Annotated in this window: 53 protein-coding genes and 9 pseudogenes (1 of these 62 running past the window's edge); 36 read left to right on the forward strand and 26 right to left on the reverse strand. The window is 65.7% G+C overall.

Features of this window, described 5'->3' with window-relative positions:
* Positions 1-897, forward strand: partial view of a hypothetical protein gene (locus IM25_RS23085; RefSeq protein WP_157126996.1) — the end only. The gene continues 1,674 nt to the left of window position 1, outside the view; 897 of the gene's 2,571 nt are visible here — the last part of the coding sequence; the start codon falls outside the window, past its left edge; it ends in the stop codon at positions 895-897.
* 97 nt (positions 898-994) lie between these two features.
* On the forward strand, positions 995-1,072 hold the full coding sequence (locus IM25_RS27115; RefSeq protein ID WP_335739998.1) for a type II toxin-antitoxin system RelE family toxin: 78 nt from the start codon (positions 995-997) through the stop codon (positions 1,070-1,072).
* A gap of 180 nt (positions 1,073-1,252) precedes the next feature.
* Here IM25_RS27115 and IM25_RS23090 read toward each other — a convergent pair whose 3' ends face one another.
* Complete coding sequence (locus IM25_RS23090; RefSeq protein ID WP_033098515.1) at positions 1,253-2,842, reverse strand: IS1182 family transposase; 1,590 nt, start codon at positions 2,840-2,842, stop codon at positions 1,253-1,255.
* Between the two features lie 327 nt (positions 2,843-3,169).
* Here IM25_RS23090 and IM25_RS23095 point away from each other — a divergent pair, with 327 nt between their 5' ends.
* Together IM25_RS23095 and IM25_RS23100 are read left to right on the forward strand one after the other, a co-directional pair.
* Positions 3,170-3,415, forward strand: a complete 246-nt coding sequence (locus IM25_RS23095; RefSeq protein WP_033098516.1) for a type II toxin-antitoxin system Phd/YefM family antitoxin — start codon at positions 3,170-3,172, stop codon at positions 3,413-3,415.
* Positions 3,416-3,436: 21 nt separating this feature from the next.
* Complete coding sequence (locus IM25_RS23100) at positions 3,437-3,694, forward strand: type II toxin-antitoxin system RelE family toxin (protein ID WP_033098517.1); 258 nt, start codon at positions 3,437-3,439, stop codon at positions 3,692-3,694.
* 597 nt (positions 3,695-4,291) lie between these two features.
* Here the strand turns inward: IM25_RS23100 and IM25_RS23105 are convergent.
* The gene (locus tag IM25_RS23105) at positions 4,292-4,867 is read right to left on the reverse strand and encodes a ParA family protein (RefSeq protein WP_033098518.1); all 576 of its coding nucleotides are present in this window, start codon (positions 4,865-4,867) and stop codon (positions 4,292-4,294) included.
* Between the two features lie 2,363 nt (positions 4,868-7,230).
* Here IM25_RS23105 and IM25_RS26175 point away from each other — a divergent pair.
* Complete coding sequence (locus tag IM25_RS26175; RefSeq protein ID WP_157126997.1) at positions 7,231-7,566, forward strand: hypothetical protein; 336 nt, start codon at positions 7,231-7,233, stop codon at positions 7,564-7,566.
* 38 nt (positions 7,567-7,604) lie between these two features.
* Here IM25_RS26175 and IM25_RS23115 read toward each other — a convergent pair whose 3' ends face one another.
* Positions 7,605-9,392 (reverse strand): ATP-dependent DNA helicase, encoded by a 1,788-nt coding sequence (locus IM25_RS23115; protein WP_232333489.1) that lies wholly within the window; start codon positions 9,390-9,392, stop codon positions 7,605-7,607.
* 3 nt (positions 9,393-9,395) lie between these two features.
* Between IM25_RS23115 and IM25_RS23125 the strand changes: the two genes are divergently transcribed.
* A protein-coding gene (locus IM25_RS23125; RefSeq protein WP_232333490.1) for an IS3 family transposase occupies positions 9,396-10,651 on the forward strand; the annotation gives its coding sequence in 2 pieces (ribosomal slippage) (positions 9,396-9,669 and positions 9,669-10,651; 1,257 coding nt in all).
* Between the two features lie 24 nt (positions 10,652-10,675).
* Here IM25_RS23125 and mobF read toward each other — a convergent pair.
* Positions 10,676-12,478, reverse strand: coding sequence for a MobF family relaxase (gene mobF / locus IM25_RS23130; RefSeq protein WP_033098553.1), 1,803 nt, complete (start codon positions 12,476-12,478; stop codon positions 10,676-10,678).
* Between the two features lie 250 nt (positions 12,479-12,728).
* On the opposite strand from mobF, the gene IM25_RS23135 reads away from it, so the two are divergent.
* Positions 12,729-13,085: a hypothetical protein gene (locus IM25_RS23135; protein ID WP_232333491.1), complete on the forward strand. Its 357-nt coding sequence runs from the start codon at positions 12,729-12,731 to the stop codon at positions 13,083-13,085.
* Positions 13,086-13,398: 313 nt separating this feature from the next.
* Positions 13,399-13,656: a hypothetical protein gene (locus IM25_RS27120; protein WP_232333492.1), complete on the forward strand. Its 258-nt coding sequence runs from the start codon at positions 13,399-13,401 to the stop codon at positions 13,654-13,656.
* A gap of 550 nt (positions 13,657-14,206) precedes the next feature.
* Here the strand turns inward: IM25_RS27120 and IM25_RS23145 are convergent.
* From IM25_RS23145 to IM25_RS23155, 3 genes are all read right to left on the reverse strand, one after another.
* A complete protein-coding gene (locus tag IM25_RS23145) occupies positions 14,207-14,776 on the reverse strand; it encodes a DNA-binding protein (RefSeq protein WP_033098523.1) in 570 nt (189 codons plus the stop codon).
* Positions 14,777-14,979: 203 nt separating this feature from the next.
* Positions 14,980-15,744 (reverse strand): RES domain-containing protein, encoded by a 765-nt coding sequence (locus tag IM25_RS23150; RefSeq protein ID WP_198162594.1) that lies wholly within the window; start codon positions 15,742-15,744, stop codon positions 14,980-14,982.
* A gap of 103 nt (positions 15,745-15,847) precedes the next feature.
* Entirely contained in the window at positions 15,848-16,309 is a 462-nt protein-coding gene (locus IM25_RS23155) for a hypothetical protein (protein WP_232333493.1), read from the reverse strand.
* A 214-nt stretch (positions 16,310-16,523) separates the two neighbouring features.
* On the opposite strand from IM25_RS23155, the gene IM25_RS23160 reads away from it, so the two are divergent.
* The gene (locus IM25_RS23160; protein ID WP_033098525.1) at positions 16,524-16,862 is read left to right on the forward strand and encodes a histone-like nucleoid-structuring protein Lsr2; all 339 of its coding nucleotides are present in this window, start codon (positions 16,524-16,526) and stop codon (positions 16,860-16,862) included.
* A 184-nt stretch (positions 16,863-17,046) separates the two neighbouring features.
* Here IM25_RS23160 and IM25_RS23165 read toward each other — a convergent pair whose 3' ends face one another.
* The 5 genes and pseudogenes from IM25_RS23165 to IM25_RS23185 all read right to left on the reverse strand — a co-directional run bounded on the left by IM25_RS23165 (position 17,047) and on the right by IM25_RS23185 (position 21,988).
* Entirely contained in the window at positions 17,047-18,132 is a 1,086-nt protein-coding gene (locus IM25_RS23165; RefSeq protein ID WP_065996579.1) for an oxygenase MpaB family protein, read from the reverse strand.
* Between the two features lie 1,102 nt (positions 18,133-19,234).
* A complete protein-coding gene (locus IM25_RS23170) occupies positions 19,235-19,993 on the reverse strand; it encodes an SDR family NAD(P)-dependent oxidoreductase (RefSeq protein WP_033098527.1) in 759 nt (252 codons plus the stop codon).
* Between the two features lie 341 nt (positions 19,994-20,334).
* Positions 20,335-21,096, reverse strand: a pseudogene (istB, locus tag IM25_RS23175) (IS21-like element helper ATPase IstB).
* The gene (locus IM25_RS27685; protein WP_052040173.1) at positions 21,093-21,335 is read right to left on the reverse strand and encodes a hypothetical protein; all 243 of its coding nucleotides are present in this window, start codon (positions 21,333-21,335) and stop codon (positions 21,093-21,095) included. Before IM25_RS27685 ends, istB begins: the two are co-directional and overlap by 4 nt.
* A gap of 8 nt (positions 21,336-21,343) precedes the next feature.
* On the reverse strand, positions 21,344-21,988 hold the full coding sequence (locus IM25_RS23185) for an IS21 family transposase (RefSeq protein ID WP_052040174.1): 645 nt from the start codon (positions 21,986-21,988) through the stop codon (positions 21,344-21,346).
* A gap of 173 nt (positions 21,989-22,161) precedes the next feature.
* Here IM25_RS23185 and IM25_RS23190 point away from each other — a divergent pair.
* Positions 22,162-22,431 (forward strand): annotated as a pseudogene (locus IM25_RS23190) (transposase); the annotation flags it as partial.
* Positions 22,432-22,469: 38 nt separating this feature from the next.
* Here the strand turns inward: IM25_RS23190 and IM25_RS23195 are convergent.
* Complete coding sequence (locus IM25_RS23195) at positions 22,470-23,246, reverse strand: 2-keto-4-pentenoate hydratase (protein ID WP_033098528.1); 777 nt, start codon at positions 23,244-23,246, stop codon at positions 22,470-22,472.
* A 187-nt stretch (positions 23,247-23,433) separates the two neighbouring features.
* On the opposite strand from IM25_RS23195, the pseudogene IM25_RS23200 reads away from it, so the two are divergent.
* Positions 23,434-24,075: pseudogene (locus tag IM25_RS23200) on the forward strand (class II aldolase/adducin family protein).
* A 63-nt stretch (positions 24,076-24,138) separates the two neighbouring features.
* On the forward strand, positions 24,139-24,930 hold the full coding sequence (locus IM25_RS23205) for an IclR family transcriptional regulator (RefSeq protein WP_033098529.1): 792 nt from the start codon (positions 24,139-24,141) through the stop codon (positions 24,928-24,930).
* 31 nt (positions 24,931-24,961) lie between these two features.
* Here the strand turns inward: IM25_RS23205 and IM25_RS23210 are convergent, their stop codons facing one another.
* The gene (locus IM25_RS23210; protein WP_033098530.1) at positions 24,962-25,876 is read right to left on the reverse strand and encodes a LysR family transcriptional regulator; all 915 of its coding nucleotides are present in this window, start codon (positions 25,874-25,876) and stop codon (positions 24,962-24,964) included.
* Positions 25,877-26,027: 151 nt separating this feature from the next.
* On the opposite strand from IM25_RS23210, the gene IM25_RS23215 reads away from it, so the two are divergent.
* From IM25_RS23215 to IM25_RS23300, 19 genes and pseudogenes are all read left to right on the forward strand, one after another.
* Entirely contained in the window at positions 26,028-27,077 is a 1,050-nt protein-coding gene (locus tag IM25_RS23215) for an SDR family NAD(P)-dependent oxidoreductase (RefSeq protein ID WP_019287414.1), read from the forward strand.
* A gap of 99 nt (positions 27,078-27,176) precedes the next feature.
* On the forward strand, positions 27,177-28,508 hold the full coding sequence (locus tag IM25_RS23220) for an aromatic ring-hydroxylating dioxygenase subunit alpha (RefSeq protein ID WP_019287415.1): 1,332 nt from the start codon (positions 27,177-27,179) through the stop codon (positions 28,506-28,508).
* Positions 28,505-29,008, forward strand: coding sequence for an aromatic-ring-hydroxylating dioxygenase subunit beta (locus IM25_RS23225; protein WP_019287416.1), 504 nt, complete (start codon positions 28,505-28,507; stop codon positions 29,006-29,008). The genes IM25_RS23220 and IM25_RS23225 overlap by 4 nt, the downstream gene beginning before the upstream one ends.
* Positions 28,986-29,297: a hypothetical protein gene (locus IM25_RS26185; protein ID WP_157126999.1), complete on the forward strand. Its 312-nt coding sequence runs from the start codon at positions 28,986-28,988 to the stop codon at positions 29,295-29,297. The genes IM25_RS23225 and IM25_RS26185 overlap by 23 nt, the downstream gene beginning before the upstream one ends.
* A 39-nt stretch (positions 29,298-29,336) precedes the next feature.
* On the forward strand, positions 29,337-30,317 hold the full coding sequence (locus tag IM25_RS23230) for an alpha/beta fold hydrolase (RefSeq protein ID WP_232333495.1): 981 nt from the start codon (positions 29,337-29,339) through the stop codon (positions 30,315-30,317).
* Positions 30,317-31,189: an extradiol dioxygenase gene (locus tag IM25_RS23235; protein ID WP_033098533.1), complete on the forward strand. Its 873-nt coding sequence runs from the start codon at positions 30,317-30,319 to the stop codon at positions 31,187-31,189. The genes IM25_RS23230 and IM25_RS23235 overlap by 1 nt, the downstream gene beginning before the upstream one ends.
* Complete coding sequence (locus IM25_RS23240) at positions 31,186-31,458, forward strand: hypothetical protein (RefSeq protein WP_006897065.1); 273 nt, start codon at positions 31,186-31,188, stop codon at positions 31,456-31,458. The genes IM25_RS23235 and IM25_RS23240 overlap by 4 nt, the downstream gene beginning before the upstream one ends.
* Positions 31,455-31,700 carry a ferredoxin gene (locus IM25_RS23245; RefSeq protein ID WP_019287421.1) on the forward strand — a complete coding sequence of 82 codons (246 nt, stop codon included), beginning with the start codon at positions 31,455-31,457 and terminating at the stop codon, positions 31,698-31,700. The genes IM25_RS23240 and IM25_RS23245 overlap by 4 nt, the downstream gene beginning before the upstream one ends.
* A gap of 505 nt (positions 31,701-32,205) precedes the next feature.
* Positions 32,206-32,568: pseudogene (locus IM25_RS23250) on the forward strand (isochorismatase family protein); the annotation flags it as partial.
* A gap of 105 nt (positions 32,569-32,673) precedes the next feature.
* Positions 32,674-33,816 (forward strand): MFS transporter, encoded by a 1,143-nt coding sequence (locus IM25_RS23255; RefSeq protein WP_033098534.1) that lies wholly within the window; start codon positions 32,674-32,676, stop codon positions 33,814-33,816.
* Between the two features lie 75 nt (positions 33,817-33,891).
* Complete coding sequence (locus IM25_RS23260; protein ID WP_033098535.1) at positions 33,892-34,758, forward strand: aldo/keto reductase; 867 nt, start codon at positions 33,892-33,894, stop codon at positions 34,756-34,758.
* Positions 34,759-34,896: 138 nt separating this feature from the next.
* Positions 34,897-36,360, forward strand: a complete 1,464-nt coding sequence (locus IM25_RS23265; protein WP_033098536.1) for a Rieske 2Fe-2S domain-containing protein — start codon at positions 34,897-34,899, stop codon at positions 36,358-36,360.
* Positions 36,361-36,362: 2 nt separating this feature from the next.
* The gene (locus tag IM25_RS23270; RefSeq protein WP_019287426.1) at positions 36,363-36,974 is read left to right on the forward strand and encodes a 3-phenylpropionate/cinnamic acid dioxygenase subunit beta; all 612 of its coding nucleotides are present in this window, start codon (positions 36,363-36,365) and stop codon (positions 36,972-36,974) included.
* A complete protein-coding gene (locus IM25_RS23275) occupies positions 36,971-37,276 on the forward strand; it encodes a hypothetical protein (protein WP_033098537.1) in 306 nt (101 codons plus the stop codon). Before IM25_RS23270 ends, IM25_RS23275 begins: the two co-directional genes overlap by 4 nt.
* Before the next feature lie 47 nt (positions 37,277-37,323).
* The gene (locus tag IM25_RS23280) at positions 37,324-37,521 is read left to right on the forward strand and encodes a ferredoxin (RefSeq protein WP_033098538.1); all 198 of its coding nucleotides are present in this window, start codon (positions 37,324-37,326) and stop codon (positions 37,519-37,521) included.
* Entirely contained in the window at positions 37,518-38,750 is a 1,233-nt protein-coding gene (locus tag IM25_RS23285; RefSeq protein ID WP_033098539.1) for an NAD(P)/FAD-dependent oxidoreductase, read from the forward strand. Before IM25_RS23280 ends, IM25_RS23285 begins: the two co-directional genes overlap by 4 nt.
* Positions 38,747-39,499, forward strand: a complete 753-nt coding sequence (locus tag IM25_RS23290; protein WP_052040175.1) for a class II aldolase/adducin family protein — start codon at positions 38,747-38,749, stop codon at positions 39,497-39,499. Before IM25_RS23285 ends, IM25_RS23290 begins: the two co-directional genes overlap by 4 nt.
* 46 nt (positions 39,500-39,545) lie before the next feature.
* A complete protein-coding gene (locus tag IM25_RS23295; RefSeq protein ID WP_033098540.1) occupies positions 39,546-40,346 on the forward strand; it encodes an IclR family transcriptional regulator in 801 nt (266 codons plus the stop codon).
* Between the two features lie 297 nt (positions 40,347-40,643).
* Positions 40,644-42,039: pseudogene (locus tag IM25_RS23300) on the forward strand (IS1380 family transposase).
* Between the two features lie 416 nt (positions 42,040-42,455).
* On the opposite strand, the pseudogene IM25_RS25725 reads toward IM25_RS23300, so the two are convergent.
* The 7 genes and pseudogenes from IM25_RS25725 to IM25_RS23335 all read right to left on the reverse strand — a co-directional run.
* Positions 42,456-43,273 (reverse strand): annotated as a pseudogene (locus IM25_RS25725) (IS3 family transposase); the annotation flags it as partial.
* A 63-nt stretch (positions 43,274-43,336) separates the two neighbouring features.
* Positions 43,337-43,480 (reverse strand): hypothetical protein, encoded by a 144-nt coding sequence (locus tag IM25_RS27125; RefSeq protein WP_157127000.1) that lies wholly within the window; start codon positions 43,478-43,480, stop codon positions 43,337-43,339.
* Between the two features lie 240 nt (positions 43,481-43,720).
* The gene (locus tag IM25_RS23315) at positions 43,721-44,788 is read right to left on the reverse strand and encodes a hypothetical protein (RefSeq protein ID WP_232333497.1); all 1,068 of its coding nucleotides are present in this window, start codon (positions 44,786-44,788) and stop codon (positions 43,721-43,723) included.
* On the reverse strand, positions 44,766-46,388 hold the full coding sequence (locus tag IM25_RS23320) for a hypothetical protein (protein ID WP_157127001.1): 1,623 nt from the start codon (positions 46,386-46,388) through the stop codon (positions 44,766-44,768). Before IM25_RS23320 ends, IM25_RS23315 begins: the two co-directional genes overlap by 23 nt.
* A gap of 481 nt (positions 46,389-46,869) precedes the next feature.
* Positions 46,870-47,196, reverse strand: coding sequence for a helix-turn-helix domain-containing protein (locus IM25_RS23325; protein ID WP_033098544.1), 327 nt, complete (start codon positions 47,194-47,196; stop codon positions 46,870-46,872).
* Complete coding sequence (locus IM25_RS23330) at positions 47,196-48,320, reverse strand: tyrosine-type recombinase/integrase (protein ID WP_033098545.1); 1,125 nt, start codon at positions 48,318-48,320, stop codon at positions 47,196-47,198. The genes IM25_RS23325 and IM25_RS23330 overlap by 1 nt, the downstream gene beginning before the upstream one ends.
* Before the next feature lie 177 nt (positions 48,321-48,497).
* Positions 48,498-49,657, reverse strand: a pseudogene (locus IM25_RS23335) (tyrosine-type recombinase/integrase).
* A gap of 664 nt (positions 49,658-50,321) precedes the next feature.
* Between IM25_RS23335 and IM25_RS27130 the strand changes: the two are divergent.
* From IM25_RS27130 to IM25_RS23345, 3 genes are read left to right on the forward strand one after another with little or no spacing between them, the layout of a single operon-like run.
* Entirely contained in the window at positions 50,322-50,621 is a 300-nt protein-coding gene (locus IM25_RS27130) for a hypothetical protein (RefSeq protein ID WP_232333498.1), read from the forward strand.
* Between the two features lie 2 nt (positions 50,622-50,623).
* Positions 50,624-50,878, forward strand: coding sequence for a hypothetical protein (locus tag IM25_RS27135; RefSeq protein WP_232333499.1), 255 nt, complete (start codon positions 50,624-50,626; stop codon positions 50,876-50,878).
* On the forward strand, positions 50,875-51,165 hold the full coding sequence (locus IM25_RS23345; protein WP_232333500.1) for a hypothetical protein: 291 nt from the start codon (positions 50,875-50,877) through the stop codon (positions 51,163-51,165). Before IM25_RS27135 ends, IM25_RS23345 begins: the two co-directional genes overlap by 4 nt.
* A gap of 187 nt (positions 51,166-51,352) precedes the next feature.
* Here IM25_RS23345 and IM25_RS26550 read toward each other — a convergent pair whose 3' ends face one another.
* Positions 51,353-51,691: a hypothetical protein gene (locus IM25_RS26550; protein WP_198162595.1), complete on the reverse strand. Its 339-nt coding sequence runs from the start codon at positions 51,689-51,691 to the stop codon at positions 51,353-51,355.
* 235 nt (positions 51,692-51,926) lie between these two features.
* On the opposite strand from IM25_RS26550, the gene IM25_RS23360 reads away from it, so the two are divergent.
* Positions 51,927-52,571 (forward strand): DUF6226 family protein, encoded by a 645-nt coding sequence (locus tag IM25_RS23360; protein WP_033098766.1) that lies wholly within the window; start codon positions 51,927-51,929, stop codon positions 52,569-52,571.
* Positions 52,572-52,866: 295 nt separating this feature from the next.
* Here IM25_RS23360 and IM25_RS23365 read toward each other — a convergent pair whose 3' ends face one another.
* Positions 52,867-53,154 carry a hypothetical protein gene (locus tag IM25_RS23365; protein ID WP_033098767.1) on the reverse strand — a complete coding sequence of 96 codons (288 nt, stop codon included), beginning with the start codon at positions 53,152-53,154 and terminating at the stop codon, positions 52,867-52,869.
* Between the two features lie 110 nt (positions 53,155-53,264).
* A pseudogene (locus IM25_RS23370) lies at positions 53,265-54,633 on the reverse strand (ISL3 family transposase).
* Positions 54,634-55,136: 503 nt separating this feature from the next.
* Between IM25_RS23370 and IM25_RS27140 the strand changes: the two are divergent.
* Positions 55,137-55,238 (forward strand): annotated as a pseudogene (locus IM25_RS27140) (recombinase family protein); the annotation flags it as partial.
* 53 nt (positions 55,239-55,291) lie between these two features.
* On the opposite strand, the gene IM25_RS26200 reads toward IM25_RS27140, so the two are convergent.
* Positions 55,292-55,930: a hypothetical protein gene (locus IM25_RS26200; RefSeq protein WP_157127003.1), complete on the reverse strand. Its 639-nt coding sequence runs from the start codon at positions 55,928-55,930 to the stop codon at positions 55,292-55,294.
* A gap of 123 nt (positions 55,931-56,053) precedes the next feature.
* Positions 56,054-56,482, reverse strand: coding sequence for a hypothetical protein (locus IM25_RS23375; RefSeq protein WP_033098768.1), 429 nt, complete (start codon positions 56,480-56,482; stop codon positions 56,054-56,056).
* Positions 56,483-56,491: the final 9 nt, after the last annotated feature.

Raw genomic sequence — 56,491 nt, forward strand, 5'->3', positions numbered from 1 at the left:
TGGCTAATCCGGGATGAACTTCCCGGACCGCCGCTAGACAGGGTCACCTCACTGTCCGGCACCTCGCCCTTCGCTCTCAACCGATCAATTTCGTTGAAGACTCATCCCATTACAACCGGTCCCAATTGGATCTGGGAAACCATGCGGGATCACCTCGGCTCTGACATCGGCGAGAGGCTCGCGATCGTCGCTGACCAGGTGGTTTACTCGCAGGACAGTGTTCTCCATAATGAAATTATCGATATGCGCCGATCGAAGAACCTAGGTTCTCCGATGGTGCCGGAAGACCAGCATCCAGACGCAACGTCTGCGCTCTACCCAGGTCCGGACATCGGCCCGTCCCACGAAGCGCCGTGGGGTCAATATCATCCAGCAACAATCCTGGCCCGCGCCGAGGCCGTCGCCGCTGCGGCGATGAACTGCTACCTCGAACTAACGTCGCTGCTCACCCCAAACTTCGGCGATACTCTCGGTATCCGGGGTCTGATGCCGGTTGAGTTCTACGGCAACGTGCGCCATACAACCTCTGACGCCAATGGTCCCGACACTTGGGGACCTCCAGAACCCAGTCTTGCATGGCTGCTGAAACCCATAAGCGCTCACAATGGAGCGCCCCTGGATCGCACCTCCATAATCAACACGGTGTCGCTCACACTCAACGACGAGGCTCGTGACGCGGAACTTCGCGACGACCATGAAGAGCTCTACAACTGGCACGAGCAACGAATCCTCGGTCGCCCCGCCTACGAGCCGTTCGCGGCGTCGTTCTCAATTCACTTCGGCAGCTTCGACATCCTCGGCTACCGGCCCGCGACTCGCCTAGCACTTAGCTGGCTATGGGACGACCTCAAACGCCTTGGCTGGTTAAAGGGTACTGCGCCTAGATTCCATAACTGACGAATCTCATACTTATTTCGATCATCGATTGAAGCACTCGCGGTGACGCCGCGACCGCCCGGAGCAATCCAACTCGCTGGAGGCGAAGGCGTACCGTATACGGGTTGGCAGCTACCGCATCGTCTACGACATCGAAGACGACGCCTTCGTTGTACTCGTTCTAGGAGACTGCTGAACAAGGCGCTATTGGGGTTGGCGGTCGTGTGAGCGGCGGGCCCGGGCGTCACCGGTGGGATGGCGAGCGGCGTTTTAGGTCAGCACTCTGGGTGCGACGACCGAGGGCCTTCGGTCCACTTGATGTGATTATTCGCGGTCTCACCGGCCATCGGCGAGAGGCGGCTCCCCTAACTGCTGGTCAGGCCAGGGCCCAAGCTCCGTTCTGGTGGGTCAGGCCCATGGCTAGCAGTCGACGTAGGTTGAGGGCGGCGGCGCGGTGGTGGAGCCAGCTGTTGTTCTTATCCACCCCGCGATAGGGCACTCGTCGGGCGCCTCGGGTGAGCCAGGCGATGGAGCGTTCCACCATCGGGCGATGCTGCCGGTAGGTGGCCCGGAAGTCCTCGCCCTGTGCGCGCTGGCGGTGCTGGCGTTGCAGCACATGGTGCTCGCCCAGCAGCACCGAGCGGCCGGATTGTGAGGTGGTGCACCGCTGGCGCAGCGGACACTGCCGGCAGGCCGCACCGAACTTCGCCCGGCCCTGCGGCGACACTGTCCGCGTGACATCAGCCGGGCAGGTCAACGTGTTTGCCGCGGCATCGAAGGTGAAGTCATCCAGACCAAACCCGCCCTCCACAGCGGGCCTGGTCGGCCAGGGTTTGACCAGGGGCAGCCACTGCTTTCCGGCGAGGGTGGCCAGCATGTCTCCGGTGGCGTACGCCGAGTCTCCGAGCACTTCAATGTGTTCGACGTCTGTAGTGGTGGGATCTGTGGTCACCAGGTCCGCACCGACGGCGGCGTCGGAATTGTCCGGACCGCTGGCCCGAGTCAGCCGGGCCGCAGTGGTCAGCCCGGTATCGGGTTCGACCACGATGTGGGCTTTGAACCCGTCCTGGCGACGCTGCTGGGTCTTGTGCGCGTGCCGGGCATCGGGGTCCACGGTAGAGATCACCCGGTCCGGGACGGTGCGGCGGGCGATGCGCCACCGGCCGTCGGTGCCATCGGAATCCTCGGCGGGCTCGACGTCCTGGCCGGCGACCAATGCCAGCAGCGCCACCGCCTCGGCTGGTCTTCCGCCGGCGGCGGTGATCGCCTCAACATCCAGAGCCTCAAGCAGTGCCAGAGCGTCTGCGACCAGGGCCGAGACCAGCTCGTCGCGGGCGGCCTGGTCATCCCAGGCGATACGCGGCTTACCGGCCTCGGAGTAATCGTGCCCGCACACCGCCGCCAACCGGGTGCACTCGGAGGCGATCAGCTCTTTCGCGCCGGGCACTTCGCGGCCGACCCGCCTGATCTGGGCGATGAGTTGGGTGATCGTGTCCTGACGGGCCACCGCATCATCCAGAACCGTCGAGTCCAGTGCGCGGCGGGTCTTAGTCTTGACCGCTCCGGTCTCGGCGATGACCTGGCGCACCACCTCGAAGATCCGCTGCGGATTCTCGCTGGCGGCCAGCCGGCGCCGCCAGTAAGTCAACGTCGACGAGTCGAAGCCCTTGGCATCGACCGCGTACCCGCACGCGGCCTTCCACCGCAGGTCAAACGTCAACGCATCCACGGCCTCCCGGTCGGAGTGCCCAAACAGAGCCTGAAGCACGATGACCGAGGCGATCACCTCCCCCGGGATCGACGGCCGGCCCCGGCCCGAGGGAAACAGATCGGCGAACAACTCCGCCGGGAACAAGCGATCCCGATGCTCGGCCAGCAACGCGAACACGCTGCCGGGCTCGAGCAGATGCCCCGCCACCGACTCCACATCCAGCAACTCACGCTGCCGATCCCACTCACCCTGCATGAACCAAGTATTTCAGGCCCGGGTCACCCCGCGGGGCGGACACCCTGATTGTTCAGCAGTCTCCTAGGCGGTGGGCACCGCGGCGTCGTCTACAAGTAACAGCTATCTACATGCACACCAGGCAGCGCCACCCTCCCCGAGTTGGAGCATGGTCGTCACGAAGCCCTGTGCGCCAGCGCCACACTGGGCAAACACCAAAAGACCGTCGAGTGCCGATAATGTCAGATTCCGTCAAGTGTGCGGATCAGGAGAGACGAGTCGATCCCACTGCGCGCGGCATCTACGGACCACTAGACCGCGAGTTGTACAAGATGTACTATTGGGGTCATGGTGACCACGACGCTCAGTAACTTCCGCGCCCATCAGAGCAAGGTGCTCGACGCCGCACAGCGGGCGCCTGTGGAGATCCTCAGCCGTGGCAGCCGTCGTCGCGCCGTTGTCGTCTCGCCGGAGTTCTTCGACCGGGCACTGCAGGCCCTGGAGGATCAGGCCGACGTTCAGGGCGCGGCCGACGCTCGCCGTGAGGGCGGCAGCATCTCCCACGAGGAGCTCATGGCGGAACTGGGCCTGTAAACCTGCGCACCCCACTCGCTGATGCCCTATTCGATCACCTATAAGCCCTCGGCCGCCAAAGCCCTCCGCAAAGTCCATCCCACCGAGCAAAAGCGAATCGTCCGCGCCATCGAGGCCCTCGCGGTGACACCGCGACCGCCTGGCGTGATTCAGCTCGCCGGAGGCGATGGCGAACTCCGCATCCGCGTGGGCGACTACCGCATCATCTACGACATCGAGGATGACGCTCTCGTCGTACTTGTGCTGCGCATTGGGCACCGCGGCGACGTCTACAAGTGACTCCGTCCCACTCAGAGTCGCCACCGGGCGTTCGATGAGACGCCACTCGCAGACGCCGATAGGACGCGTTTCGACGATCCGCAGTCGGCACGGCTCGCGATTGCAAGTTCCAACGCCTAAGCAGACAAGCCGAAGCTGCTAGAACTGCTCGTTACCCAGGATCTCGAAGCCACCAAGGGCGGCCCACTAACGGCATGAACATCATCCAGTCATCGACTGCACCGATACGCGGGAACACAAGTGGGTCAACGCGGCCCGGCCGCCGAGAGTTCTGCCAGCAGGAAAGCGACCCAGAACCATGCAGCGGTATATACCTCAATCCCTTTTTGCCGACTACGGTGTTTACCACTGGGTGAAACTACTCAGGAAGCGCGTTTCGGATAGCGGCCTCGATAAACTCAGACACCGTCTCCCCTTGCTGGATGGCCGCGATCTTCGCTCTCCGGTACACCTCAACATCAAGCGCTAGAGATGTCTTCGTACGCCGAGGACCGGCCGGGCGTGCGGCTTCGGAAGCAGAGAACGTCTCCGAGACCGGCCGGATGGGAGCTGCGGCCCGTGGGCGCAAACTACGGCTCACCGGTTCCGATTTGCCACTCATTTAGTCACCTCAACGATCTCGTCCATCAGGTCTCGATAGCCGAAGAAGCTTGTTGGACATATGCCGAATGACTGGCGTATCGCCTGTCGCTTCCCAATCACATTCTCGAATACGAACACCCCTTCCGATTCAAGGGCCTCCTTCGTGAGCTCAAGCAGCTTAGTGCCGAGCTCAACGCTCGTGAGAAGGACGCCAGCTGGCTTATGCGCAGCAGCCTCCAACGTTGGCCAGACGCGCTGGAGGTCTAACCCAGACGGCGCAGTGGGGACCACGACAACATCCGCCGCATCGATCGCGGCCTGAATGATGTCAGCAGCACCCGGAGGCGTGTCGATCACTGTGATATCGCTACTAGATGCGCGCGAAAGCGTGATCTTGTTCGCGGGCGAGACTTGAAACGGCAAAGGCACACCCCCCTCCGTCGCAATCTCAGCCCAACTAGTGGCGGACCCCTGAGGATCCGCGTCTAGCAACTCAGTCGACTTGCCCTGCGCGCTCGCGACCGTCGCTAGGTAAATGGCGGTGGTCGTCTTACCGACGCCACCCTTGGTGTTAACTACCGCAATCTTCAAAACCCGCTACACCTCTATCCTCTTATACCGAGATACCGCTGTACCCGTTCTGGTCATTACCTTGATACCAAAACCTCAGCACAGGAGTGTGCCAGCCACGCCGAACGTCCCGAAATACCTTTGGACCATTAGCGGTACAGCGGGAACCACCGTTCGACCGTTGACGGTATTACGGTATGCACCGGTGTTGGTGTTTCGGTAAGTACCGATGCTGGTGTGCCGCCGCCGCTGACCGCCGACAGAGCCGTAGACGGCGCCAAAAACTCCACCTCACCTAGGCGTGTCGATAGGATTTGTGGCGCCAAGTGTGGGAGTTTTCCTCCCATGGCGACGAAGCAGCGGGGCCCCGGGCGACCGTCATTCGGCGAGCGCATGCGCGTGCCCGTCCGTATGGCCCCTGAGGTGTACGAGGCACTTCGGGTGGAAGCCAGGTCTAGAGGCGTCTCGATGTCTCAGTACTTGGCTGACCTCGCCGCCATCAATCTTGGCCTGCCCGAGGCCGTAGTTCCACCTGCAGATGAGGAGGCAATTTCAGCGTGAAGCGTTGGCCGGCCCGTGCCCGGCCAACAGTTGAACACCCCGCAACCCTGAAATGACTAATCCCGGCCCACTGGCAGGTGGACCGGGATCGAAAGTCAAGAGTTCGAGTTACCGCTCAAACTCGGTGTTGCTCACCAATTAGGAGAGCTGTGCTTCCAGGCACCTCTCAGAGTAAGTCATACCCATCGGATGGTCCAGTCGCTCTGATCGGCGTGTCTCGCTCTGACCTCGATAACCTCACAACCCGAGATTCCACCTGGTGGTGGGACTCTGTGGTGTGCGCGTGGAGTCCGCGCCCGTATGTGCGTGTCGACTTGCACAAGGCGCACACCTTCGCCTCCACCAGGCGCCTCACCGACGGCGCGCCGGGGGAGGGGACGCCTTTCGCGCTGCACTTGACCGATGAATCGGGCAAGTTTCGGCTCCTCGCCCTCGATTTCGACGCCCACCATGCCGGCTCAACCGCGGACAAAGACCTCGCCGCGTGCACATCTGCCCTGACTGCCACGGGCATCGAGCACTTGGTGTGCTCGTCAGGACCTGGTGGGGGATACCACGTATGGATCCGGCTGAGCACCGCCGTCTCCCCGCAGCGCCTGGCACCGATCATCGACGCTTTCAGCGCCGCGTGGCCCTCGCTGGATCGGGGCCCGCTGTCCAACTCGCGTACAGGTTGTGTCCGCGCCCCAAGCGCACCCCACCGCGCCGGCGGCACATCGATGCCCCTGACAGATCCCCATATTCGCCCGGTGTCCCTGCGCGTTTTGCGCACAGTTCGCACGCGGCTGACACAACCCCCTCAGACTAAGGGCACCTCCACCGCCGGTGCTGGGATCGTCCCGATTCCTGTGCACGTCGATGTGCAAGGGCACCCGTGCCTTGCCGGGCCCAGGCGCCCCCTGAACCCGCAGATACGTGCACTTGCCCGCGCCCCGATCAGTGCCCGAACGGATGCCTCTGCGGTGGGGTGGTCAATCCTGTTGGCCTGCGCCCACGCTCGGATGCAGTATCGCGACGTGCACGAGGCTGCTTTCACCGACCGCTGGCCCGGGTTGGAGTTTGTACGGACTAGCCGCACCAGTGCGGGCGAGCGCACCCCTCGATTCGATGCGGAAGCCGAGTTGACCCGCCAGTGGGCCAGAGCGGTCACCGCAGCCAGCTTTACCCCCCGCAGCACCACCGCTCCCTCACCGGCCCGCCGGGCAGCCGAAGCGATCGTCGCTGAGCTGTTGCCCCGGATGAACGCCCAGCCCGACAGATGGGCCGGTAAGACCGGGGCCCAGGATCGGCTGCTTCTCCTGGGCTTGGCGGCCAGGACCCTGGCAGCAGCCGCAGACAACGTGCAGCTGTCCGAGCGCGACTGGGCCATCGCCGTCGGCCTGACGCGAGACGTCGTGACCAGCCGTCTGAAGGTGTTGGTCCAGCAGGGCTGGATTGCGCGAGTCCAAAGATCAGCAGGCCCCTGGGCAGCAGTCTGGCGGGTCGGAAGACCCGGGGGCGGGAAACAAAGAAGTGGTGCAGTATTTTCCGCAGAGCTAGAGCAGAGGCTGCAGGGGGAGCTGGAGCGCGCTCGCGCTGATATCTGGCACGCTCGCTCGCTGGGAGTACTCGGGTTGCGGGTATGGGAGTTGCTGAGCAGCGAACGGTTGTCGGTCAAGCAGGTAGCGGCTCGGCTGGGGGGGTGTGCGTCAACGGTTCGCAACAAGATTGCTGCGCTCCAGTCCTACGGCTTGGCCACCTCCAGTGGGCGCGCCTATCAGGGCCGTTCCCGATTGGCTCGGGCTGCGGCCCTGGCCGGAGTGACGGGAGCACACGCTGATCGGGTGCGTCTGTACAGGCTGCAGTCGGCGGTGTTCGTGTGGTGGTTCACCACCCGCTATCAGCCGGAGCGCTCCGATGCGCTGGCCGAGTGGGGCATGTTTCCCACCCCCGATGAGGCCGAGAACGTCCACCCGGTCGATATCGCATTGGCCTACGGCGCCACCAGTACCGGCCCCCCGGTACAGGCAACAACATGGGGCGCGGCGATGGCCGCGCAGGAGCGGCACCGCGAGCACGATCCCGGTAGTTGGTGGGAACTTGTTGCCGCGACTCGGGCTGCGCTGCCGGCCCCCGACATGCTGCTCGCACCCCATCAGTGGGCTGCCACCGCTGCCTGACACCACCATGGGTGGCTGTCCCTGTGAGACCAGGCATGTCACCACAGGTCGGGGGAGGTGTCCGGTCCTGTCGTCGGCCCCCAATCCGAAGAGGTACCCAGGGGCTCGACGTCCGGTCCATGCTCGTGTTCTGCGGCGCGGTGTTCGAGGTAGGAGGCGACGAAGTCGTCGGCGTCGGGCGTGCTGGTGCCGTCCGGGGTGGTGGTGAGCTTTTCGCGGGTGGCGGTCAGCCAGGTGGCGAGTTCGGCATCGCCTGTGGTGGTTTCTGGTGGGGGAGTGGGCAGGGCGTCGGGTTCGCCGTTTTCTCTGGTCACGTGACGTATCCGGTGGGCGATGACGGCGCCTGCGGATTTCGCGGTGTCGAGGTTGTCGGTGGCCTCGAGCCACAGTTCGCGGGGGTCCAGGCCTGCTTGGGCTGCTTCGGTCCAGGCGTGTTCGAGGTCGGCCAGGGCTGCGGGGTCGGCCTCGAGGTGGTGGGTGTGGGTGCGGGGGAGTGCGTCGAGGTAGTCGGGCAGGGTGTTCGCGGTGAAGGTTTGGGCGGCCAGTTCTGCGCCATGGCGGTAGAGCTGTTCGAGGCGTTCGGGTGCGGTGGCGGTGGTGTATTCCTGCCGCAGGGTGTCAATGGCTGAGGTGTTGCGGGTGTCACGGCCCAGCACACCGGTGAGGACCTGTGTGGGTGTGGGGGCGTTCTGGTCGCCGGCCGAGTGCATGTGGGCGTCTTCGGCGCCCGGGTCGAGGGAGTGCTCGCACACCGTGTAGGCGCGGTTTTCTTTTTTGCCGCGGGTCATGGCCACGTATAGGCCGGCGCGGTCGACGGTGTTGTCGATGACGGCGTGGGTGGTGTCGACGGTGGCGCCTTGGGCGCGGTGGATGGTGCTGGCGTATCCGAGGTGGATGTTGGTGTGGGCGTAGCTGGCGGGGATGAGCATGTCGTCGCCGGTGTTCTGGTCCCGCACGGCCAGGGCGCCGTCGTCGGTGATGCCGGTGACGGTGAACAGTTGGCCGTTAATGACCCGGCCCAGGGGGGTGCGGTCGTCGTCGGTGTGGAGGGTGGCGTTGGTGCGGGCGATGACGGTGTCCCCGACACCGACGGCATCGCCCCGGGACACGCGCATGGTGTGGGTGTCGTCGACCAGCCCGGTGCTGATGCGGTCGGCGCGGATGAGGTCGTTGAGGGTGTCGACGTCGGTGTTGGTGGAGGCGATCACCAGACAGCGCCGGCCAGCAGCAGTGTCTGCCAGGAAGGCGTGTGCGGCGTCGGTGAGCATCTGCTCCCGGTGCCCACCGGTGAGCCATCCCCGGTCGGTGTAGAGGGCCAGGGCGTCGGTGTCACCGTCACGAAGGCCCAAGGTGGCTTCGGCTTGGGCGGTGTCTGAGCCCATGCGCATGACCTCGCGCAGTTCGGGGGTTCCCGGGGTGCGGGTCAGGTCGGCCAGCAGGCCTCCGGTCTCCACGGCGGATAGCTGTTTGGGGTCGCCGACCAGACGCAGGACGGCCCCGGATTCGGCGGCGATCTCGGTCAAGGCGGCCAGGTTCTCGGTGCTGGCCATGCCGGCTTCGTCCACCAGCAGCATGTCGCCGGGGGAGATGGTCACCGGCAGGGCTGCGAGGGTGCGGCCGGGCTGGTTGGGGTTGCGGCCCAGCCACGTGAACGTCAGTGAGTCGATGGTGTGGCAGTCGGCGCCGATGTCCTCGGACAGGATGGCCGCGGCGGCCGCCGAGGGGGCCAGTCCGACGATGTTTCGGCCCGTGGAGTGCCAGGTGTCGGCGACGATCTTTGAACCGTCTCGGGTTTGATGCCGCCTCCTTTCTTGAGGAGGATGCACATCATGTCCAAGCGTTACCCCGCCGAGCAGCGTGAACGAGCGGTGAAGATGGTCCTCGACCACCTCGACGAATACTCTTCACCGTTCGCGGCATGCAAGGCCATCGCCCCGAAGCTCGGCGTCGGTGTCGAGTCGCTGCGCACCTGGACCCGCCAGGCTCTGGTCGACGCCGACAAGACACCCGGCGTGACCACTGCCGAGCAGCAGCGGATCAAAGAGCTCGAACGCGAAGTTCGAGACCTCCGTGAGGCCAACGAGATCCTGAAGTCGGCTTCGATTTTCTTCGCGAGGGAGCTCGACCCTCGCCGCCGCTGATCTGCCAGTTCATCGACCAGATGCGTGCACAAGGACACCGGGTCGAGTCGATCTGCGCCGTGCTCACCGAGCGTGGCGTCAAGGTCGCCCCACGCACGTATCGGAACTGGAAAACCGCTCCTCCGTCCCCTCGGACCGTCGCCGATGCACATCTGACGAACGCTCTGCGTGAGACCGTCGGCACCGCCGAAGGTCTCTACGGTCGCCGGAAGATGACCGTGCATCTGCGCAGACACGGCCACGACGTCGCGGCATGCACCGTCGACCGGTTGATGCGCGATGAAGGGCTGTCCGGAGCGGTCCGGGGCCGTCGGCACCGCACCACCATGCCCGGCGGCTCGGACAGCCGCCGCGCCCCTGACCTGGTCGATCGTGATTTCACCGCCGAGGTTCCGAATCGGAAGTGGGTCACCGACTTCACCTATTGCCGCACCTGGGCGGGGTTCGTCTATGTCGCGTTCGTGATCGACTGCTTCTCGCGGGCGATCGTCGGCTGGCATGCCGCCACCGTCAAGGACACCGCGATGGTCACCACCGCCTTGAAGATGGCATTGTGGCGACGTGACCACACGGGCCACCCGGTCGGCTCGGGGTTGATCCACCATAGCGATGCCGGCAGTCAGTACACTTCCATTGCTTTCGCGGAAACCCTTGTGCTGGAGGGTATTGCCGCGTCGATTGGCAGCGTCGGAGACGCATACGACAACGCTCTGGCCGAGAGCACGATCGGGTTGTTCAAGACCGAAGTGATCGCCAAGGGAAACCCGTTCCATCCGGGTCCCTACAAGTCCGTCGAGGACGTCGAGTACGCCACGATGGAGTGGGTCGACTGGTTCAATCGCAGTCGCCTGCACAGCCGTCTCGGATACGTCCCGCCGGATGAATTCGAGGCGGCGTACTACGCTCACCTGTCGACTCCACAACCGGAGCCGTCACCGATATAGGAGCGGCAAGAAACCCGAGACGGTTCACTTCATGGAGGCGGTCTTGCCGGTGCCGGCCGGTCCGACGCCGGCAGCGAGCAGGGTTCCGGCCCCGACCAGGTGCCCGGCCAGCGCCCGCTGGCCGGCATTCAGGCTCCACCCTTCGCTTGTCTCGTGTTCGGCCAGGACATGCTCGAGGACCGCTGCCGGGGCGGTGACCGCGACCGGGGTACGCGCAGCGTCCAGGGCGAGCTGTTCGGCGTCCAGGACGGCGTGGGTGGTGAACTTTTCGGTGTTGGCGTGCCGGTCCACCCCGGCCCCGTCCGGACGGGTCAGGGCACCCGGCAGGTCGAGGATTTCTGGTGGGGTCAAGGGGATGACCAACTCATCCATGGCGGTGGCCATCACCGCCTGGTGCGCCTGTTCCAGGGCCTGCTCGCCGGTGAACACGTAGCCCTTGAGTGCGGTCGACACCGCGGTCTGAACGTGCGAGCGGCGGAACTGTGCGCGCCTGGCCGTCACCGCCTCCACTGCCCGCTGGGCCACGACACGGGCGTGAGTGTCGGCGTTGAAGATGTCCCGCTCGACTCCGGCCTTGCCGTGCCGGGTGACCCGGTCGGTGAGGGTGTCCAGGGTGCGGTCATCGACGATCTGTGCGGCCACCTCGCGCCAGCCGGCGCGGTGCTCGTCCAGCGACAGGGCCGGCTTTTTGGCGTCGCGGGTGTCCAGGATGGCTTTCTGCCACAGGGCGTAGGAGGCGCGTTGTCCGGGTTGGCGGCCGTGCTTTGCGACGTAGTCGGCAACGAGCTGGTTGTAGACCGGGCGGGCCATCGCCCGTCGTGAGGAGAAAGCGTCGATCAGCTTGCGGTCGATGCCGGCGATTTCCCAGATCGGTGCCTTGTCCGGGTGCGGGTAGTGGGCCTGGAATTCCACGCCCATTCTCCGGGTGAGTTTGTCGTGCAGGATCGCGTCGTAGCGCGACGAGATCGCCTGATGCATCTGGAAGATGGCCCGCCCGTCCAGGGAGAGCCAGCGCCCGTCGGGGGCCTGGACCTTGTTGGCGATCAGCACGTGCGAGTGCAGGTCCGGGTCGCCGCCTCGGGTGTCGAAGTGGGTGAACTCGGAGGCGATGATCCCGCCGGTTTTGACCTGTTTGATGCCTCCGGTCCCGACCCGGGTGTAGATGGCGTTGTCCTCGGCCCACGCCAAGGCTTCGGCGACGGCTTCGTGATGCAGCGCGGCGATGTGGGAGGCGGTGTTCTCGTCGGCCAGTGCCCACCAGACGCTGACACTTTTCACCGGAGAGAACGTGAAGTCGAATCCGGCGACGGCTTGTTTGACGCGGTCGCGTTCCCGGTTGACCCAGGCGATGATGTCTTGCCCGGAGGCGTGCTCGTAGCCGAACTCCTTGGTGTAGAACGGGCGGGCCGTACTTTCGGCGATCTGGCCTCGTTCCTCGACAGTGGGGCGCCGTCCCTCGACGGCGAGGAAGGTTTTCTCGGCAGTAGCAATAGCCTGAAGGACCTCGACGCCGCCGGTGTAGATCGGGAAACTTCGGCCCAACTTGCACGCCGCGAGGGGCGCGCCGTCGGCCATCTTCTGGTCGGTGTCCGGGTGCAGTCCCTCGCCGTACAGGGCGGCCATCTGTTCCTCGGTCACGGTGGCCCCGACGGTCGCGGTCTCGGAGTTCAATCCGGTCAGTCCGGAGCCGATCCAGACCCCCGGTGGGGTGCCTTTGGCGGCGTAGTAGTCCGACAGGGATTTGCCTTCGGGGTCGGCGTCATGGGTCGCCACCGAGCGCAGCAGGTACTGGTATCCGGTCCCTGCGTGAACCGCTCGCAGACTCATCACGGCCTCCAGCGTATGCGGCCTCGTGCGGGGCGTCTACGCCCCACGAGGCCGCAGGGCGCTGACCAGGTGTTTCCCGTGGTTCACTAGAAGTGCATACTGTGTGTGGCTGTTGGAGCGAGCGGGAGCGAGTGTGGGTCTCGGGGTCATTGGTGGCGTCTCAGGCGGGGACAGTGTGAGCGACGCGGTGGTCGGATGGGGGAGTGGTTGCTGCTCGCGGGTGTCGTAGGAGTGCTCTAGGGTTTGGGCCATGGCTGCTACGAAGACTGATTCGCGTTCCCAGACCGCGCGGGCCCGTGCCCGCCAGGCCATGGCTGACGAGCTCGAGCGGGCACGCAAGCGCGAGTCCACGCTCGTGGCGGTGTTCTCCGCGATCGACGCCCGCGCCGACGCCGAGGCCACCCGGGGGGAGGCGCTCATCGAGCTCAAGGACCTCGGTGTCGCCCAATCCGATCTGGCCGAGATGACCGGCCTGTCCGCCCGCGAAGTCGGCGCCGCGATCCGCGCCGCGAAGAACCGCACCGCCACCGGGGACCAGGTGCCCGAGACCACTGACGAGCACGCGTCGGACACGACCTCGGACCACAACGGTGCCCAGTCCCACTGACCCGCGCACCAGTCCCGCAGACGTGGACATTCCTCTGCCGGGTCTGGAGTTGATCGCGCCGGCTCCCGTCCCGGCTGGCGCGGCGCCGCGGTCGCGTCCCTATAGTGCGACACTGCCGCCCACTCAGGCGGCCATTGACGCGTTCTTCTCCCGCGTGGTCAAAGCACCCGGCGATGGCTGCTGGTTCCTGATCTCAGCGATCAGTGGCGTCGACGGGTATACACGCCTGACGTGGAGGTCGGGTGGGGTCAGTCGAACCGAGTCCGGGCACCGATTCGCGCTCCTGCTCGCCGGCCAACTGGCCGATGGCGTAGTGGCCGAACACCGATGCAACGAACCCCTGTGCGTACGCGTCGACCCGGGCCATGTCGTCGCCTCCACCCAGTCAGCAAACCTGCGCTACGCCGTCGCGTGTGGTCGCACCGGAGCCATCCGCAACCCCGACCAACACACCAACCGCCACGCCCGATCCCTAGCCGTCCGCGACGCACTCGCCGGCGGCTGGGACCCCGAGGCCTACGCCCGCGCCTGTGGCAACGCCGCGCCCCCCAACACGCCCACACTGTTCTAGAGCCTGGGGAGTACAGTCGTCCGCAGAGATGGCCTCGCCGGGCGGCGGGGCCATTATCGTTGGCGGACCGGTCAGGATGTGTCAGCAGGCCACTGTTTTTCGACGTTGCCGGCGCAGCTGCCAGTACCGCGGGATCGTCCACCGCAGCGGGGTCCTATCGATCACCCACAGCGCCATCGCCGACCGATAGCGCACATCGTGGCGCACCGCGAACGACCAATGACCCACGAACCACGCCAACAGCCCCAGCGCCGCGACCGTCGGCGCCCACGTACGGCCTTGCAGCACACCGAGCAGCCCAATCAATGCGCAGAACCCACCGGCCCCACGCGCGAGGCGCAGGCACGGCCAAGGCGTCGCCCGCGACCACCGCGGTAGCCTGCAGCGCCGTGGTCAGATCCCACATCGGGACTCCTCCTTGCCGCCCGTCTGCTCGCAGCAGAGCACCCATTCGTGGGCGCGGCTCCTGCCGACCTGTTTTCGGTCGACCTACTGTCAGTGTGACTTCTCCCCCCGACAGTCAGTGCCCCACGTGCCCTGGCGAGCTCCGCTAGGACTCGCCCGGCTGGTCCGGCGTGCGGGCGGCCTCGCGCAGCGAGTCCAGGACCTCCCGCAGTGTGTCTGAGGTTGCCTCCGCCCGGACTCGTGCCCGGTCGGACTCCTCGGCCTCGGTGCGTGCGACGGCGGCGTCCTGGCGCGTTTCCTCGAGCTGGCCGCGCAGCTGCTCGAGCTCGTCGCGCACTGCCTCGAGCTCGCGGAGCGCTCGGTCGCGGGATGCGACTGCCTCGTCACGCTCTGCGGCAGCCTGCTCGGCTGCCTCCAGGGCGTGGGCCTCACCCGCGCGCGCAGCATCGAGCGCCACCGCGGTCGCCTCGTCCGCCTGCTCCGCGGCCCGCTTCCACGCCGCAGCCCACACCGAGGCCACCATCGCCGACATTGCCTCCGACAAATCCGGCGCCGGCGGCACATCCGCGGCCGCCCCGCCGGCATGCTCGCGCATCCACGCAGCCACCTCGCCGATCCGCACCCCCGCTTCGCGCTGCACGGCCCGCACGGTGACCTTCTCGCCCCGCGCGAGGAGCACCCCATAGGCGCGAGCAATCTTCTCCGACGTCGACATGACAGTCCCTCCGGCTCGAGTACACGGTAACGAGTAACCGGTAACGTTTCCCGTTACCTACGTTACCGCGTCCCGTATTCCGTGGGTAGCCCGCGCGAGGTGTGGCGCGGCGACCGTGGGGGATGGGTGTCCGTCGGTGCGGACACCACCGGCGACGAGCCAAATGAGGCCCGCGGGCGGCGCGCAGCGCGTGGGGGCTGAGGCTATCCGGCGGTGAGGTTGTAGATGTCCAGTACGGCCGCCAATGCGGCATTGTCGGCCGGCGGCGCGACCGGTTTGCCCGGGCCTACGTCCAGAGCCCCGGCGACGTCGTCGCGCAGCCACACCGCCCAGCAAGACCAGTGCGTGCCGTGTTTGGAGTAGTAGTGCACGCCCAGTGCACGCGCGCCGCCGGCGAGTGGGGCGGCTGCCAGCGTGGCGGCCAGTTCGGTCGTCAGATGACGGTCCCCGCTTCGCGTCTGCGCCACGGTGATCTCGTCGATCCCTCGCTCCCACAGTGACAGCGGGATATGCGAGGCCAGGTAGGTGATGGTGCGCGCATGCTCGATCTCCACGAACCATCCCGATGCCGGCAGTGCCACCGTGTACATCCGGTGGGCGTACAACCAGTGGATGTCGACCACGCCAGGTGGTCGAACCCCCAGATCGTTCCAGTCGCGTGCAATCAGAGCGTAGAGATCATCGGCGCCCGGATCATCGAGATACTCCTGCGCCCGGTAGGGGCCACCGACCTTCAACGCGCCCAGCAACTCGCCGTACGCACCCTCGGCGCTACTGGCGCAATAGATGGTCTGCTCGCCGGGCAAATCGAAACGGTTCCACCCCGCCCGGTCCTCGCTGCTACTCACGCCCCTGGTCGGCGGATTGAGCACCCCATAGGAAGGTTTAGCCAACCGGTACACAGCCTGGCCGCCGGCCGGGAGCAGTGCCAGGCCCGTGTTCGCGCAGACCGTGACCTCGCCTGTCACAGGCGGCATCCTCTACCGGTGCTCATACTCACCCGAACCACCCTAGGTGGCCCTCCACCGCTCGTCGGGCCGGCCCGCAGGGGCCAGGGTCACGGGGCGAGTTCTAGTTGTCGGTGCCGTCGACAAACGCCGCGGCGGCACTCATCACCGGCTTGAACTTGCCCGCCGCGATCGCCATGAACGGCGGCTGCTCATCCAACCTGGGGTTCGCGCCGATGAACCACGCCCGAGCGACATCGGCGCCCTCGGACGTCGCGATCGCCACCCACGCCCGGTGCGCCACCTGGAGCCGCTGCAACGCGCCATCCCGCGGTACCGGACCGCCGTCGGCCGACCACTTGTACGGCAGCTTCTTGTCCCGCACACCCGCGGCCACCGCCACCACCGTCGGCCCCAGATGCTGCACCAGCTGACGCGCCAACTCCGCGCTCGACAGCTTCATGGTCTCGGTATGCGCCAAGATCGCCTGATCCACCACGGCCATCGCCCGGACCCCCTCCAACAGCACTCGCAAGTACCGCCAATCACGGCGGTAGACGACTACGGGCACCTTGCCCAGCACCATCAATGCTACTCAAATGCCACCATTCAGCAACCCCCGACGGCCGTCGTGGTTGCTAGCGCACCAGCAGCCACGACCCGCGGTCGGCTCGTAGGCGGCTTACCGCGCCTCTTGGCGTTCGGCCTGGACGGTTGGAGCTCTCAAGGCCAACCGACGCGACTTGCCGCAGCGGGCATAATTCACCGCAGCAGTTGACGCATCAAGATTGGACAGATCTATGGCTCAGCACTTCCAGGTCAGATACACCGACGACATCGACGGAACCGACCTAGGCGAAACCGCGAACACTGTCTCGTTCGCCTTCGAGGGCAAGGAATACTCCATCGACCTCAGCGACGACAACGCCCAGGCACTGCGAGAGGCTGTAGCCCCATACATCGAGGCCGGCCACCGCGTGACCGGAAGAAACACCAAGGCCGCTAGAAGAACCTCCGCGAAGACCTCGTCCGCCAACACCAAGGCTATTCGCGAATGGGCCCAGGCCAACGGCTACGACGTCTCCAATCGCGGGCGCATTCCTGCCGACGTTATGGGAGCGTACGCAGCTGCCAACTAATCGCCAAGCACGAATGCGGACTGCAGAATAACGCTCCTGCCAGCAATTATGTTGAGGTCAGATGTCAGAACCGCGCGGTTGTCATTGAGGTGCGGTCTGTTGGGGATAGCCCCCGGCTTCCGTTCCGCAGGACGTTGCGCCAGGGAGATCCGCCACACACCGCTACGCCTTGAGGCGCCGCCTATCAGCTTGCCTGCGCCTTTGGTGTGGCGAACTCCAGTAGGTCGTCCCGATGATTGTGCTCGTACGGCGCGGGAGCGGAACCCTGCTGCCGGGCGGCGAGCAGGTCAGAGTATTGCTCGAGCGGACTGCGGGGGTCACCAAACTTCTTACGCGCCTCCTGCGGCGTGTAGACACTTGACGATTCTGCGTCCACCCCCCTGAGATAGCCCTCGAGAACCGGCCCGCCCCGCGGCGCGATGCGGTTGAGGAACCAGACCTGCGCGCGGGGGCCCCGGGCGAGTGCCGCCATCGCCGGTCGGATTGCCGCCGACGCAAGCGCATCGGTAACAGGCGACTGCCGCACGCCCATCATCGACCGCATCCACCGCGGATAGGTTGCCACGACGCCGGCCCTGACGAAGGGCCCCAACACCAACCGCATCGGTGCGGGCAGAGCGGTGAAAACGGTACGCATCCCGTCGAGGATGAAGTCGATGTTGTACATCGCGGCCTCGGAGGAAGCAAGCCGGTCGCGCCAGTCGTCGAAGTACTTCTGCACCTCGCCTCGGGTGCGCGGGACGTCATCGATCTCGATCGGCTGGAACTGTGCCGCGACGGCACACTCACGCCAGTACTCGTTCTCGTCCGACCGGCTGAGCTTGCCCGGACCGTACTTCTCGTAGACGTAGAGAATCGAGTGCCAGGCCGTCATATGAATCCACAACTGCGAGGACGGGCGATTGGAGTCGTACTCGCCACCGGTCACCGGATTCGGGCCGTGGGCGCGCGCGTGCACCTTCATCAGCACATCCGACGACTTGATGACGGTCTCAGCGTCCCCGAAGAGCACAGTGGCGAAGTATTGGACCGTGCGGTCATAACGCACCGCCGGTCGCTGGACGACCTGCCCGCTGTGGTCAACGGCTGCGGTCAGATCCGGATCGAGATGTTCGATCGTCACCGACCGAATGAATCCGAACAGGGCCGACGTCGGATACGACCACACTCGTCGGGCCACCGAATCCGGGGCGAAAAAGCCCTCGTCCTTCCGAAGGTAGCGCGTAGTCACCCTGGACACCTCCCACGGCTTTGTAAGGCAAATTGACATTCACCCTAACATTGTCCAGTGGCCTGAGTCACGCGTAGACCATGACAGCACCGACTGCGAGCCCCATCAGCAACCAGCGGGGATTGCGCACCCACATCGGTCACCGTCACCGCATCTGGAACACCACCGTCGACCGCCGACACCGACAACCCCTGGCAGCGCTGGACCAAATCGACCCCAGCCCCACCGCCCGGGCGCTCGACAGCCCCCAGGCCCCCGCCGACTTGGCCCGACGCTCGCGGACAACTCACTGACCCTCGCGAAACCCTCGCCAAATAGGAGCGAGCATCGTGTCCATGCAGGTCAACAGCGCTGAATACCTTGCCTTTACGTCTATAGCGTTAACGCCGATAACTTATATTCTGTAAAGCTGAAAGAACCCTATGGGCTCTCCCCGCACACAGAGAAGATCCGGGTAAGAGCCCGCACCCCCGCGTGGGCCAACCCTAAACTGCGATTTTCCTGCGCCAGCTCAGCAGACCCGGGCAGCTCGAGGACGTTAGACAGGCAGCCCCTTCGGAGGCACGCAGGCGACCCCTGAACTGGCGTTCTACCTACGACTATTGCGTTTGTCGCAACCTGAGTGCGAGTTTCGCAACTACGGCTCCGACCAAGAGACAGCGGCCACGATGGTCCGCCACGACCGCAGTTGCCCTGCTCACACCACCGCCAGTCTGGCCCCCCCGGAGACGCACCCGGCAGCCCGAGTGCCCCGATGCCGCCGACCCTGTCACGCTCGCACTCCACCGAGAAGCGGATAACGTACTTTCCCATCAAAGGTGTGGAGTGGGCAACCCTTCTGGGCGATGAGGAAACGATGCGAACTGTTCGCGCAGCGATGATCAACTTGGTCGAGCATTTCGACGACTGGCACCTAGGAGAGGAACCACGCCTTCGCCCAGTCTGGTGAGCACCAAGTAGCGGACCCGGAGAACCCCGGACCGCTACCGGTTCCCCAGGAGTGCGCTACCGCCTGAATATAGCGTTTGAATGGACTGCATCAAGCGGCCTACGCAGCCTCAAAGCCTGTTGCACGACCCTGACCATCGGCGGCTCGACGTTTGGTGAAGCTCCTGAGCATAGACAACTTTGGTCCGCACCATCAGGTCAGGATGTAACCGCCGTCGATTGCCACGATGGAACCATGCGCGAAGCTTGCAGCGTCGCTGGAAAAGAACGCGATGGCCTCGGCCACCTCTCTCGGACGCCCCATGCGCCCGATGGCGGTAGCGGCGGCGGCAGCGGCGAAGCCTTCTTTAGATTGTTCGGTCAGCGAGTCATGCATCGGTGTCTCGACCAGCCCGGGAGCGATGCCATTAATCCGTACGCCTTGTGGTCCGAACTCTGCGGCCAGCTCCTTCGTGAGGCCGACTGCCGCGTGTTTGGACGCCGTGTAAGCCGTGCCGGCACCGCCGGCGACGAGGCCGAGCGCAGACGACACGATGATGATGGACCCGCCCCCTGCTTCGAGCATGCCGGGGATTATTGCTTTTGCCAGCCGGAACGGCGCATCGACGTTGATGGCGAAGGTGAATTGCCATTCTTGGTCAGTGTGGTTCTGGAGGCCGACGGTACCGCTATTACGGCCGGCGACGTTGACCAGTGCCGTGATAGTGCCAAACGGTGCTGATGCCGCTTGGACCGCGCCTTCGACGCCTTCGGCAGTGGTGAGATCAGCTTCGACGACAGCGAGATTGCCGCTGTGAGCCGACAGTTGCTCAGTCAGGGATTTGAGGCGGTCTCCCTGGATGTCCACAGCAACTACCTTGGCGCCGGCTTCAAGGAACAACTCGACCGTCGCCGCGCCGATTCCGGAGGCGCCGCCGGTGATCATTGCCACCTTGCCTGATAGATCATTCATGATGATGTGATTCCTCTCGTGACGCCCGGGGTTGGAATGGGGCGCATTATTCTTCGACTTGCCGCATCCGCTACAGCTCCAGGACATCGGCTCTACTGGGGCGGATAGGAGGCCAGTTTGATGGCCTGCCAAGCCGACATACCGCCATCGACCGGTAAGTTAACTCCTGCCCGGATTGGCCCGTCAAGGGCCATTGAGTTCTGCCCAGGGGCGGTCTTAAGGCCTGCCCGGTGGCGGTCACCAGATCTGCCCGGAGATGGCCATGGGATCTGCCCAGGGGTTGGCCATCTCGGGTTTTCGGGTTGTCAGGACAAGGGCTTCACTCCCTGGCCTGCGAGTGCTTAGGAGAGGCGGACGGAGTCGCCGCTGGTCTGGCAGACGTGGGCGTGGTGCAGTAGCCGGTCCACTGTCGCGGTGGCGATGGTCTTGGGCATGAGTTCGTCGAAACCGGCCGGGTGCAGGTTCGAACTGATCGCGATGGCACGTTTCTCGTAGGCGGCGTCCACCAGGCGGTAAAGCCCTTCGGCAGCGTCGGTGGCTACTGGGAGAAGTCCGATGTCGTCGACGATGATCAGGTCGGCTCGCAGGATCTTGGCGATGGCCTTGGTGACGGTGCCGTCGGCGCGGTGACTGCGCAGGAGAACGCCGAGGTCTTCCAGGGTGAACCAGTAGACCTTCAGGCCCTCTTCGACGGCCTGCTGCCCGAGGGCCTCAAGCAGGAATGTCTTGCCGGTTCCAGAGGGTCCGCAGAGGACCAGGTTCTCCTTGCGGTGCACCACTCCAGCGTCCGCAACGCCTGTTGAGTCGGTGCTGGAATCGAGGAGACGGACTCGTCCCACGCGTCGGACGTCTTCCCAGTGGGAAACCCGGCGGCAGCGCGTCGAGTGGCCAGCGAGGCCCGGTCACGGCCGCTGGCCTCCTCAGCCAACAGCGCACGCAGCACCTCGGCCGGGTCCCAGCGTTGGGCCTTGGCGGGTGGCGATGACCTCGGGCGCGTGGCTGCGAATGTGCGGCAGTCTCAGGCGCCGCAAGACGGCGTCCAGGTCGGCGGGCAGCGGCGGTCTGGTCGGCACACCCAGCGTCGGAACCTCGGTGGTGGTCATCGGGCTCCCTCCTGTGGATCGGTGGTCACCGGCGACTGCCCGCCGAGGGCGGCCCATCCCGCGGTGCCCTGGGTCAGCGACCGGTCCTCGCCCGCTGTATGGGCTTGGCCGGCACCGCCGGAGGTGGCGTGGTGGTTCAGGATCGATGGCAGATCGACTTCGGCGAACCGGTTGTGTAGCGCCGCATGCCCGAGTGCCCAGTCGACCTCGTCTGGGTCGAACAGCTTGGCCAGGGCCACGGCCTCGGTCAGCCACAGTCGGCCCCGTCGCCGAGGGCCAGGAACGCCGCCTCCGCGGCGTTGCGGGCGGTGGGTTGGCGGTGCAGGGCACCGGCCGGGGCATCCGGAAAGGGCGCATCAGCCAGCCGCGGACTGCCCGGGGGGGCCCGCTGATGCCGGGCCACCTCCACCGGCCCATCCGCTCCCACGTGCACCACGACGATCTGCTCGCCGGCACCAGCACCGTACGGGCGGACCCACACCGTCTGACCGTGCAGCGTGTGCGGCACCGAATACTGCCCGGACTCGAACGTCACCATCGGCGAATTGGCCGGCACCTGCCTGGTCACTCCCAACGCCACCGTGTATGCCGCGGTCGGCACGGTGTGCAGGCGGGACCGTTCCTGGGCGAGAATCTCCGCTGGCGCTCGCCGAGTGACGCGGTGCTCCCGGTCGTTGATCTGCTCGCACCACTGCTCGCAGGCCTGCTCCAGCTCGGCGAACGAGGAATACTCGCTACGCAAGTTGGTGTCTTTGGGCACCAGGTCGGCTTTGGCGACCTTGACCGTGGACTCGCTGCCACCCTTGGAGGCAGGGTCCGCGGGCTCGCACGTGAGCACGGCGACCCCATAGTGGCGGGCGAACGCCACCATCTGCGGGTTGCGCACCGCCACTGAAGCCGGCCCCGGAATAGAGGCCGTGGATGTTCCGCTGCCGGGCCTGGACCTGGCCCCCGCAACCGGGCCGGCCCCTGTGGTGCGGCGCTCTCGCCCCTACAGTGCGACACTGCCGCCCACCCCGGCGGCGATCGAGGCGTTCTGGTCCCGCGTGGTCAAAGCCCCCGGCAGCAGCCGAAGCCCTCGATGGGTGGATTGGCTGGGCTCGTCGTTGCCGCATCCCAGCGTTCGTGGCACTGCAGAAACGGATCTTGAAACACAAGGACAAGATCCTTGCCGCGATCGAGCACAACCTCTCCAACGGCCTGGTCGGGTCCACCAACACCAAGATCCGACTCATCACAAGGATGGCGTACGGGTTCAGCTCACCACAGGCCTTGATCGCCCTGGCAATGCTCAACCTCGGCGGTCACCGGACCGACCTCCCCGGCCGGCAATGATCCACAGGTATGTCAGGAGAGCCGAAAATCTGGGCAGTTCAGTTTAGGACTGCGTCGACGATGCCGAGACCGGCGACGGTGGCCCTGACGTGCTCTCCGGGACGGAAGGGGATCATTGGCCCCAGGGCCCCGGAGAGGACGACTTCACCAGCGCGCAGTGGGCGCCCCAGTCTGGCGGCGGTCTGGGCGACCCACACCAGCGCGTTAAGCGGGTCTCCCAGGCAGTCCGCACCGGTCCCGCGGGAGACAATCCGATTATTGATGGTCAGCGTCATCAGGGCTTCGGCCGGGGTGAACTCCGACAGCGAGGACTGCGCCGAGCCCAGGACGTAGAGACCGCTGGAGGCGTTATCGGCGATGGTGTCGGTGATGGTGATGTTCCAGTCCTGGATTCGGCTGTCGACGATCTCGAGGGCCGGGGTGAGGTGGCCCACTGCCCGCCGCACGAGCTGGGGGTCCGGATCGTCGATGTCTTCGGCCAGCACGAAGGCGATCTCGGCCTCGATTCGCGGGGCGATCAAGGTGGGCCCTGACACGACTCCATCGCCGGTGACGTGCATCTGATCGAGCAGTACCCCGAAGTCGGGCTGGTCCACCCCCAGTTGTTTCTGGACGGCGGGGGAGGTCAGTCCCACCTTTCGTCCGACCCGACGGGCCCCGGCTTCCACGCGTCGCTGGATGCCGAGTTCTTGCACGGCATAGGCGTCGGCGAGGTCCTCGCCGATCAGGTCTCGGACCGGGCCGCAAGGGCGTCCGGTCTGCAACGCCTCGGCCAGGCGGAGATCGGCCTGGTGGAGGATGTCCGTCGTGGTCATGCTGGCTCAGTCCTTAATTTTGTCGGCAGGCGGGGACATCAGGTGACCTATCTGCGAGGCGGTGGGTCAGCGGGTGTGGAGCCGCGAGCGGGTGGGTGCCAAAGGCCGCAGCGAGGCAGCCCTAGCTTCTTCCCGGTGAGCCACGGGCTCACAGCGCGTATCTAAACGTCTAGCATGCCAGAGCGGTGTGACGGCGGGATTCCGCGTCAGCCTGCGGATCGACGAGGACGCTTGTTGATTCGCTACCGCGGCCCTCAGGAGTGGGGCTTGGCCTGGACGACGGCCGCCGACGTCCACCTCGTTGACCCGAGCGGCGCCCCTGGAGCTCCGGGCGAGCTCGATGGATGGTCTCCACCGACCGAATTGCCGCTGCATGTGGAGGTGCTGCGTTCCCGGCCGGAGGCCGCCTCAGTCGTCCACGTGCACCCGCGGGCGGTAGTCGCAGCAGACCTGGCTGGCCTCGCGATCCGCCCCATCGTCGGTGCGTTCGACATCCCGGGCGCCAAGCTGGCCGTCGGCGGGGTGCCCGTCTACCGGCGTGGCGTGCTCGTTCGGAACCGTGGCCTGGCCTTGGAGATGGCGGCGGCCATGGGTAAGCGGCCGGTCGTCGTGCTCCGCGGGCACGGCTTGACTCAGCGGTGGATCGGCCCAGGAAGCGGTCCTGCGGGCGATCAGCGTGGACTCTCTGGCCCGGCTGTCCCTTCAGATCGCCGCTGCGGGAGGGGCGCAGGCGGATCTGCCGGACGAGGACTTGGCGGCGCTGCCCGACCTCGGACCGGGCTTCAACGAGGGCGGGGCGTGGCGGCATGAAGTCGCCAAGATGGGGTGACCGCCGGAGCGCAGGTCCTCGGCGTCGGTCCCTGCGCAGCAGACACCCCGTAGCCTCAGACCCATGCGAGCGCTGTCGAACCTGCCGTCGGCACCGGAGTTTGGCTCGGCGCCGCAGTACCCGATCGAGTCGGTGGACAACGCACTCCGGGTGGTGCTGCTGGGGGAGCACCACAGCCTGCGGCTGACGGACGTCAGCAAGTACCTGGGGGTGGCATCGTCCACTGCCCACCGGCTGCTTGCCATCCTCCAGTACCGCGGCTACGTCCAGCAGGATGCCGCGACGCGCAGTTACGTCCCGGGGCCGACCCTGGACTCGCTGGCCTTCGGTCTGCTGCGCCGACTCGACGCCCGGGACCGGGCACGCCCGGTGCTCGAGCGGCTCAACAACGATCTGGGGGAGACGGTGCACCTGGGCCGGCTCGAGGGGAACGAGGTCCACTTTATCGATTCCATCGAGAGTGATCGGGCCCTACGAGTGGCCAACCGGCTGGGGCGCAGCATGCCCGCCCATTGCACTTCCACCGGCAAGGCGCTGTTGGCCATGCTGACTGACGATGAGCTACATCTGCTTTATCCCGACGAGCGGCTCATCCAGCTCACCCCGCATTCGCTAGGCACCCGGACCGAGCTTCTCGACGCGGTGCGCACGATCCGTTCCCGGGGGTTCGCGTCGAGCAAGGAGGAGAGCGAGGAGGGTGTCGCCTCCCTCGCCGTCGCACTGGCCTCGACCCGCTCTCCGCGGTTGGCTGTCAACGCCTCGCTGCCGCTCAGTCGCATGAGCTCGGCGACCGAGCAGGACATCCTCACTCGGCTGGTAGCTGCGGCGGAGGAGATCGACCACCTCCTGCTCTGATCGGCGTGGTCAGTCCGAGGTCGGCTGGACCTCAGGCTGGACTGGGCTGCCCGCCGTCCCGGTCCAGCCGGTTGCCGGTCCCCTGGACGTGGCGCACGAAGGACCGCACCGCCGGGGCGATGCCTCCTTCGCGTGACCAGTAGATCCACAGCGGGGCGCTCATCGGGGTGTGCTCGTCGACCAGCACTGGCCATCTGGCCGAGTCGTCGGCACTGAGGTTGTCGTCGGCGATGACGGCCACGCCCAGCCCTGCCCGGGCGAGCGCAACGATGGTGGTGGCGTTGACGCTCTCCGACGTGATGTCGAGCCCGAAGCCCCCTGCCCGCAGCGCCGGCTCCAGCAGGCGCCGGGTGAGGCTATCGGCGGGCCCGGTGAGCACCGGCTGGCCACGCAATTCAGCGACCGGGACGTGGCTCCGGCCCCGCCACGGGTGGTCGTCGGAGGTCACCACCGCCAGCCGCACGTCGCCGAGCTGGTGGCCCGCAAGACGCTGGTCGGCCTGCCCGAGGCCCGTCGCGAGATCGACGTCCCCGTTAAGCACCTGTTCGATCGCGGGCAGGCCCGAGTACTCGTGGACGGCGACGTGGATAGCGGGATGCGCCGACCGGAAGGTGCCGATCAGGGGCGCGAGGAACCGTGGCACGTGCGGATACGCGCAGGCCACCGTGACGACGCCCGCTCGACCGCGAGCGAGTTCGTGGGCAAACTGGGAGACCGACTCCGCTCGATTCAGCAGGTAATGGGCGCGGGGCAGCAATTGATTCCCGGCACCGGTGAGCTGTACTCCGCGGCCGGACCTCTTGAAGAGGGCGATGCCCAGCTCCGCCTCCAGCGCCTTGATCGAACGCCACAGCGAGGGCTGCGGCACGTCGAGGGTGGCGGCGGCGCGGAGGAACGACCCCTCGCGGGCCACCGCAACGAGATACCTGAGTTGACGCAGCTCCACGCACGGCTCCTAGTTTCACCAGTGAATAGCTCGATCCCAGAATAGCCCGTAGACAGCGTGTGATGAGGGTCATACTCTCTTATGTGTACTGCAATGCAGAAAGCCGTCCTACCTTGAGGAGAATTGGATGTCGGAGTCTGATGGAGGAACCGTGGCCACTGCGCGGCAGCGTCAGCTGGTCGAGCGGGCACTCGGTGAGTGGCAGGGCGAGGTGGCGGGGCGAGTCATCGTTGTCACCGGTGGAGCCCGCGGCATCGGCCGTTCCCTCTGCGAGGGACTGTTGCGCGCCGGCGCCAAGGTCGTTGCAGCGGACCTGACGTGGGACGACGCTGACGACTTCCGCAAGCAGCTGGAGTCGGACGGCAGCGGCATGGCCGTCGACATGGACATCACCGACGACGCCGCCCTCGACGCCGCCCGAGACGCTGTAATCGACAGGTTCGGGACCGTCGACGTCCTAGTGAACAACGCGTCTCTGGTCTCCGAAACCCTCTTCCCGCCCACAGGCCACCGGAACACCCTTGACACGACCGACCGCGACTGGGAGGTGATGTTCGGCGTCAACGTGTTCGGCACGCTGAAGGCCATCCGCCGGTTCATCGAGCCGATGCGGGCCCAGCAGCGGGGCAGCATCGTCAACGTCGTCAGCAGTGGCGTCCTGGCCGTCGCCGGCGGCGGCGGCTACCACGGGCTGCGCCCGTGGACGGTCGAGATGCCTTACCAGGCCACCAAGGCCGCCGTGATGGCGCTGACCTTCTACCTCGCCGAGGAAGTGCGCGGCGACGGGGTCGCGGTTAACGCGATCATGCCGGGGCACACCCGAGCGTCGTGGTTCGACGCCACCGCCCGGGCCTTCAACGAGCAGGGCATTGCCTACTTCATGCGCCCGGCGATTCCCGAGCACCTGCTGCCGATCTCGCTCTTCCTCGCCGCCCAGGACAGCGCGGGGACGTCCGGGCGCCTCTACTACGTGCCGGAGTGGAACTACGACCACGGCTACGGGGACTACGCCGCCTGGCAGGACCATGAGCTGCCTCCGGACATGGAGGAGATCTACAGCCGGCTGGAAGCCGCGACCCCGTCATACGAGCGGGCCGGCGTGGCCCACCTCCCCTTCGACGCGCAGGGCGCCCTGTACGCCGCGGGCATGGCAAACCTCGGGGCCCAGAACAGTTGGACCAGCAATGACAGCGCTCAGTGATACCGCAGACGCCCAGACGATCCGCTTACAGGTGGGCCGTTCGGGTCCGCCCTCCCATCTCACCTCACGCAACCCGTCAGACCCCGAGAGGACCCGCTCATGACCAGCATTAGCGAACGCCCCGTTGACGTGGCCGCCGCAGGACTGCACGACCTGGTGAAGCCCGACGAGGGTTCCGTCAGCCGAACGGTCTTCGTCGACGAGGCAATCTACCGCAAGGAATTGGACCGGGTATTCACCAAGACGTGGTTGTTCATCGGCCACGAGTCCCAGTTGAGTGAGCCGGGCGACTACCTGACGAACTTCATGGGCGAGGACCCTGTGATCGCCACTCGCGGTGCGGACGGAGTGATCCGGGTGATGCTCAACTCCTGCGCCCACCGGGGCATGGCCGTGTGTAGCACCGACGCCGGGTCCTCGAAGTTCTTCCGCTGCCCCTACCACGGCTGGACCTACAGCAACAACGGCGATCTGATCGGTGTACCGCGCGCAGATACCGTCTACCATGGCGAGCTGGACAAGTCGCGGCTAGGTCTGAAGGCCGTTCCGCGGGTGGAGAACTACAAGGGTTTCATCTTCGCCAATTGGGACGAGGACGCCATCCCGCTGGTGGACTACCTCGGCGCTGACCAGCTCTGGTATCTGGACCTGGCCTTCGAGGCGCCGCTCGGCGGGCTCGAGGTGATCGGCCCCACGATGAAGTTCCGGATCAAGGCCAACTGGAAGCTGGCGGCGGAGAACTTCGCCGGCGACGACTACCACGTGCTCTACACACATGGGTCGGCCTTCCAGATCGGCTTCCTCCCCGATTACGACACGCTCGGCGACTACATCGCATACTTCGGCCACGGCCACGGGATGGGCGACATCAGCAAGCCCGGCCGGGCCTATCAGAACGACGTCGGGATGGCTCAGTTCCTCGGGCCGGAGGCGATCGAGTACGTCAACGCCGTGCACGAGCGGCTCAAGGCCCGGGTCTCCCCGCTGCAGGCGGAGATGCACGGGCTCGGTCAGGGCAATATCTTCCCGAACCTGTCATGGATCAAGTTCGGCGTCTTCCACGTCTTCGGGCTCTTCCAATGGCACCCGAGGGGACCGGGTGAGATCGAGGTCTGGCAGACGGCGCTCTTCGACCGCGACGCGCCGCAGTCGGTCAAGGACTTCGCCCGCACCCAGATGTCCCAGGAGAACGCCGCGGCCGGGATCTTTGGCCAGGACGATGGCGAGAACTTCGAGCAAATCACCGAGTCCGCCCGCGGGGTGGTCTCCCAGACCCGGGATTTCAACTACGCGATGGGCCTGGGGCACGAGGGCGAGATCCACGAGGAGGGATACCCCGGCCATTTGGGGCCCCACTATTCGGAGCAGAACCACCGCAACTTCTATCGCTACTGGCTCGAACTCATGACCACCCCGGGAGAGCAGAAATGACCAATTCCCTCACCGATCTGCGCCGCGACGTCGAGGACTTCCTCTACAGCGAGGCCAAGATGCTCGACGAGCAACGCTACGACGAGTGGCTCGACCTGTTCACCGAGGATGTCCATTACTGGATGCCGATCACGGAGACCCGTGAGGTGCGGCAGCACCGGGACCACGTCCCCGGCGAGTGGTCGCTCATGGAGGAGGACGCCCGTTTCCTCGCCAAGCGGATGGAGCGCTTGGCCGGTGGCCTTGCCCACTCGGAGCAGCCGCGGTCGCGGACGCGTCGTTTCATCAGCAACGTCCTGGTCACCCCCGGGCCGGACGGCGACCTGGTAGCGGAGTGCAACTTCATCGTCTTCCAGTCCCGGCGAGCCAACTCCGAGCAGTTCTTCGTCGGCTCCCGTCGCGACCGGATCGTGACCTCCGGTGAGAGCTGGAAGATCGCCGAACGGACCGTGCTCTTCGACCACCGGGTGTTGCCCCGTGCCATCTCCATCTTCTTCTGAGGCCCAGGCGGCTGACCTCGACGGCAGTCGGGATGTCGGGGCTGATGGCGCACCTGAGCCGAGTTCTTGGCTGCGCATCGGCTCTGCCGACGGCGAGCTCGTAGTCAGCAACGAGTTCGCCCGGGTGCGGGTACGCGCCGACCGAGACGGCAACGACCTTCGCCTGGCCATCCGTAGCCTGCGCACCGGCCGCGAGGTCTTCCTTGACGCGCTGCAGCTGGAGAGCCTCACCTGGCTCGACGAGAGGGCCTACACGACATTGCTCTCCGAGCCGTTCGGACCGGAGTGACCGACCATCCCGCACGACCGAACAGAGAGGAGCCTCAACGTGACGAGGACTGAAGGGGGAATGGCCCAGCCCCAGGGGAACTCGTTCTGGGTGGACCTGCTGGGAACCGAGGTCCGGTACCGCCAGGCGAGCTCTTACCGCACCCGCAGCATCGAGGCAGGCGCCGGTGAGCCGGTAGTCCTGCTGCACGGCGTGAGCGGGCACGCCGAGACCTGGGTGCGCAACATCGCCGTCCTCGGCCGGGACTTCCGCGTGCATGCCATTGACATGCTGGGTCACGGCTTCACCGACAAGCCGCAGATCGAGTACTCGATCCGCGCGCTCGCCGAGCACGTGCTCGGCTTCCTCGACGAGATCGGCGCCTCGCGAGCCCACCTGGTCGGGCAGTCTCTCGGTGGCTGGGTCGCGGCGTTTCTCGCCGTCCACCACCCCGAGCGGGTCGCCTCGCTCGTCAGTGTCACCGGGGCGGGGCTGCAGGTGGACGCCGACGGTGCCACGCTGACCGAGAACGTCGGCCGGCAGGTCGCGGAGGCTACCACCAAGGCTCTGGACACCCCGACCCGGGAGAAGGTCCGGACTCGGCTGGAATGGCTGGGCCATGACCCGTCCGTGGTCACCGACGAACTGGTGGAGACCCGGTACCGGATCTACGCCAGCCCGGACTTCGCCGCCACCGCCGGTGACATGGTCGCCGCATTCACCTCCCGGCCCCGGCCGGAGGAACTGCTGACCGCCGAGCGGCTCGCGACGATCAACTGCCCGACGCTCGTGCTGTGGACCCGGCAGAACCCGACCATGCCGTGGCCGGTGGGGGAGGCGGCCAGCCGGATCATTCCCGATGCAACGTTCCGTCTGATGGAGGACGCTGGTCACTGGCCGCAGTTCGAGAAGCCGGCGGAATTCAACGCTGTCGTCGGCGGGTTCGTGCGGTCGGTCACCGCGGGGCGCCGAGGTGGGCGCACCGACGGCGACGGCGGCCCCACGGATCCGGCCACCAACCGGCAACGGGCGGCCCGCTGATGGGCAGGCTGGTAGGTGCGTACGCGACGTCCCACACGGCGATGATGATCCGAAAGCTCCAACCGGACAACGACGTGCACGCCGCAGTCCATCAGGCCTTCGCTCAGGTGCGTGCGGAAATTGACCGGCTGTCCCCTGACGTGCTCGTCGTCGTCAGCAGCGAGCACCTAGCATCCTTCAGCTACGACAGCTTTCCGCAGATATGCGTCGGAATCGGAGAGATAGCCACCGGTTGGGGCGATGGAGGAGTGGCCAGCGCCGAGGTGCCACTTGCTGGCGCCTTCGCTGCCCAGCTGCTCTCCGAAGGGGTGGCCGCCGGGTTCGACCTCGCGTTCTCCGCCAACCCGAAGATCGACCATGCGTTCATGGCACCATTGACCCTGATCCGACCAGAGATGGACATCCCGGTGGTCCCGGTGTTCCAGAACGCCAACACCGAGCCTCTGCCACCCCTGTGGCGCAGCGCCCAACTGGGGGAACTGCTGCGCGACGTCATTACGCGGCGGCCCGCAGCCGAAACAGTGGTCGTGCTCGGGACCGGCGGGCTCTCCCACTGGGTCGGCACGCCGGAGATGGGCCAGATCAACTCCGCCTTCGACGAGCGGTTCCTGCAGCACGTGCGCGCAGGGGACCTCGGCGCGATCCTCGCCATGAAGACCGCCGACGTCCTCGCTGAGGCCGGCAATGGTGCCCCGGAGATCTGCAACTGGGTCACCGCGATGGCCGCCGCGTCCAGTCAAAAGGGCTGGGGAGTGTCGGAGCCTGAGCGGACGGCCCGTGGGCCGAGAGGGGTCGTCCTGGCATACGAGTCCGTCCCGGACTGGGCGACCGGGATCGCGCTGGCTCGGTTGGCCCCCGAGGAGGAACCGTGAACTTACCCCTGGACCAGGTCATCCGCCGGGTCGTCCGGGATCCGGAGTTTCGTTCCATTGCGGAAGAGTCGGGCCAGCTCGCGGCCGACCTCGCAGGCGTACGGCTGGCCGATCTTGCGGCCGTCCTGGAGGGCGACCTGGTCACCCTCCAGCAAAGGGGCGCCCACCCACTGCTGATCATGCAGCTGGCCGGCGCGCTCAGGATCGATCCGATGCGGCGCTTCGCCGCCGAACAGACTGCCCATGACTTAACCACGGAGGGACGATGAACATGATGAACATTACGGTGGACCTCGAGCGGTGTGAGGGCTTCGCCTCGTGCGTTGTGACCGCGCCCGAGCTCTTCGACCTCGATGACGAGCGAAGCGTCGCCGTCGTTCTGGAGCCTGTTGACGGTGGCCCCCGCACCCGCGCCTTAGCGCTCGAGGCCGCCGCGAGCTGCCCGGTGCGGGCCATCACCGTCTCCGACCCCCTGGTGGACGAACCATCGCTGCCGCGGCGCGGCCGGTGACCGACGGAGTTTCGCCGGACGCGGTGGCAACCGCGGTCGAGAACGAACTCCGTCGGGCGACGGTGGCCGGTACGCCCTGTGCCCCGGTTCGTGAACGTGCTACCACCGACGTTGGCGGCCGGCTGCGCCGTTCAGCAGGTTCTCTCCGCTCGCGCTCTCGGTTGGAGGGGTGGCAGCCGCAATGGCCGATCGCTGAGCGGGTCAACGACCACGTTGTCAGACCGGGCGACTCGCGATCCGGGGCTCGATGCCAGCATCCCGGGCTGCCACGCGTACAGCATTTGGTCGCCGCGGCGGGCATATCGTTGACGCCCAAGAGGATACCGGCCTGCCTTCCTGCCGCACCTCGGGCACTGGCCCAGTCGGCTAGAGCGGGCCAGTTCAGAGTTTCCATCCGAGCCCTCGGCGTCGGGGAATCACGACCTCAGCTCCGCTAAGGAGCCGGGATAGTGCGGACCACGACGACACATGCGACCCTACGCTCAGGTGGCAGTCAGAAAATCCCAACAGCTGGCTGGTGGAGGGAAGCGAGTGGGTGGAGCTGGATGAGCGACTGGGTCGTCGCGAGAACGAGATGCTGCTGGTCAAAAAGTATGCCTCCTGTTTCTTCGGTACCGATCTGGCAGCTCGTCTGATCTCCCGGGGCGTGGACACGGTGATCCTCCTCGGTTGCACGACCAGCGGATGCGTCCGCGCCACCGCTGTAGACGCGTGCTCTTACGGGTTCCACACAGTCGTTGTGGAGGAGGGCGTGGGAGACAGGGCAGAGCTGCCACACCTGGCAAGCCTCTTCGACATCGACAGCAAATACGGTGACGTCGTGAACCTGGAAGACGCCAGCGCCTACCTCCAGCACGTCCGCCAGTAGAGACGTCGTATACGGACACCGGTGACGAAAGCTCATCGGCCAGTGCATCGATCGGTGGATCGCTGAGAACGTCTATGCGAAAGAGTTACCACCTCGGGAAGGCACATGGACTCCGTCAACTGTGACAGGGCCTTGAGCGCGCTGGCCATCATCTTGTTCAGCTTCGCGCTGGGCACTTTGTCCGTTGTCGTCCCTCTTTTGGGTGTGCATGCGGGCTACACCCCCAGTGAGATCGGGCTGCTGGTCGCCGTGGCTGCCATCGCACAGCTGATCACCCGCCTGTACATGGGCGCGTTGATGCGCCGGATTCCGGACAGGTCCTTCCTCGTGGGATCCGGGCTGATGATCGCGATCTCGTGCGCACTGCTCGCGATTTCTCCCGCGGTCGTGTTTTTTGTCGCGTCCCAGTTGGTCCAGGGAATAGCCCGGGCGTTCTTCTGGACCAGCAGCCAGACCCACGCCGTTCGCACATCCGCCGCACCGGTCAGTGGCCTCCGGGACGTCAATCTGGCGGCGGGGATCGGTGCGCTTCTCGGCCCCACGGTGGCCGGATATTTCTGGGAGGCCTCGGTGCAACTGCCACTCATGATGGGGATCGTCGCAGGTTCCGTCGCCGTCGTCCCCGCGGCCTTGTTGATCAGGTTTCCCCCGTTCGCGGCCAGGCCTTCGTCGCTCACCGGCAGCGACGTCCGTCTGTGGCGACGACCCGGTGTCAACGCTGCCTGCTGGATGAACACAGGCGCAGGGACCTGGAAAAGCCTTCTGGACTCCTACGTCCCTCTCGCCCTGTCCCTGGCAGGCCAACCGGCTGCAGTCATCGGCATCCTCCTGTCTATCGCCAACGCCGCCGTTCTCGTCGGCAGTACCGTCAGCGGGTGGGTCCGCAGCCGCGGCGTCAGGGCGTCTCTGGTCATCGGGATGATCATGACAGGACTGGGACTGGCCGCAGTGGGACCGTTTTCCGGTCTGACTGTCCCGGTGGCCATTGCCCTGGCCATCTCCGGCATCGGTGCCGGGGTCCTGCAGACCGTCGGTCCGGCCATCGCAGCGGAGATGGTGCACCCAGAAGAACGCGGAGACGCCCTCGCATTGACGGGCACTTTCCGCGCCACGGCGCTCTTCCTCTCACCGCTGGGCATGGCCGGGCTGGTCACCCTCGTTCCGGTGACCGCGGCCCTGCTGGCCGCGAGCCTGCTCATCATCACCCCAGCTGCAACCCCCTGGAGATCCAACAAAGATGTCGACTGACCGACACAGACCCCGAGGCTCGCGCTATTTGCCTCCGGTGACAAGAAAGCAAGACGTTTCGACGAGAGGCTGTCCATGACGACGAAAACCCATCCGAGCGATGACCCCGCAACGGTCCCGAGGCTCCGACTGAGGCACGGGCATAGCATTCCGCATCTAGGTCTGGGCACCTGGCCACTGGTGGGGGAAGAGTGCGAAACGGCCGTCCGCTACGCCATTCGAAGCGGCTACCGGCTCGTCGACACCGCGTTCCAGTACCGCAATGAAGACGCGGTGGGACGCGGTGTCCGCACGGCAGGCGTTGCGCGTGAAGAGTTGTTCGTCTCCAGCAAGTTCAACAAGGAGTCCCACAGCGTCGACGGTGTGCAGCGGGCCTACGACCGTAGTCTCCAAGCCTTGGGCCTGGACTACCTGGACATGTTCATGTGCCACTGGCCCGTGCCGGCCCTGGGTCAGTACACCGAGGCATGGAGAGGCCTCGTCAAGCTCTTGGACGAAGGCCGGGTCAAAGCGATCGGTGTCTCCAATTTCAAGCCGGACCATCTGGAGAAGGTCATTGCCGCGACCGGCGTGGTTCCCGACGTGAACCAGATCCAGCTCAGCCCCGATCTCGCACGGCTACCCGCGCGGGCAGTGCACCAGGACCTGGGCATCATTACCGAGGCCTGGAGCCCTATTGGTCGCGAATCGGGACTGCGGGACCACCCCATCGTGGTGCAGATCGCGCAACGGACAGCAAAGAGTCCGGCGCAGGTTCTGCTCCGCTGGCACGTCCAGCAAGGAATCGTCCCGATCCCGCAGGCCGCCAAACCCGCATGGCTGGTCGAGAACATCTCGGTGTTCGATTTCTCCCTGACTGCCGAGGAAATGGCTGCCCTAGCGAGGCTGGACCGCGGAGAGAACGCCGCCCGCGACTCCGACTCCCCCGAAAACGGCCACTAACCCTTGCCGCACCCACCCGTACCTGGCACGAAGAGTGGGAGGGGTTGACGTAGATCACAAAATGCGGAAACCTCTTCACGACAGAGTGACCCTCTGCTCTACAGACTGACTGATCGATGATCGAGAAAGAGCTCTCCCATGGCAGACCACCACGGCGTCCTCGAGGACGTACGGCAGGGCATGATCCCTGCACATATCTACAACGACAAAGAGCTCTTCGAACTCGAGAAAGAGCGTCTCTTCAGCCGCAGCTGGCTATTCGTCGCCCACGAGTCGGAGGTCCCCGAGGCTGGCGACTACGTGGTCCGCAGAGTCCTCAAAGACTCGTTCATTATCTCTCGGGACGAAAAGGGCGAGGTCCGGGCCCTGTTCAACATGTGCCTCCACCGGGGCATGCAGGTCTGCCGGGCAGAGATGGGCAATGCCTCCCACTTCCGTTGCCCGTACCACGGCTGGTCTTACCGCAATGACGGGCGCCTCGTTGGCCTGCCGTTTCACAAGGAGGCATACGGCGGGGAGGAAGGCTTCAAGAAGAAGGGCCAGACCCTGTTGCCAGCTCCCTCGCTGGCCACGTACAACGGTCTGATCTTCATCAGCATGGACCCGGACGCCGAGCCCCTGGAGGAGTTCCTAGGGGACTTCAAATTCTACCTCGACTACTACACGAAGCAGAGCGCAGACGGCATCGAGCTGCGTGGCCCTCAGCGTTGGCGGATCAAGGCGAACTGGAAGATCGGGGCCGAGAACTTCGCCGGGGACATGTACCACACGCCCCAGACCCACACCTCGGTGGTGGAGATTGGCCTCTTCCGCGAGCCCAAGGCGGAGAAACGCAAGGACGGCACCACGTACTGGGCTGGCAACGGCGGCGGCACCACTTACAAGCTGCCCGAAGGTGGCTTGGAGGAGCGCCTGCGCTACGTAGGCTACCCGGACGAGATGATCGCCCGGATGAAGGAGCAGTGGACCCAGGAGCAGCTCGACGTAGTCGGCAAGGACGGGTTCATGATCTCGGCGGCCTCACTGTTCCCGAACATGAGCTTCGTGCACAACTGGCCGCGGGTCGAAGAGGGCTCCGACGAGGTGCTCCCCTTCATCTCCATCCGCGTGTGGCAGCCAATCAGCGAGAACGAGACGGAAGTCCTCTCGTGGTTCGCCGTCGACAAAAACGCGCCGGAGGAGTACAAAGCGCTCTCCTACAAGGCATATCTCATGTGCTTCGGCAGTGGCGGCATGTTCGAACAGGACGACGTCGAGAACTGGGTGTCCCTCACCAATACTGCCGCCGGCTCCATGGCACGGCGTCTGCTGCTCAACAGCCGGATGGGCATGCTCGAGAACGGCGAGAACGTCGTCGAGGCCCTGTCCCCCGAGGAATACTCGGGACCCGGCTCCACCCGTATCGGATACAGCGAGTACAACCAGCGGGAGTTTTTGCGCCGATGGGCCGATCACCTCGAGCGTCCGGCAGTAGCCGCAGCGCAGGCGCACGTGGGCTCGGACCTGGTGGAGGCGCCACCGGCCGCCGGACCGGGGGCCCCCCGCCCGGCCAGCAGTAACGCAGAGACCGTGCCCGCAGCGACCCTGCACGAGGAGGTCTGATCATGAGTGTTGGAACGGCACACGAGAACGAGAATTCGACGCTGTCCGAACAGTCGGCGCTGGGAGCCCACGCCCCGCGTACCCAGCGGACGGGGCAGACCCTGCCCTTCAACGATGAACTTCACCTGGAGGCGCATCGTTGGCTGATCGATGAGGCATACCTGTTGGACGCCCAAGACTACAGCGAATGGCTCTCCCGGATCGCCGATGACGTTCATTACATCATGCCCGTCCGCGTCACCACTGCCCTGGGCGCGGGATACACCACCTCGCCTGGAATGGCGCACTGGGACGAGAACAAGTACTCGCTCAGCCGCCGGGTGGCCCGCTTCGCCACCGACCACGCCTGGACTGAAGACCCCCCATCACGGCTACGCCACTACATCACTAACGTGCGCACCTTCCGCACCCCCAACCCCGACGAAATCATCGTGGACTCGGCGGTTCTTCTCTTCCGCAGCCGTGGTGACGTCGGGGAATCCTCCACTGTCTCCGCAGGACGCGAGGACCTCCTCCGCCGTACCTCATCAAGGTCCGGGTGGGAGCTCGCCCGGCGCACCATCATGGTCGACGAGTCGGTCATCCGCATGCAGAATCTGGCGATCTTCCTATGAAGCTGGAATGGGAAGGCGAGGAGGAAGACCGCCTCGCGGCGATTCGGGCCACCGAGGAACGACGTCGGCTCGAAGAGCACGTCACCGGAACGCCGATCGTGATCGCCAACGAGTTCTCGGAGGTCCAGGTCACCCGCATTGAGACCCGCAACGGTTCGCGGCTGATGATTCAATCTCCTCGTTCGGGCCAGTGGGTAACGCTCTGTCCGCTGGAACTGGAGTCCCTGACCTGGCAGGCCCCAGACACGTTCTCGGCCATGATCGGCCACCCTTTCGGGCCGCTCGTGGCCGAAGAAGAATAGACACTCCTAACTGCCACAGCATCACCGCCTCACGAAAGTATGTGACCATGCCTGTAATCAAAGCTGACCTGGGCGCCTGTCAGGGGTATGCAAACTGCATTGTCGGAGCCTCTGACTACTTCGATCTGGACGACGACGGGATCGTCGTACTGCTCCAGACCGAGGTCCCCGAAGCCGACCGCGCCCGCGTCATCGAAGCTGCCCGCAGCTGCCCGGTCTCCGCGCTGGTGGTGGAGGACGAATGAGTCCGATCACCGTCATCGTCGGGTCCTCCATCGCCGGGGTGCGCACCGCGCAGTCCCTCCGCCGGGAAGGCTATAAGGGGGAGATCATCCTCGTGGGAGAAGAGACCGAACTTCCCTACGACAAACCGCCCCTGTCGAAATCCGTTCTTGCGGGATCCGCCGATGAGGACTCCATCCGGCTGCTGACCCAGGAGCAGGCCGATGCCGAGGGCATCCAACTCCTGCTGGGGCACCGCGCCGTCGGTCTGGACGTCGCCGAGAACCTGCTGAAGCTTGAAGGGCATGAACCCCTTCATTACGACAACCTCGTCATCGCCACCGGAGCATCACCCCGCCCCTCCCCCTGGGGTCAGCCTCCAGGGATCCACGTGCTGCGCACCCTTGAGGACGCCCGCGAACTACGTGGGGACCTTCTCCGGGGTGGGGCGCTTGCCGTCATCGGGGCAGGGTTCATCGGCGCCGAAGCGGCAGCCACCGCCCGCGGCCTGGGATTGGAGGTCACCGTCATCGACCCGGTACCCGTGCCCATGAGCCGCCTCTTCAACCCTGAGATCGGCCAGTGGTTCGCAGACCTTCACCAGGACAACGGGGTCAACACCATGTTCGGCACCGGAGTGGAAGCCATCGAAGGCGAGGAGGGCAACTTCTCCCTCCACCTGACCAACGGTGAGAGCGTTCAGGCGGCCACCGTGCTGATCGGTATCGGCGTCATCCCCAACGACTCCTGGCTCAGCGCATCCGGCCTGCTCGTGGACAACGGCGTCGTGCTCAACGAGTACTGCCAAGCCCTCGACGCCGCGAACGTGTACGCCGTCGGCGACGTAGCCCGCTGGCGCCACCAGAAGCACGGCGAGGACGTCAGGACCGAGCACTGGACTAACGCGGTGGAACAAGCCACATGCGTGGCCTACAACATCATCCATCCGGACCAGCCGCGCGCCTACACACCCATTGAATACGTGTGGAGCGACCAGCACGACTGGAAAATCCAGATCGTGGGACGCGTCGGAGGCAATGTCGACCACGTCATCATCGGACACCCGCAGGTCCACGGCAAGTTCGCCGCCCTCTACACCACCGACGGCACCACCGTCCGGGGCGCAGCCATCGTGAACTGGCCCAAAGCCCTCATTGCCTGCCGTCTGGGCATGGCCAGGGGCATCACGGTGCAGGATCTGCGCGCCAAGCTCGAACCCCAGTTGGAGCCACAGCCGAGGAGGGCGTCATGACACCCGGGGGGAACTTGCTGCCCCAGACCGAGAGCGTCGCCCGGGAACATATCGCCCTCGCCTGCCGGGTCTTGGCCCATCGGGGCCTTGCAGATGGAATCTTGGGTCACATCAGCCTGAAAATTACCGACAGCACATTGCTGGTGCGCTGTCGAGGCCCGTACGAACGCGGCCTGGCGTACACGCAAGCCGAAGACATCCGCATGGTGGACCTCGACGGCAATCCCGCCGCCGACGGTGAGCTCGGGGGCGGATATACGGTCCCCAATGAACTGCCGCTGCACACCGAGCTCTTCCGGCGCCGCCCAGACGTCCGGGCTGTCGTTCACGCTCATCCCCCGCGAGTGGTTGCCGCCGACCTGGCAGGGCTTGCAGTACGCCCCATCGTAGGGGCGTACGACATCCCCGGAACCCGCCTCGCCTCCAACGGGGTGCCCGTCTATCCCCGCGGAGTACTCATCCGCGACCGTCGGCTCGCCACCGAAATGGCCGATGCCATGGGAATAAGACCCGTTGTTGTGCTGCGGGGCCACGGCCTCACCAGCGCGGCCGAAACCGTCGAGCAAGCAGTTCTCCAGGCCATCAGCGTGGACGGCCTGTCCGGGTTGGCCCTGCAAGTGACTTCGGCTGGTGGGCACCTCGTCGACCTGCCCGACGCCGATATGGCCGAACTGCCCGACCTCGGAGGAGCATTCAACACAGAGACTGCCTGGAGACATGAACTCGCACGACTTGGTGAGCCTCGTTGACGGCCTGCGCCCTAGCCGGACAGAGACTGAACCCCCGGTCAGTAACATGAAGCTCATGTCCGCATCACGGGCGGAGGACGACTCCAGATACGGCCCTCCTCCGCAGTACCCCATCGAATCCGTCGACAACGCACTCCGATTGTTGCTGCTCTTCGAGACCCGGCCGAGCATCCGGCTCACCGATGCCAGCAAGTACCTCGGAGTGGCGTCATCTACGGCCCATCGCCTCATGGGGATGCTCCTCTACCGCGGTTTCGTACGGCAGAACCCCCAGACCAAAGCCTACGAACCCGGACAAGCACTCAGCTCCATCGCCTTCGCCATACGGCGCCACGTCGACATCGGAACGCTAATTCGTCCAGCAATGGAAAGGTTATTCGAGGCAACCGGGGAAACGGTGCACTTTGCCGAGCTCAAAGGCTCGAACACACACTTTCTGGAGGCCATCGAAAGCCAACGTGCCGTCCGCGTTGCCTCACGTCACGGTGCGATGCTTCCTGCCAACTGCACTGCAACGGGCAAAGCAATGCTGAGCTTACTCACCACGGAACAACTGCATGCCCTGTACCCGTATGAGGAGCTCCCGGGTCTCACCAAGGGATCTATCATTTCCCGTTCCGATCTGGAGCGCGCCCTCGAAACGATTCGGCAAACCGAATACTCAACGAGCCAGGAAGAAAGCGAAGACGGCGTCATGTCAGTCGCTGTTCCCATCACCAGCCCGAGCGGAAGATACTACGGGATCAATGTATCCGTGCCCGCTCACCGCATGACTGAACAACTCCGCACAGAACTCGGAGCTATGCTCCAGACAGCCGCCAAAGAAATCCAGAACTTGCTCGTTTAAGGATCTCGACGGCCGGTGACGGTGGGGCTGTGGACAGGACCACCTCAGCTCAGCGGCGATTCCAGAGAGTCGATTCTCCGCAGTCGGCGCCCGAAGAAGAGGGAAATGACCACGGCGACGGTTGCCATAGTGACGAGCATCGCCCAGGTCAGTGTCGAGTTACCGAGGCTAACCCGGGGCTTTCACGGAAATTCGACCTCAACCCGTGTCACACAGAAAGAAAGGTGCTCTGACCTGCGGTAATTCGACTTGTCTAAGGTTGAACAATCGCGTGAGCCAGGAGCACCCTTCATTCAGGTGAGCAAGTCTACGTCCCCCCTACCCACACGTGTCCGCATCGGCCACCGGAACCGGCGTCGTGTCGCATGCCGGCGCGATCCTGCTGCTGCGCACCGCGGAGAAAACCGGCCTCACCACGGCATTGACGACCGAACTCGGCCCGTTCCGCAAACCGTTGGCTCGCCACGATCCCGGCAAGATCCTCCTCGACCTCGCGCTCTCCCTCGCACTCGGCGGGGACTGCCTCGCCGACATCAACCAACTACGCGCCCACCCCGAACTGTTCGGCCAGGTGGCCTCCGACCCGACTGTCTCCCGCCTGATCGGTGTGTTGGCCTCCGACGCCGATACCGCTCTCGCTGCCATCGGACGGGCCCGCGCCACCGCCCGCGCCCACGCCTGGACCGCCGCCGGCTCCGCGGCACCCGATCACACCATCGACGAGCACAAACCACTGGTCATCGACATCGATGCCACCCTCGTCACCGCGCACTCCGACAAAGAACACGCTGCCCCGAACTTCAAACGCGGCTACGGGTTTCATCCATTGTGCGCGTTCATCGACCACGGTGAGTACGGCACCGGTGAACCGGTGGCGGTGCTGCTGCGCCCCGGTAACGCCGGGTCGAATACCGCCGCCGATCACGTCACTGTCGTGCAGGACGCCCTGGCGCAGTTGCCGTTCGATCCGGGATATCGGGTCGGGAAGAAGGTGCTGGTCCGGATCGACGGTGCCGGCGGCACCCACTCCTTGATCGAGTACCTGACCAAACGCAGGCTCTCGTATTCGATCGGATTCGGGTTGACCGACACAATGACCGCCGCCCTCGATCTGGTTCCCGAACAGGCATGGACTCCGGCCTACGACCCGGACGGGCAGGTCCGGGACGGGGCCTGGGTCACCGAGATCACCGGACTGCTCGACCTGTCCACGTGGCCGACCGGCATGCGCGTGATCGTCAGGAAGGAACGTCCGCATCCGGGTGCGCAGTTGCGGTTCACCGACCGTGACGGGCTGCGCCTGACCGCGTTCGTCACCAACCCCCGCCGTGGGCAACTCCCCGATCTGGAGCTGCGGCACCGGCGTCGGGCTCGGTGCGAGGACCGGATCCGGGCAGCGAAAGTCACCGGGCTGCAGAATCTTCTGCTGCACGGCTACGACCAGAACCGGATCTGGCTGGCGCTGGTGCAACTCGCATGCGAGCTGACCGCGTGGATGCAAATGCTCGCGTTCACCGAGGTTCCGGCGCGGCGGTGGGAGCCGAAACGGCTACGGCTGCGGGTGCTGTCGATCGCCGGGAAGATCGCCCGGCATGCCCGTCGGGTTCGACTGCGGCTGGCCGCGACGGCTCCGGGTGTCGATGTTCTCGTGGCCGGATTGAACAGGCTCACCGCGCTACCTTCGCCTGCGTGACCTGCACGTATCTTCATTTATCGAGACGAAAGGACACTCAGCTCGGGGCCGTGGACCCCGGCGTCACCGACCGTGTCGGGCGACCGAGCGTGGATGCACACCGGATCCACCGCCTCCACAATCGAATCCAAACTGCTCAGGCCGGCACGCGGGACTCACGAAAGATTGAGGCTAAGCCTGATTCCACCGAAGGATCGGCTGCGTAACAGCGTGTCGAACTGAAGAAAGTGCCCCCTGAACTGGGAAGATTGGAGTTCTCACACAACAAATCCACCAGTTCAGGAAAGGCACTTCCGGTGAAAGTGTCGGTAACTCGTTGATCACTACGCGATGGCCCACCCGCAGAGCGGGAACGACACGCCGCGGACCTGGCCGGATGCCCTCAGCCGATTCCCACCACTCCCCGGGACTTACCCGATCGACCAGCCCACCACCCGAGGCGAACAGATATCGATCACCGCCGCCAGATACAACCACGACGACCCCACCGGAATGTAGGTGATATCGCCGCACCACCGAGTGTCGAGTACCTCGGCGGTGAAGTCCCGTCCGATCAGATCGGGCACCGTCGCCGCCTGCGGATCGGGGATGGTGGTGCGCCGGCCACGTCGCAGATGCCGACCGACAATGCGGTGCTCACGCATCACCCGCGCCACTCGTTTGCGGTTGATGCCCACCCCGAGTTCGCGCAGTTCGGCGTGGATGCGGGGAGCACCGTACCCGCCGCGATGCTCACTATGGATCCGGCGGATCTGTGCGACGGTGGCAGCTTCCTCGGCGGCACGCTCGGTGCGCGCATCGGCGGTGGCCAGGTGCCGGTAGTAGCCGGACCGGGACGCGCCGAGGACCCGGCACAGCCGCTGCACACCGAACTCGGCGCGATGAGCGGAGATGAAGTCCCAGCGGCAGGGCTTCACTTCATCTCCTGCGCGAAATAGGCCGCTGCCCGGCGCAGGATCTCCCGTTCGAGCTGCCACTCCTTCTCGGCGCTGCGCAGCCGAGTGTTCTCCGATCGCAGGCGCGCCAACTCCTCGGCTGGGGTTTCGACGCCGGCTCCGCGGTCCGCCGAGCTTCGGCCAGCCGCGTTGTCCTTGCGGACCCAGGTGCGCAGCGTTTCGCTGCTGATGCCCAGGTCCGCAGCCACTGCCGCGTAGGTGCGGGTACCGGCGGCCGCGCGATACAACGAGACCGCGTCCCGGCGGAACTCCTCGGGGTAGTGAGACTGGCGTCCCATGTGAGCATCCCTCCTGGTTCTTGTACGAACCATTGTCAGGGTGTCCACTCCCAGGGGGCATCCTCAGCGGCACCCGACACCACCGTCCATGTCACTGTCGACGACGAGCGGGTACCAGATCCTCCGGTCCACCGGCTGGCCGAGCTGTGGGCTTGTGAGTGGATCGCGCACCCCGCCGTCATCCGGGTTCACCGCAGTGATGATCATCCGGTCTCCCCGATCCGGATCGGGCGCCCGGATTTTCTTCCGCCCGCACGGTACCCGGAGTGGGAGATCGACAGGTGAGGCCGGAAGATGATCCGGGGAAGTCGCCACGTCACACCGTGAGCCGGGCTCCATGCTCAGCCCGTCGTCGACAGCGTGCTCGCAGATCGAACCAGGTGCAGGCACAGCCGGTATTGCTTGCATTACTTGCCGCTGTCGGGGCCGGCGAGCACCGTCGTGCAGCTACGGCTGCAGGTCTTCGAGCACGGTGAGCAAGTCGTCGAACAGGGCATCGGCGCGCTGTTCGATCTCGTCGAAGGTATCGGCAAGGTCCTCGAGGTCCTGATAATCGCGACGGCGAGCCGCGATCCCGCGTTCGTAGTAGTCCGGGTCGAGAACCACCTCGGGTTCGACCCCTGCCTCGTCGGTGTCCGGCGGAGCCGCCGGCAGTGTCGGGCGGTTGGGGGCGCGGCCGGACAGGTGAACGCGTACCAGCGCCGAGATCGACTGGGCGGTCATCGCGTGGGCATGGGGCAGGTGTCCCCAGCGGTCGATCGGACACACCAGCGGTTGGCGTCCCTGCTCGGCGGTGAGCGGATTGGTGAGAATGTCGACCGGGTCGGTGAGGTAATGACGCAACAGATGCGTGCCGGGATTCTCGTCGAGAAACGCCTGGATGTGCGCCCACCGCCGGTAGATCGCCACCCCAAGATGGTCCTCAGCATCGGGTTCGGGTGTAAGGCGCACGCGTTCCCCGGCCCGGGTGGTGACCTCGAGGGCCCCGTCGTCGATGCGGATGTCGCGGCGGCGCAGCCGGGTGATGTCGGCAAAGCTCAGGCCGGTGGCGGCGAGCACGAGCAGCAGCGCATCGCGGCGGCCGAACAGTCCACTGGGCCAGCCCTCGGTCGGCAACGCGGCGGCGGTGCGCAGCAGGATCGGTGCGAGTCGATCAGATCGCCGGCCGCGGGTGGTGTCGAGGTGGCGGCGCACCGTCTCGGTGCGCCCGGGCGGTGGGTAGCCGTGCCGGGTGTGGACGGTGTTGATTGCCGACAGTCGGCGCCGCTGCGTCGCCATCGCCGCGGGATGCTCGCGCACGAACATCGCCAACGTCTGCGGGGCGGCGGGGATCGGCCGCTGGTCGGCGGCAAGGCACCAGTCGGCGAACAACGCCCAGTCGTGCCGATACTGCTCCGGGATCCGCAGCCCCGCCAGCGATATCGAGTGGTCGGTCAGAGGGGGTGTGGTGGTCGACTGGCGGAGTGACGGTATTCGGTGGGTGCGGTATTCGTCATGTCTTCCCGGGGTTGTCATGGGTGTGTCCTGCGGTGTCGGTTCGGATGGCAAGGTAGGTGGTCCAGTCCCGTCGTGTGCGGCCCGCCCATCGGGTGGCGGTGGTGATGTGGATGCCGAGTACGTCCGCGGCGATGGGGGCGGGGATCTCCCGGGCCCAGGCAGCTCGGGTTGCGTGTCGAGCGGGGCGGGGGTCGATCCCACAGGTTCGAAGGTTGCGGGCCAGCACTTTCGGTGTGGTGGGCTTGCCGATCCTTCTTCCCTGGAAGAGGAAGCGGGTTGTATCGCCGGGACGCGGGAAGGGGGCGCGGCCATCGGCGTCGACGGCGAGACTGTGCACGAGCGTGGCGAGGGCTGGAGGGAGCGGGACGGTGCCGTTGCCGATGCGGAGGTAGGCATCGGTATCGGTATCGATGATGTCGCTGGTGGTGAGATCGGCGATGCTGGTGATGGTACGTCCGTAGAGCAGTACCAGCGCGCCGCTCGCTCGCACGTGCAGGGGCAGCGTCTCGTCGTGCAGACAGCGAGCGAGCATTGCCCAGTGGTCGTCGTCGGTGAGGATGTGTGATGGTTCGCCGCTGTGAGGGTTCGGCACGACCAGGTCGGTGCACCGATGGTGGGTGGTCGCCCAGGTGATGAAGTTGGCCAGGAAGTATCGGTAGCGACTGCCACCGTCGAGCCAGCGATCGAGGTCGGCTTGGGTGGCGGTGGCCAAGGGGGTGTCGTGTTCGTCGAGCCAGGACAGAAAGTCCAGGGCGAGGGAGATCTGGCTGCGGGCGTAGGCGGCGGCACTGTCGGTGACCGGGCGGTTTCGGGCGCGGCGGCGGGCTCGCCGTAACACGTGCCAATGCGCGAAGGGGCGCACCAGTTCACCGTGGTGGGCGGGGTGGCGCTCGAGGATCTCGTCGAGCCAGGGTCCGATCCGTTCGATCAGGTCGGTGCGGTCGGGCAGGATCCCGGCGTGGACGAACAAATCGCGCAGCCGGGGTAGGGCTGCGCTGTGGGGGACGCTGTCGAGCAGCTGATGGGTGATCGGTTCGTCGTGAGCGCGTAGGGCTATCTGGTGCAGCAGAGCAGCACCGCCGCGCCGGCGGCGCAGCCAGTACCGGGTGATCTCGGGGTTGGGCACCGTGCGGAAGACCTCGTCGAGCACGGTGAGTGGAGCGGCGATGCCCCGCTGCGGATCGGCGATCACAGCGTGCAGGGTGGTGATCAGGGCGTCGTGGCCGGTTTCGTCTCGACGCCGACGGACCCGGCCGGGTGATTCGGTCAGCTCGGGTTCGAGGATGTGGCCGGCGTCCCGGCACGGCAGACACACCGGATGCTGCGCACGCGGATGGGCCGGATACGCGGTGCCGCAGACGGTGCACGACCGCAGGCGTCGGGTCCGGCAGCGGATGCAGATATCCGGGCTGGTTGCCGTGGCGCGGCGGTCGATGCGTCGGTGCTCACCGCAGGCGCCGCAACGGCGCAGGGGCCGGCGGTAGCAGGACTTGCAGATCGGACCGTCGGCGGTGTGGGCGTAGGTCGAGGCGGTGTGCTCGCAGCGACAACAGCGGCGCTGCGGGGCGCGATAGCAGTTGGGGCACACCGCGGCACCGTCGGCGCGCCGAGTCTGCACCCGCAGCACTCGTCCGCAGGTGCCGCAGGGTTCGCGCCTGCGGGGATGCACGAGCGGCACAAGGGATCACCACGGTCGGTGTGGGTGGCGATCGGGCGATCGTGCCCGCACCGTCCGCAGGGTGCGCGATGGTAGAAGCGGCGGCAGTTGTCGCAGACTCGGCCGCCGTCGACGATGTGCGGCAACAGCACGAGCCGACCGCAGCGCAGGCAGCCGGGGACGACGACGGTGGTGTGGCCGGCGTCGGCCAGCAGCCCGGCCAGCCGTTGCACCGCGATGGGCGCGTCCGACGACCCGGAGATCAGCGCGTCCGGATGCTCGGCCAGGTGCGTCTCGAGGCGTCGCAGGGTGTGCGCGACGGTGGCACGCTCGACGAATTGTGTAGCGGCGGTGGGGTCGAGGTCGGGCACCACCGTGCAGAGCCGGGCAGCGGCCCGGTCGAGTACCGTCTGCCGCCGTTCCCGGCGGGCCTGGGCGGCGGTCATGTCGACCTCGGCCGACGGATGGTGGTGCGCCGAACCTGCGGCGGGGCAACTCGTTCGGCCGGGCCGCCGGTCTTGGCGACGGGGGTGTGGACCACATCGATCTCGATCAGATCGTTCGGGGTGCAGGCGAGGATGTCGCACAGGGCGGCGAGGGTGTCCATCGACAGTCGCTGTGGGGGTGCGGTGACCAGCCGGTAGACCTGCTCTCGCGAGAGGTGGATGCCACGCTCGGCCAACAGCGGCACCAGGTCGGTGGTGGCGAACATGTCCTGCTCGGCCATGCGTTTGCGCAGATTCCAGCGGTAGCCCATCTTCTTGATCATCAGCGCTGCTCCCACAGTTCGGTACGGTCCTGCAAGGCGCGCCGGATCAGCCGGCGCCGGTACTCGTCCGAGACCCCCGTGTAGAGCGCGGTGGTCGACGCGTAGCGGTGCCCGACCTGCTCGGAGACGAACCGTTCCGGGTAATCGAACTCGACCAGATGAGTGACGTAGGAATGACGCAGGCAGTGCAGATCCAACTCGGTCGGCAACCCGGCCGCCTGCCGAGCCGAGGCGAAGGCCTCGTTGATGCTGCGCATCGACATCCGCCCGGCCCGTTCGTTGACCCACACCGCTGCCAGCGGACCCGGATGCAGCAACGGACGCACCTCGGTGACCCAGTGCTCGAGCACCTCGACGATCCAGTCCATCTCCGGCACCGTGAGTACGGTGCGTCGCTTGGGCGGACCGCCCTTCGACGCTTTACCCCAGCGCACGAACCACGCCCCGTAGCGGCCGTACTGCCCCGCGGTGGGACTGTGCCGCCGATCCGCCAGGTCCAGCCCGTACGCCTCCCGGCGGCGCAGGCCGTAGGCGTACACGGTCTTGAGCAGCGCCGCGTCCCGCAGCGCCGTCAGCGCCCCCTTGCGACCCCGCTCGCGGATCTGTCCCACCCGGGCGTCGGCGGCATCGAACAATGCTTGGACCTCGTCGTAGGTCAACGGGCGCCGCCCCGGCTGTCCCTCGACGTCGGCGACATGCGCGATGGTGTTGCCTTCATGGAAGATTCGCTGTGGCACCTGCGAGAACCGTTGCTCGCACACCGCAGGCCACCCGTACCGACGATCGGTGATGTACTCGACGAACAACGCGATCGCCATCTCGTAGCTGCGCGCGGTGGACACCACGATCGGTCGCGCCCGCAGTTCCGAACGCAGATGCGTGATGAAATCTTCCCCGTCGGCCGGTTCCCACTGCCACGGATACGAATTGGTGAATTCGGCCATTCGCCGCACCACCGCCACCCGCGGACCGATCGTGCCGGACTCGCTCAGAAACCGGGTGCGTTGCTGTCGCTGCCACCCGGCGAGCATCGCCTCGAATACCGCCTGCTGCGGATCCAGGTGCACCACCGCATCGGCCAGCACCAGATGCGCCGCACCGGGCGGATCGACCACCGACTCCATATGTTGCATTGAACACAACATTGTTGAATTGCGTGGCCGAAACGAGGTGTTCTGCCAGGTCACGGCCCACGCAGGCCGGATACTCGACGCACGGGCACGCCCCCTTCGCCGCACGTCGAGCACTTCTCCCCCACTTGCGCAGTGTTGCATCCGATGCAACTCCGCCCGGTTTCGCGGTCACAACCCGAGATTCGTCACGGCGTTCCCGATGAGTGGGGCGTGTTCGCGGGCGTAGGTCTCCAGCATGGCGGGGGTGCTGTGCCCGGTCTGGCGCATGATCGCGTGCGCGCTCGCGCCGTTGCGGAAGGCCTGGGTGACGAACCCGGCCCGCAGCGAATGCCCACCGAGCTGTTGCACGATCTCTGGGTCGTAGCCGGCCTGCGCGGCCCGGCGGCGGATCACCTGGTGCACCGCCGCCCCCGAGAGCGGGGTGTCGGAGAGGTTGCCGTTCTTACGGATCGACCGCAACCATGGCGATCCCGGGACCATGCGGGGCCGGGATCCGCGGCACACATGCGCCTCGAACGGTTCGGCGGTGCGCAGCAGGCGGATGACGGCGGGGCGGCCCCCGGAGTCGAAGGCGGCGACGACCTGCGCCCACCGCATCCACGCACACGGCGGACAACTCGCGTGACTGTGCGTGAACGGCAATGCCCGGATACTCCCCCGCCCCTCCTGATCGGTCTTCGATTTCCGAAGGCGGATGTGCAGCCCGTCGAGCCGATGCAGCGAGACGTCACTGCAGATGAGCGCGACGAGTTCGCTGCGGCGGAACGCCCCGGCAAAGCCGAGCAGCAGGATCGCAGAGTCGCGGCGTTCGAGGACCTCCGCGGCCCAGCCGCCGCAGTCCGCGCGCATCTTTTCGACGATGGTGACGATGTCCGCGGTGAGCAGCGGCGCCCGCGGACTGCGGGGTCGCTGCCCCGCCGCGGCATAGTCCCGGCGGATCCCGACAGGGTCGCAGCAACGAGCTCGTCGCTGCCGGGAGCGGGATGGCCGGCGCGGCGATGGTGGTAGCCGATCCCGGCGACCCACCGCGCCAACGTCGAGGGTGAGTAGGCCCGCTCCCCCACCTCTGTGACGGTCGACGCCGCGTCGTGGAGGTAGGCGGCGACGGTGAGCGGATGCGCCGGCAACGCGGCGTGATCTTCCCGGGCGCACCAGGCGGTGAACCGGCTCCAGTCCGCGGCGTAGTTACGCCGGGTCGACTCGGACCGCGACCGCACCGCCGTCCCGGCCACCTGTGCGAGGGTCTCGACCGGCAGCACCGGCACGGACGGTGCAGCAGGCTCCGCGGCGGTCGACACGGAGGCGTCAGAGGGGTCCGGATGGCGCATCAGCAGGTCGTCGGGCACGAAACGGGAGCCTACCGCCCCGTTCGGACACGTTCCCACCGGAAATCGCGCTCAGCAGGGGTTTCGACGGAGATGGTGCGCTAATGTCAATTATCAGCACCGACCCCGCACAAACCATGATTGACATAACCCCAGGTCACGAAACGTGCCCGATTTGTCTGTAGGTTCCACGAGGACGTGTCACTTTCCAGATTCCGTGTCACTCGCATGTCATTTTCCGCGTTTCGTGTCACCCAGTCCTGCTTTCCCCAGCTCAGGCCCCTCGGGTTGTCTCACGCCGCCCGGGATGTCCGAGGATTCTGACAAGATCGTGAGAATCCCTGGCTGACACGAACTTGGAACATCGCAGGTCCACGCACTGCACTACTGACAAGTTCGACGAGAACCTACACTTTTTGTTGTTGTCGAGATGCAGCGAAGATTGACAAGCCCGACCACGCAGGTTGACAACGATCATTCAGGCCGCCATCGCTTGTACCTGTACTTATGCGTAAGAAGTGCAGTCAACGTCACCTCCCTTTCCGTCGAAGTAGATTGTCAATCTGCCTCACGGTTGTGGAGGCACCGGATCGAGATGAGGTGCGGCCGCGGGGATCGTTGGCGCGGAGCCACAAGGTTGTCGGGTGGGCGTGTCAAGATCAACGGCATGAACGCACAGGCGAGCCCGATCCTGGAAACGGTGGTGGTGCTGGCGATGGATTACGGGCAGTTCTGTCTCGACGGTGGGCTCGGGGACATCGACAATGAGCTCGAGCTGCTCGAGCAGGCCCAGGCGGAGCAGCCCAGCGCCGGTGACGGCACCATGATTGTGGTGGTGTGCCCGCACCAGAACAACTACGAGATGAGCGTGGACGTGCAGGTCTTCGACCGCCGTCCCGCAGCCGATCGCTTGGCATGGCAGCAGGTCAGCGAAAACCGCCTCGAGATCGATGCGGCCGGGGGGTGAGCGTGTCGTCTCCGACCAGCGAACCGGTGACGGTCGCGGTGCCGCCGGGCCGGTATGTGGTCGAGGTATCCGGGCGCGGGTTCGTCAACTACGGCTGGCCCGGTTCGACCACGCCGGGGGATGTGTGGCGGTTGCGGCTGTGGCCCGACGACGGCAGCGTCCTCGAGCCGGCGCAATTGTGGGACATGCCGGGCTTCGGCATCCCGGAGAACATCCCGCCTGCGACGAACGGATCCGACGTCACGGAGCGATCGTGAACCCACGTCCGAGGACGGCAATCACGACTGTGCTGGTGTTCACCGGGCTCGGTGTGGTGTGCGGCATCGCCGGCGCTGCCGCGTTGTGGTGGTTCGCCTCGCAGCCGCTCGATTTCTACACCGCCGGTTATCAACCGCTCGACTTCGCGTCCGCCCGTATCGATTCGCCCTCACCGCACGGGTACATGGCCGTGTCGGTCCTCGGTGGTGGCGTGCTGGGAGCGCTGGTCGGTGCGCTCGTTCATCTCACCGGGTGGGGGTTGATGCGGCGTGCATCCTTGCAGTGAGCACCGCATGTTCATGACCAGGCACGAATAGTGACGAGCACTGTCACCACGCCCGGAATCCGTCATTCTGAAGCGGCGTGTGCTGTCAGTCTTAGCTGCATCTCGACAAGAGCGGAGATGTGCGGAGGCCGCCGGAGCGGTGATCGAGCCGTGTGCATACACGAACCCGCGGCTCGGGGTTGTTCGGCTACCGGAGGCGGGAGCGGTCGAGCAGTTCGGCGACGTCGAGCAGTTTCGGCGGGCTCATGTGCTGTTGCGGCAGGGCGTGCACGCCCGCCGCGGTGACCCACACGGTGCCGGCCCCGTCGACGGTGACGTCCGGGCGGGGGCTGCGGATCGGGGTGCTCACGATCAGCTCCCAGGTGGCCGGATCGAGCCGGGTGAACAACCAGTACTGGTGCTCGGCGGAATACGTCGCGGGCCCGGGCAGGGGCCACCACCGCCCACGGCCGGTCCCGTCCGGAGGATGACCGACCACCCAGAGCAGGTCCCCGATCTGTCCGCCGCCGAGGACGTGATCGGGCAACGAGTTCACCTGCGATGGTCAGACCGTCGAGTACCTGGTAGACGGCGGTGCCGTCGACGATCGCCGGGGACTGCCGGTCAGAAACGGCCGATAGGCCATCATCGCGGTTTCCAGCGGTGGACCGATGGTCACGGCGGCGTGCAGATCGACTCGGACCAGGCGCGCCGCACCGAGTGCGCCCGTGGACGGGTCACGCCGCCGGAACAGCAGAACGAACTCGCGACAGGGGCCGGACATGGAGGATCCACCGGACCAGGCCTACGGCCGGATGAGCAACCCGCAGCGATTCGCCCCGCTCCTCCTGGCCGCCGACACGCTGGTGGCAGATCTCGCCGAACGGTTCGAGGTGACCGCGACCCGGGGTCCGGCAACCCTGCGGCCCGCCTCGGCTATCCAGCCGATCGAGTCGATACGGATCACTGCCCCGCACCCGGATCAGGCTCCGTTGACGATCACCACGACCTCTTTTCCGGGGCTGTACCTGGACATCGGTGCTTGGCAGCACATCGCGTTGCCTGCCTGCGGGTGCGATGCCTGCGACGAGCAGGTCGACGACGCTGTCGAGGATCTGATCAAGTACTGCACGGCGGCGGCCGAAGGGCGGCTGTCCGAACACCTCGACGATGTCCATGGGGTACTCGAGCACGCCTGGGACGGTGACGGCTGGAGCAGCCGCGGGACGCGGACCCTGTCCTTCCACCGCATGAGCGAGCTGCGCGCCGGCACGGTTCAGCCGCCGCCGGACGGGCACTGGCGTCCCTGGGCCACGCAAGGGCCCTGCCGGCGACCGGTGAGGGGCGGTGGGGACGCCGCAGCCACCCCGCAAATCGGCCGCAAGCCACACAGCTTCGGTGTCCCGCCGGGGAGGATGTCGCCGTGATGGGCCACACCCTCGACTTCGACTCGTCGCCGCCGCCCGCCGACCAGTACGAGAGATGGATCTGATCGTCGGCCCCTGCTACGCCGACGGGTACCCCGGGGACACAGCGGTTCCCCCGGCCACTATGCCATTGTCAACGCTCAGAACCGTGCCGCCTATCACCGAAGTTCACAATCGCGTCACCTGCCACATGCGCGCAACATGTCTTCGGTCGTCGGCTGACAGGCGCTTCTAGCGCATGCCCTTGACGACGACATTCAATCGAACAGGAGTCGACAGCGTTATCAGTTGGAGACTAGTCGAGGTCGCGGAGGTCGTACTCAACCTTCAGAGTTGCTCGGTCCTTGGCGACGGATTCGGCGAGGTTGCGGGCCGCTGCCTGAAGACTACGGAAGTCCGACGCTACCGCGAAGTCTCCACTTCGTTCAGCGATTTCTCCTTGATCTCGGTAGTACGTCTCAAGGCGCATCAGCTTGTTTAAGCGATCACCAAACCGGGCGTAGTATTCCGCGAGCTGGTCTTTGGAGTAACTGGGGACCTTCTTAACGGAGAAATCCGTACCTTCACCGGACGTTGTCGTCATCGTTCTAGCTCTTCGCGCCGCAGTCGTCGTTCTGGCAGCGTCCGTCCTCGGTGACCTCGCCGCCGCATTCGTTGCACTCTCTTGCCATTTGGTTTCTCGGCTCTTCGCAGTTAGCAGTGGCATTGGCGCCGGCTGGGTGCGACCCGACGTGACCGTCGAGTGCAGGCCCACCGTACCCGGCGGCGTTGGTTCTCCGGGGTACGGAACCCGAACGCGATACGGCCGACGTGCTTGACGATGCGGTTGTAGCCTTCACTGCGCGCATTCGACAGGCCGGTGGTGATCGCCAGGATCATCGGTTCCTGCCACGCCGAGACGGTCGTCGCCAGCTTGCCGATCTCCGGGACACGGCATGCCGCGCAGAACGTGTAGAACCGATACAGCCTGTCCCGGATCTCATGGCGAAGGCCACCACGATCGGTGCAGCGCAACACATCGCGCAGTAGTTCTTTGGCGATCCATGCCGCAGCGATGTCCCCGTGCGGGTCGGCGGCGGTCAGCTTCTCGAACAGGGCCGATCGTTGTTCGTCGGTCAGGCGTTCGGAGGCCCGCAACAACCGTCGTCGATTGATCCATTCGACATCGCTCTTGCGGCCGCGCCGACCCCGCTCGGCCTGGGTGACCCTGCGCCGGACGGTATCGACCATCTCGTTGGCCTTCTTGACCAGGTGGAACCGGTCCACCACCAGTTGTGCGTGCGGCAGTGCCTCGCGCACCGCCTTCGCATACACCGACGACATGTCGATCGCGACATGGGTGATCTGTGCCTTCCACGTCTCGTCGCGGGCGTCGAACCAGTCGATCACCACCGCCGAGGTGCGTCCGTTGACCTGCGCCAGCAACCCTTGATCGCCGGTCAGGTCGACCAGTCCGGTGTCCCACCGGTCCACCCATCTCCGTTCCCCGGTCTCGGGGCAAGTTTCCCATTTCGCCTTCCCGCGTCGGGTCTCATCGATCCCGAGCACCATCACCGGCTCAGGCTCGCCGGCCAGGGCGGCGTCGGCGACCACGACGAGGTGGCCGTGGACGGTGTGCCAGGCGCACCCGTAGTCGCCGGCGACCGCGGACACCGACCGGTCCCCGTCGAGGACCGCCTCGACCAGCAGCGCCTTCGCTCGTGGCGTGACCCGTGCCCGGGACGGCACCCCCGGCGTCGACTCGGTGAACACCTTACGGTCACAGGAGGTATTGGTGCACAACCATTTCCGTTTCCGCCACACCAACAGCGGACGGTCGGGTCCGACCTGCACATCCCGCGGTCTGGTGGTGACCCAACCCTTCGAGCGCGATGATTTCTGCCCGCACTGCGGGCACATCCCGACCCATTCGGGTGCCGTTGCGATCTGCACGATCCGGCTGTCGTCGACCGTGCGCTGCACCGATTCGACGATGACGCCGTCGAGATCGAGCAGCAATGAACTACCGTGGTGCATGCCCGCGTTCCTTGCTGTCCTGGATGCCTGAGAACACCCAGCTCACAAGGGCGCGGGCCCTTTTTCAATCACCGACACGGCAACGGGGTCGATCGGCACCAGCCCCTACCAAGTGCGAAGAGCCGGTTTCTCCTGTCTGGTAAGAAGTGGCTCCGGGATGCCGTAAGCCGTGGCAGAGATTATCGCCATCTATCGTCCGATGCTCGCTGAAAACGGCTTTGTCATCCGTTTGAACTACATATGAGGAACCGCGTTCTTGCCACGCCCGGGTAACTGGATTGCAGGCGGGACTCGGTAAAGGTGGCTGCATCGCACCACGGTCAGCGGCCCTACCGAGTGGGTACTCGGATCCCCCGAGCAGATGGCCGGTCGCGGTGCCGACCCTAATACGCCGATGTTCGTGAGCTTCGTACCCGTTGCGACGACACGGCGCCAGAGACAGACCGGCGGGATTCGTGCACCACCGCACCGGACTCGATTCGTACCTCCGCCCGATCCGTGCGTCCCTGCCCTCCGATCCGAGACAGCTACGTCTGCGTCTCGCTGCCGATGATCTTCACCATCTTCAGAGCTCTGGCCGAGTTCGAACGCAACCTTATCCGCGAACGCACCCACGTCGGCCTCGGCGCCGCCCGGTACGACGGAGTGAAGAGGCGTACGTGACCATGCCGGTGTGTCGCCGGCGAGGTGTCCTGAGGAGGCGGTCATGCATTCCTCGGTGTACGCCCTTCGAGCAGGTCCTTCAGTGCAAGATTGATCCCGACACCCTTTGTGTGGCGAAGCAGCCGATTTCCTGGATCCCGGTCTCCCCACACCTTTGTGCCGACATTGTGACGGCCCGAATCGCGATACCACTTCTGGAAGTCGAGCGCGACCACGTCGGATTCGCTTACTGCACGGATTGAGTGCTCTCGCTCGTGATACACGAGTTTGGCATGGCTCTCGCGGAAGTTCATGACCTCCTCCTCAGTCAGCATTGCCTTGACCAGGGACCCGTCGGGGAGTAATGCGAGAGTATAATACTCGTGGTTGGTTTCTTGAACTCGAACGTTTCCGCTTCTGGTGTTTGCTTCTTTGTGCCAATGGCGCCGGTCGATCGGCCAGTGCGGGCCGAGAGCCTGCACCTCGCGGAAAACAGGTCTGCGTTCATGAACTACGTAGCTGCGGGAGCCGAATCCGAGAAAGCCGGCGGTGGTCTTCGTCACCGGCACATCGGTGTATGTCGTTTTTCGGTACGTCAACGGAGGACTCAGAGGCATTGCAGTCTCTCGCGCAACTCGCTGCGCGTACTTCTTCAACCGGTCCCAGTCGATATGGCTGGCGTCGTACTTGGTTCGATCCATAGGGCGCCTCTCGTCGATCTATCTGACTTGCGGGCAAGGACATGTGTAGGCGTCAAACAGGTGTGAGTGGGGGACAGGGAATCTGGATGTCCTGTCCACGACTCGCAGGTGCTGGCGTATCGCTCAGACGATATTGCCGTGGGCAAGCACTCGACACACTGACGGATCCGCTTGATACATCGGACCATCGAGTATTCCGTACTCGAAGCCGCCTTTGGAACTGCCAAGCTTGAGTTCATCGAGAAACCGCGCCATGAGCTGTGCTCCGGTCACTTCGGTGAAATGCGTGACGAAGAAGATCAGACAACTGCCCAGGCTGTCCTGGCAAGCGGTCCAATGAAACCGTAAGCCACCCAGGTCTAACATGAACATTCCGTTCGACTGTTCCTCCGAGCGGCCCACCGTCGGCACGTTCGACACAACGTGACCGATGAGATCGACCGGATTCATGTCGGCGTAGATCGTGGGGTTCAAGCCGCCGGCAGATCGGATCAACCGGTCCAGGTTCTGGATCGCAGGAGAAGGGTTGCCGGAGAGGTTAAGAGAATCCATGTGAGTCCT

The sequence above is a fragment of the Rhodococcus sp. p52 genome, assembly GCF_000763325.2.
GTDB lineage: Bacteria > Actinomycetota > Actinomycetes > Mycobacteriales > Mycobacteriaceae > Rhodococcus > Rhodococcus pyridinivorans.

Excerpts from the sequence above, each read along its gene's own strand:
- IM25_RS23090 (WP_033098515.1), bottom strand. The coding sequence starts at position 2,842 with ATGCAGGGTGAGTGGGATCGGCAGCGTGAGTTGCTGGATGTGGAGTCG.
- IM25_RS23095 (WP_033098516.1), top strand. The coding sequence starts at position 3,170 with ATGGTGACCACGACGCTCAGTAACTTCCGCGCCCATCAGAGCAAGGTG.
- IM25_RS23100 (WP_033098517.1), top strand. The coding sequence starts at position 3,437 with ATGCCCTATTCGATCACCTATAAGCCCTCGGCCGCCAAAGCCCTCCGC.
- mobF (WP_033098553.1), bottom strand. The coding sequence starts at position 12,478 with ATGAGTCTGCGAGCGGTTCACGCAGGGACCGGATACCAGTACCTGCTG.
- IM25_RS23135 (WP_232333491.1), top strand. The coding sequence starts at position 12,729 with ATGGCTGCTACGAAGACTGATTCGCGTTCCCAGACCGCGCGGGCCCGT.
- IM25_RS23145 (WP_033098523.1), bottom strand. The coding sequence starts at position 14,776 with ATGTCGACGTCGGAGAAGATTGCTCGCGCCTATGGGGTGCTCCTCGCG.
- IM25_RS23155 (WP_232333493.1), bottom strand. The coding sequence starts at position 16,309 with ATGGTGCTGGGCAAGGTGCCCGTAGTCGTCTACCGCCGTGATTGGCGG.
- IM25_RS23160 (WP_033098525.1), top strand. The coding sequence starts at position 16,524 with ATGGCTCAGCACTTCCAGGTCAGATACACCGACGACATCGACGGAACC.
- IM25_RS23165 (WP_065996579.1), bottom strand. The coding sequence starts at position 18,132 with ATGTCAATTTGCCTTACAAAGCCGTGGGAGGTGTCCAGGGTGACTACG.
- IM25_RS23170 (WP_033098527.1), bottom strand. The coding sequence starts at position 19,993 with ATGAATGATCTATCAGGCAAGGTGGCAATGATCACCGGCGGCGCCTCC.
- IM25_RS23195 (WP_033098528.1), bottom strand. The coding sequence starts at position 23,246 with ATGACCACGACGGACATCCTCCACCAGGCCGATCTCCGCCTGGCCGAG.
- IM25_RS23205 (WP_033098529.1), top strand. The coding sequence starts at position 24,139 with ATGCGAGCGCTGTCGAACCTGCCGTCGGCACCGGAGTTTGGCTCGGCG.
- IM25_RS23220 (WP_019287415.1), top strand. The coding sequence starts at position 27,177 with ATGACCAGCATTAGCGAACGCCCCGTTGACGTGGCCGCCGCAGGACTG.
- IM25_RS23225 (WP_019287416.1), top strand. The coding sequence starts at position 28,505 with ATGACCAATTCCCTCACCGATCTGCGCCGCGACGTCGAGGACTTCCTC.
- IM25_RS23235 (WP_033098533.1), top strand. The coding sequence starts at position 30,317 with ATGGGCAGGCTGGTAGGTGCGTACGCGACGTCCCACACGGCGATGATG.
- IM25_RS23245 (WP_019287421.1), top strand. The coding sequence starts at position 31,455 with ATGAACATGATGAACATTACGGTGGACCTCGAGCGGTGTGAGGGCTTC.
- IM25_RS23255 (WP_033098534.1), top strand. The coding sequence starts at position 32,674 with ATGGACTCCGTCAACTGTGACAGGGCCTTGAGCGCGCTGGCCATCATC.
- IM25_RS23260 (WP_033098535.1), top strand. The coding sequence starts at position 33,892 with ATGACGACGAAAACCCATCCGAGCGATGACCCCGCAACGGTCCCGAGG.
- IM25_RS23265 (WP_033098536.1), top strand. The coding sequence starts at position 34,897 with ATGGCAGACCACCACGGCGTCCTCGAGGACGTACGGCAGGGCATGATC.
- IM25_RS23270 (WP_019287426.1), top strand. The coding sequence starts at position 36,363 with ATGAGTGTTGGAACGGCACACGAGAACGAGAATTCGACGCTGTCCGAA.
- IM25_RS23275 (WP_033098537.1), top strand. The coding sequence starts at position 36,971 with ATGAAGCTGGAATGGGAAGGCGAGGAGGAAGACCGCCTCGCGGCGATT.
- IM25_RS23280 (WP_033098538.1), top strand. The coding sequence starts at position 37,324 with ATGCCTGTAATCAAAGCTGACCTGGGCGCCTGTCAGGGGTATGCAAAC.
- IM25_RS23285 (WP_033098539.1), top strand. The coding sequence starts at position 37,518 with ATGAGTCCGATCACCGTCATCGTCGGGTCCTCCATCGCCGGGGTGCGC.
- IM25_RS23290 (WP_052040175.1), top strand. The coding sequence starts at position 38,747 with ATGACACCCGGGGGGAACTTGCTGCCCCAGACCGAGAGCGTCGCCCGG.
- IM25_RS23295 (WP_033098540.1), top strand. The coding sequence starts at position 39,546 with ATGAAGCTCATGTCCGCATCACGGGCGGAGGACGACTCCAGATACGGC.
- IM25_RS27125 (WP_157127000.1), bottom strand. The coding sequence starts at position 43,480 with ATGATCATCACTGCGGTGAACCCGGATGACGGCGGGGTGCGCGATCCA.
- IM25_RS23315 (WP_232333497.1), bottom strand. The coding sequence starts at position 44,788 with ATGACAACCCCGGGAAGACATGACGAATACCGCACCCACCGAATACCG.
- IM25_RS23325 (WP_033098544.1), bottom strand. The coding sequence starts at position 47,196 with ATGATCAAGAAGATGGGCTACCGCTGGAATCTGCGCAAACGCATGGCC.
- IM25_RS23330 (WP_033098545.1), bottom strand. The coding sequence starts at position 48,320 with ATGGAGTCGGTGGTCGATCCGCCCGGTGCGGCGCATCTGGTGCTGGCC.
- IM25_RS27130 (WP_232333498.1), top strand. The coding sequence starts at position 50,322 with ATGAACGCACAGGCGAGCCCGATCCTGGAAACGGTGGTGGTGCTGGCG.
- IM25_RS23360 (WP_033098766.1), top strand. The coding sequence starts at position 51,927 with ATGGAGGATCCACCGGACCAGGCCTACGGCCGGATGAGCAACCCGCAG.
- IM25_RS23365 (WP_033098767.1), bottom strand. The coding sequence starts at position 53,154 with ATGACGACAACGTCCGGTGAAGGTACGGATTTCTCCGTTAAGAAGGTC.
- IM25_RS26200 (WP_157127003.1), bottom strand. The coding sequence starts at position 55,930 with ATGGATCGAACCAAGTACGACGCCAGCCATATCGACTGGGACCGGTTG.
- IM25_RS23375 (WP_033098768.1), bottom strand. The coding sequence starts at position 56,482 with ATGGATTCTCTTAACCTCTCCGGCAACCCTTCTCCTGCGATCCAGAAC.